Genomic DNA, 57,671 nt, shown 5'->3' on the forward strand with positions numbered 1-57,671 from the left:
CGGCCAGACGCTCACGGCCCGCTTCAAAGTAACCAACAGTGGCAAGCAGGATCTGGTGCTGAGCGCCATTACGTCGGGGTGCTACTGCGTGGGCTATAAGAACGTGCCCTCCCCCATCAAGCCCGGCGAAACGGCCGTGGTGGAGTTGGTGTACAACCAGCGCCGGGTAGGCCAGCAGCAGGAGGCCGTGGTCATCACCAGCAACGACCTGACCGGCGACGCCAAGCTCACGCTCACGGCCGATCTGGTAAAGGATCTGAACGCCGGTAGCATGCTCAAGGAAAGCGGTACTTCGGTGCCGTTTAAATAGAGGAGTAAGAATTGAGAAAAGGAACGTCATTCTGAGCGAAGCCGAAGAATCTCTACCGCAGTAGTAATCCATCGGTCGCAACGAAGCGGTAGAGATTCTTCGGCTTCGCTCAGAATGACGTTCCTTTTTACTTTGACATCAATTCTCACCGTATCTTTGCGGCCTGTTAACCCACCCATTTCCACCCACCCACTTTTACTGCTGCCAGCCATGCTGATTGGTGTTCCAAAAGAGATTAAAAACAACGAAAACCGGGTGGGCCTAACCCCCGCCGGTGCGGCCGAATTTGTGAAGTACGGCCACGAGGTGTACATCCAGGCTACGGCCGGCGAAGGCAGTGGCTTCTCGGATGAGGAGTACGAGCAGGCTGGTGCCAGCATGCTGCCCACCATCGAGGATGTGTACGCCAAGGCCGAGATGATTATCAAGGTGAAGGAGCCGATTGCCTCGGAATACCCGCTCATCAAGGAAAATCAGCTGCTGTTCACCTACTTCCACTTTGCTTCGGGCGAGGAGCTGACCCACGCCATGATCGAGCGCAAGGCTGTGTGCCTGGCCTACGAAACGGTGGAGTCGCCGAACCGCGCTTTACCGCTGCTGATTCCGATGAGCGAGGTGGCCGGCCGGATGGCTCCGCAGGAAGGTGCCAAGTACCTGGAGAAGCCGTTGAAGGGCCGCGGTATTCTGCTCGGTGGCGTACCCGGCGTGAAGCCAGCCGAAGTGCTGGTGCTCGGCGCCGGCATTGTGGGCACTCAGGCGGCCAAAATTGCCGCCGGCCTCGGCGCTCAGGTAACCGTTATGGATATCAGCCTCAACCGCCTGCGGGAGCTGGATGATTTCATGCCTAAAAACGTGACCACCCAGTACTCGAACGAGTACAACATCCGCGCCGCCGTGAAAACGGCCGACCTCATCATCGGTGCCGTGCTGATTCCGGGTGCTAAAGCCCCGCACCTCATCACGCGCGACATGCTGAAAACCATGAAGGCGGGCACTGTGCTCGTGGACGTGGCCGTAGACCAGGGTGGCTGCATCGAAACCTGCAAGCCTACTACCCACGAAGACCCGACCTTCATCATCGACGACATCGTGCATTACTGCGTGGCCAACATGCCGGGCGCGGTGCCTTACACCTCCACGCTGGCCCTCACCAACGCCACGCTGCCCTACGCCCTCAAACTGGCCAGCCTGGGCTGGCGCGCGGCCTGCCTCCTGAACGAGGACCTGCGCATGGGCCTGAACGTGGTGAATGGCAAGGTAGTGTACAAGGGCGTGGCCGACGCCTGGGGACTGGAGTTGACGGACGTTAACAAGGTGCTCAACGAAACCGTGCTCTTCGAGGACAGCTCCTTCATGTCGGTATAAAGTCTTTGTCTGATTGCGTTGAAAAGCCTTTTCCGCTCCGTGCGGGAAAGGCTTTTCTGTAAGACTACGGGTCGATTTCAGAGGCGCATCCATGCATTTCCTCGCTGAACGACGACGCAGCAACGGTACCGTTCAATGCCAACACGCAAGAATGCATCTCTACAGTCCACTTTTAAATTAACGTATGAAGGGTATTATCTATACCGGCGGCGATCTGACTGACCTCGTGACGCTGGCGCGGCTACCGATCTACCTGCAGGCATTTCTGCGGGCGCAGAATGGCGTGGTGGCCTACTTCGGCGGGCTGCACATCCGGGGCTGCGTGGCCGCACCGGGCTGGCACGCGCTGGCCCAGGTCTGGCAGGGCGAGCGGGCACTGTGGCGCACCTACAGCGAGCTGCGCAAGTCCGACATTCCGTTTGCGCAGGACTGCGTGGGCAACCAGTTCCTGTTGCGCGGCGACGCCGTGCTGCTGCTAGACACCGAAACCGGCGAGCTGGCCGACCTCGATGTGGATTTCAAGCACTTTCTGTTTGGGGCCGAGAAGTTTCCGATGGATGCGCTGGGCCTGGAGCCGCTCCGAACCTTTCAGCAGGCCGGCGGCATGTTGCAGCCGGGGCAGCTGCTGAGCTTATACCCGCCGCTGTGCCTGGCTACCAACGGGCGCAGCATACCCGCCACGCAGGCCGTACCAGTGGCCAAGCGTCTCGATTGGTTGGCCGATTTCTACCGCCAGATAAAGGACTTGCCCGATGGGCAGGCCGTGAAGCTGGAGCCGCTGTAGGAGTTGTATATGTCTACCGCTAGACGAAATCGTCGAAACAAGCTGGACGATGTAGGGGCAGGGCTTGCCCCCGCCCGCCGTTAAACGGTCCGGGTTTGAATCGTTCAACGGCGGGCGGGGGCAAGCCCCGCCCCTACCCGTTCAGTGCCTCCAACTATTTTGACCTATTATCAGCCTATGCCCACCGAGTTTCTGCGTCTGCTGGTTCGTCGTTTTGCGCTGCTGCTGGGGGTGTACTTGCTGCTGCGGCTGGGCTTTTTCGGGCTGAACTATGCCGTATTCCGGGAGGCCCCGGTGGGGCAGGTGGCGCTGGCGTTCTGGCACGGTTTCCGGTTCGATTTGTCGGCGCTGCTGCTCCTTAACATCCCGTGGCTGCTGCTGAGCCTGGTGCCCGGCCGTGGCCACAACTGGCAGCGGCTGGTGCGAGGGGTATACCTGCTGCTCAACGGCTTCGGGTTGCTACTGAACCTGGTGGACTGGGAGTACTTCCGGTTTATCGGCCGGCGCACAAGCAACGAGTTGAGCACCATCGGGGACGATGTGCAGCGGCAGGCGGGCCAGCTGCTGCTCAGTTACTGGTGGCTGCTGCTGCCCTTCTGTCTGCTGTTGGCCGCGTTGTGGTACTTCTATCCGATGCCTACCGGAGAGCCGCAAGCTACAAGCCGTAAGCCGCAAGCTGACGACGGTCAATCCAACTCCAAAAAGCTGACAGCTAACAGCTATAAGCGAATAGCTACCCTGGTAGTGCAGCTTGTAGTATTGGCCGGGCTGGTTGTGCTGGGTATTCGGGGCGGGTTGCAGCTGAAGCCCCTGCGCACCGGGGCCGCTTTCGTGCAGCAGCCGGCAGTGCTGGGGCATTTGGCGCTCAACAGCACGTTCACTTTCCTTAAGAGTTTAGGCTACGCCGCGCCCGAGCGCAAGGACTATTTTGCCTCCCCCCAACAGCTGCGGGCAGCGCTGGCGGCCCGGCCTCTGCCGAAGCGCAACGCCGCGCCGCTGCCGGGCCGCAATGTGGTTATCCTCATTCTGGAAAGCTTGGGTTCTGAATATACAGGCGTTGAAAACCCCGGCCGGCGCGGCTATACGCCGTTCTTCGACTCGCTGGCCACCCGCGGCGGCGGGCTGCTGCTGCCCGACCATTACGCCAACGGCCGCCGCTCCATCGAGGCGCTGCCGGCGGTGCTGGCGGGCCTGCCGAGCCTGATGGAAGGCTCTTTCATCACCTCTGCATTTCAGACCAATAAGCTGCACGGCCTGGGCAGCATCCTGGCCGGCCACGGCTACCAGACCAGCCTGTTCCATGGGGCCCAGAATGGCACGATGGGCTTCAATACCTTCGGCGGCATGAGCGGCATGCAACAGTACTTTGGGCTCAATGAGTATCCTGGCGCCGCTAGCAGCCCCGATTTCGACGGGCACTGGGGGATTTTCGATGAGCCGTATCTGCAGTATTTCAGCCGACAGCTGAGCCGGCAGCAGCAGCCGTTTTTCAGTACGCTGTTCACGCTCAGCGCCCACGAGCCGTTCGGGCTGCCGGCAAAGTACCAGGGCAAGCTGCCCACCGGCCGGCTGGCCATTCAGCCCACCATTGCGTACTCCGATTTAGCTCTGCGGCGCTTCTTTGCCACCGCCCGTCGCCAGCCCTGGTACGCCAATACGCTGTTCATTCTGCTGGCCGACCATACCTCGCAGTCGGATGCGCCCGACTACCAGAATGTGCTGGGCGAGTACAAAACGCCCATGCTGCTTTTCGCCCCCGGCCAGCCGCTGCCGCCCCTACCCCGCCCGCGCATCAGCCAGCAAGCCGACGTGCCGGCCACCGTGCTCGACCTGCTGGGTCTGCCCGCCGAGGGTCAGTTGCTGCCTTTCGGCTCCTCCGTATTCGACCCCGGCACCAACGGCCGCGCCCTGTTTCTGAGCGGCGGCAGCTACTGGCTGGTGCATGCCGACTACGTAACCGAGCTGACGGCCAACAACCAAGTGCGCCTCTACCCCTACCGCCGCCACCAACTGCCCGCCACGCCCCTCGTTAACCCCGACCCCACCAAGCTGCGCCAGTACGGCGACGAGTTGAAGGCCTGTGTGCAGTTTTATCTGAACGGGCTGGCCGATAATACGCTGTATAAGTAGAGGCCAAAAAGTCTGTATTTCTGCGGCATCCGTTTCACTAACTCACTTTCTTTTGGAAAAACTATTCATCACTGGCATCAGCACCGACGTGGGCAAAACCCTAGTCGCGGCCATACTCACTGAAGCACTTCAGGCTGATTACTGGAAGCCCGTGCAGGCGGGCCTTACGCCCACCACCGACGCGGGCACCGTACGCGGGCTCGTTACGAATCCAGTCAGCCGCTTCTGGCCCGAGCGGTTTCGGCTGGCACTGCCGGCCTCGCCCCACGCCGCCGCCGCTGCCGAGGGCCTCACGTTGCGGCCCGACGATTTTGAGCTGCCTGCTACGGCCAACCACCTCGTGGTAGAGGGTGCGGGCGGGCTGCTGGTGCCGCTGGCGGCCGGCTTTTCGGTGGCCGATTTGGTGCAGCAGCTGGGGGTAGCCGTGGTGGTAGTGTCGCGGCACTACTTAGGCAGCATCAACCACACGCTGCTCACGCTGGAAGCGCTGCGGATGCGGCAGATTCCGGTGCGCGGCCTCGTATTCAACGGCGCGCCCAACCCGGCGACGGAGGAGGCTATTCTGAGCTACTACGACGGCCCGGTGCTGCCGCGGATACTGGAGGAGCCGGAGGTATCGGAGGCCGTGGTGGCGCGGTACGCGGCGGAGTACCGGGAGTGGTTTAATCACTGATTGACACTGATTTTTCGGCTGATTGCGCGGATTTTTTGGGCTGGAACGACTCGATGGAATCCAGCGAAATTCCTGGCGTTTATCTGTGGGAAATGACTCCGGGCTACCTTTGCCAAATGCCTACCCTTTCTGAACGCGACGCCGCCGTGCTGTGGCACCCCTACACCCAGATGCAGACCGCCCCGCTGCCCATTGCCATTACCCGGGGCGAAGGCAGCTGGCTGGTAGCGGAGGACGGCACCCGCTACCTCGACGCTATTTCGTCGTGGTGGGTGAACTTGCACGGGCACGCCCATCCGCACATTGCGGCCCGCGTGAGCGAACAGCTGCGTACCCTGGAGCATGTGCTGTTTGCTGGTTTCACGCACCCCGCCGCCGTGGAGCTGGCCGAGCAGCTGCTGGAAATGCTGCCCCCGAACCAGGCCCGCGCGTTCTACTCCGATAACGGCTCGACAGCCGTGGAAGTGGCCCTGAAAATGGTGCTCCAATACTTCCACAACCAGGGCCAGCCTGAGCGACGCACGTTTATCTGCTTCAAGGATTCCTACCACGGCGACACGTTCGGGGCTATGGCCGTGAGCAGCCGCGGGGCCTTCACTGAGCCATTCTGGCCGCTGCTGTTTGAGGTGGAGTTTATCGAGGTGCCAGTGCCGGGGCGCGAGGCCGAAGTGCTGGCCCGGCTCGATGAAATCCTACAGAACCCCAACGTGGCGGGCTTTATTTTTGAGCCCTTGGTGCTGGGTACGGCGGGTATGGTGATGTACGAGCCTGAGGTGCTGAGCGAAATGCTGCGCCGCTGCCACGCGGCCGGCGTGCTGGCCATTGCCGATGAGGTGATGACCGGCTTTGGCCGCACCGGGCCGCTGTTTGCCAGCAGCCTGCTAACCGAGCAGCCCGACCTGATGTGCTTTTCCAAGGGCCTCACCGGCGGCACGCTGGCCATGGGCCTCACTACCTGCGCCGCCCCGATTTACGACGCCTTTCTGAGCGACGACAAGATGCGGGCCCTGTTCCACGGCCACTCCTACACGGCCAACCCCGTGGCCTGCGCCGCCGCCCTGGCCAGCCTGGAGCTCACCCGCACCGACGACTGTACCAACCAGCGCCAGCGCATAGCCGCCGCCCACGCTGCTTTTAAAACCGAAGTCGAAGGCCAGCCGGGCATTCGGGCGGTGCGGCACCGGGGCACCATTCTGGCCGTAGAGTACGACCCCGGCGAAGGCACCAGCTACTTCAGCCGCTTGCGCGACGCCTTCTACCAGCTCGCCCTCGACCACCACGTAGTGCTGCGGCCGCTGGGCAACGTGGTGTACCTGCTGCCGCCCTACTGCACCACCAATGCCGAGCTGGAGCTGCTCTACGCCGTGCTGCGCCAGATGCGCGAATTGGTGCTGGATTTCGTGCCCGCCGCCAACCTGCCCCACATCCTGCATGATTAACCCCGATTCGGATACCGTAATCGTCATCCGGGGCCGGGGCCGGGTATCAGCGCTGGGGCTGGAGTCGGATTGGAGCGTGGCGGCCTCACCCTTCAGCGCGCATCCGGCGGGTTTGCCCGTGGCGGCGCTACCGGCCGCGGCCGAAGCCGCTGTAGCCGCGCTCCGCCAGTCGCGCCCCGCCTACCGCCAGCTCGACCGCACCGTGCTGCTGGCTATGCTGGCCGCCCGGCAGGCAGTTGCCAGTTGGCAGTTATCAGCTGCTAGGATTGAGTTGCCAGTTGGCAGTGGTCAGTTGCCAGCCGATAATATCATCAGTAGGAACAACCTGACAACTGACCTGACAACTAACCACTGGCAACTGGCAACTGATAATCTAGCCGTCAGCATCGGGAGCAGCCGGGGCGCGACGGGGCGGCTGGAAGAATTTCATGCTGAGTTTCTGGCCGAAGGGCGGGTGCCAGCTGCTGCTTCGCCGCTTACTACGCTGGGCAATGTGGCCAGTTGGGTGGCCTTTGACGCCGGGCAAGCGGGCGCAGCGGCCCTGAGCCACTCCAGCACCTGCAGCAGCGCATTTCAGGCCCTGGGCAACGCCGTGGCCTGGCTGCGCGCCGGCATGGCCGACCGGTTTCTGGCCGGCGGCACCGAGGCCCCGCTCACGGCCTTCACGCTGGCCCAGATGCGGGCCATCGGCATCTATTCGCCTTTCGGGGCAACCGATTGGCCCTGCCGTCCGGGAACGGGCCGGCCCTCCACGTTTGTACTGGGCGAGGGCGCGGCCGTTTTCGTGGTGGAACGCGGGAGCCGGGCGGCGCTGCAGAAAGCTGGCAAAACGGCGCTGCTGCTCGAAGGCGTGGGGTTTGGCTTCGAGGCACTTGGCAGCAAAACCGGCCTTTCGGCCGACGGCCAGCACTTCCAGCAGGCCATTCGGGCGGCGCTGCAGCAGGCCGCCGTAGCCCCAGCCGAAATTGACGCGGTGGTGCTGCACTCGCCCGGCACCCCGGCTGGCGATGCGGCCGAGCGGGAAGCACTACGGGCGATATTTGGTGAGCAGTTGCCGCTGCTGCTGTCGAACAAGTGGCTGTTGGGCCACACGCTGGGCGCTTCGGCCGCGCTCAGCCTGGATTTTGCCCTGTATGTCCTCGAAACCCAAACGTGGCCCACGCCGCCCTTTGCTACCGATGTAAACGGCCCCTGCGAGCGGCCGGTGCGGCGGGTGCTGGTAAATGCGGCCGGCTTCGGGGGCAACGCGGCGAGTGTGGTTGTGTCTTTGGGGGTGTAGCGCGAAGCTCCAGCTTCGTGTACCGCTGCAAAAAAATCGTTGGAGTTTCAGCGGCACTCCGTACCCTTGGACGATGTCGTTTGGCTGTCAGCAACGACGCGCGAAGCTGGAGCTTCGCGCTACATCCCTCACGCCGCCTTATATTTCCCATCCCAACCACCACCCTACTATGTCCCGCTCCCTCCTTTTGCTGCTCGGCCTGGGCCTGACCGTCCCCGTTTTCGCCCAGACCAAGCCTGCCACCACGCCCGACCCGCTCATCCTGCAGATGGTCCAGCAGGTTTCAGAGAAGAACCTGCGCGACGACGTGGATAAGCTCGTGAGCTTCGGCACGCGCCACACGCTTTCCGATACCAAGAGCAAGAAGCGCGGCATCGGGGCGGCCCGGAACTGGGTGGAAAGCGAATTCCGCAAGTACAGCAAGGCCAGCGGCGGCCGGCTTAAGGTCGAGCAGGATACGTTTACCATCAAGCCCGACGGCCGCCGCATCAACGCGCCTGTAGTCATGGCCAACGTGATGGCCACGCTGCCCGGCACCGACCCCACCGACACGCGCGTGTTCATCGTCAGCGGCCACATCGACTCGCGGGTGAGCGACGTGATGAACGCCACGGCCGACGCGCCCGGCGCTAACGATGACGCCTCGGGCACGGTGGCCGTAATGGAGCTGGCCCGCGTGATGAGCCAGCAGCAGTTTCCGGCCACTATAATTTTCGTGGCCGTGCAGGGCGAAGAGCAGGGCCTCTACGGCTCGACGCACATGGCCAAGCGGGCCAAGAAGGAGGGCTGGAACCTGGTGGCCATGCTCAACAACGACATCGTGGGCAACTCGACCGGCCACGACCCGACCATCAAAAACACCACCCAGCTGCGCGTACTGAGCGAAGGCATTCCGGCCAACGAAACGCCCGAGCAGGCCCGGATGCGCCGCACGCTCAGTTCGGAAAACGATTCGCCCAGCCGCCTGCTGGCCCGCTACGCCCGCGAGGCCACCAAGCAGTACGTACCCGGCCACGAGGTAGTGCTGGTGTACCGCCCCGACCGGTTTCTGCGCGGCGGCGACCATACGCCCTTCAATCAGCAGGGCTTCACGGCGGTACGCTTCACGGAGGTGAACGAGGATTTCCGGCACCAGCACCAGGATTTGCGCACCGAAAACGGCGAGGAATACGGCGACCTGGCCAAGTTTATGGACTTCGCCTACCTGCGCCAGAACACCGGCGTAAACCTGGCCACGCTGGCCAGCCTGGCCCTTGCCCCAGCGGCCCCGCGCAACGTGGGCGTGCTCACGGCCAAGCTCACCAACCGCACCGAACTGCAGTGGGAAGCCCCCGCTGCGGGCGAAAAGCCGGTCGGCTACTACGTACTCATGCGCCCCACCAACGCCTCCGAGTGGGAGCAGAAGTTCTTCGTAACCGACCTCAAAGCCGATTTGCCCTATAACAAGGACAACTTCCTGTTTGGGGTGGTGAGCGTAGACGCGGAGGGCCACGAAAGCCTGCCGGTGCTACCCGTACCGGTGCGCTAAGCGCGGGGCCGCTTCCGGCCGGCCTTGTTTGCCTTTTAGCGTGAGCGGCTACTGCAGAATTGCGGTGGCTGCTCTTGGTTTGGGGCGTATTCGGTTTGCAGTTGCTGCGCGCTGGTTGCGTACGTTGGCATCGGCCCAAGAACCAGCCACAGGAGGTGAGTACAGCTATTACGATGCAGTTGGGGCATGTTTCTGCAAACTAATACAGCCGGTTGCCAAGAGCAGGAGCAACCAACTTATAGCGAAAGGCTTACCAAGGCGAATAAGCTGTTGGTTGCAGCCCCATTCAGGTTATATTTCGGGCACCTTTCCACTTTATCCTTTATTACATGAAAACCAATTTATTCACCTTGTTGCTGCTGAGTACCGGCCTCACGGCTTCAGCCCAGTGGGTCAACCAGCCCATTTCTTTCGCCAACCCAACCTCCGCGGCCCTTTTTCTGGAGGCCGTGGATGCTAATACTGTCTGGACGGCTGCCCTCGATTTGTCGGGGGGCGACGCGTACGTGCCGGCTCAGCTAGCCCGCTCTATCGACGGGGGCCAGAGCTGGGCCGTGCGGGCATTGCCTCTCAACGCCACCGCCGAAGAACAGCTTGTTGGCTTAAGCGCGGTGAGTGGCAGCACGGCTTGGGTATTGGTAGTCAACACCGAAGGCGACGACAGCAGCCGCCTGCTGAAAACAACCGACGGCGGCCAGAACTGGGTAGCTCAGGGGGCCGGCGTGTTGTTTGCCAGCCCCAGAAGCTACGCCAGTCACGTGCATTTCTTTTCTGCTACCGAGGGCATGGTAGTGGGCGAGAGTCTCACCTCGGGCGGCAGTTTGGAGGTGTACCGCACCACCGACGGCGGCCAGAGCTGGACGGCCGTGAGCACCCCGGCCACGCTCCCCAACGAATACCCCATCGTACTGTCGCCCGCCACTGTAGGCAACAGCATCTGGCTGGGCACCGATGAGGGGCGCGTATTCCGCTCTACTGACCGCGGCCAGACCTGGGCTGTGTTTACTATAGGGGAGACAGAACTTACGCACATCCATTTTCGCGACCAGCAGAACGGTCTGGCCCTGAGCTTAAATGAGCGAAGCACCAACCACCGTTTGTTCCGGACCAACAACGGGGGCCAGACCTGGAACCCGGTAAACTACAGCGGCCCGCTGCACGGCGTTTCCATCAGCGCGGTGCCCGGCACCAATCAGTATGTTTCGGTGGGGTACGATGAGGATAACGGCGACCAGGGTTCGTCGTACTCGCGCGACAACGGCCAGACCTGGATTAATCTGGAGAATCAGATCAACCACTTTGTGGTCGATTTTGTGAGCCCTACGGTGGGCTGGAGCACTGGCTTTCGGGGCTCTATCGACAACCCACGGGGCAATGGCCTTAACAAGTTCGGTAGCACGGTGCTTGGCCTGCGCGGAACCGATGCGGCGTTGCAGGCGGGCCTGCGGGTGGTGCCCAACCCGGCAGAAGGGGGCCGCAGCAGCCTGCGGGTAGCCCAGCCCTTCGGAGCCGCCGTCCAGGTGCGGATACTCGACGTGACCGGCCGCCTCGTGAGCCAGCACAACTGGACCGGCAGCGTACCACTGGAGCTGAATTTGAGCCGCGAGAAAGCCGGATTGTACGTGCTCGAAGTAGCTGGTACCAACGGTACGGCCCGCCAGAAGCTGCAGGTGCAGTAAGCCCGGCCGGTCTGGAGGCACGGGGGTTAATTCCGCTTTTTTTCCCTTTCCTACTCGCCCCGAACGCGGCGCATACCGGCGGCTACCAACGCGCCGGACCTCACCAATCGGCCTGCTAATGGCCCTCGTTTCCTGGTTTGCCCCACTCGGCTGGCCCTGCTTTCCGGCTGAAACCGGACTTAGGCGGCAGCAGACGGCCAGTGGAGAGACTATCGGGCAGCAAAGCGAAGAGACGCGCTTCGACCCGACTGTCGCTCTAAGTCTGTGTACATAGTTCCCCGTGTTTCCTTTCGAACATGCCAGCGCCGGTCCTGCCCAGGGCCGGCGCTACTTTTTTTCTAAAAGCGTGTTGGGGGTTTTGATTTTCATGTCGTGCCTCGACAAGCTCAGCATGACACGGAATCGATTATTTTAAAAATTCCCCAACACGCTTTTAGAAAAAAAGTAGCGCCTAACCCTCTGGTTGCCCGGCGAATCACCATAGCTTTACTATTATACATGATAGATAAACAAATATTCTTACCTAAACTTGCGGCATCATTCACCCACCCGCCCGCATGGACGCTGAACTGCTGATTGCCAACCTGACCAACCCCACCCTGCTGTTCTTCGTGCTGGGCATCGTGGCGACCCTCGTTAGGAGCGACCTGGAGATTCCACCTTCCACCGTCAAGTTCATCTCGCTTTATCTGTTGTTTGCCATTGGCTTCAAGGGTGGGCAGGAGCTGGCGCATAGTCCGTTTGAGGCAGAAATCATCTACTCGCTTGGTTTCGGGCTGCTGCTGTCCTCCCTGATTCCACTCTACACGTTCTTCATTCTCAAGCGCCGCCTCACCGTCAGCGACGCCGGGGCCGTGGCGGCGGCCTATGGCTCGGTCAGCGCCGTTACGTTCGTGGCGGCCGTCTCATTTCTGGATGCCCAAAGCCTGGCGTTCAGCGGGCACATGGTGGCCGTAATGGCTCTCATGGAGGCCCCGGCCATCATCGTGGGCATTATTCTGCTGATGCGCTACGATATTCCCGGCCCCGACGAGCCGCCCCGCCTGAGCCTGGGTAGCGTGGTCCACCACTCTGTTACCAACGGCAGCGTGCTGATGGTAGTCGGCTCGCTGGTTATCGGCATCATTGCTGATTCCAAGCAGGCCGAGGGCATCAAGCCTTTTACCACCGATATTTTCAAAGGATTTCTGGCCATTTTCCTGCTCGAAATGGGCATGGTTACGGCCCGGCGCTTCGGCACTTTTAGCCGCTACGGGCGCTTCGTAACGCTATTTGCCGTGCTCATGCCCCTGTTCAACGGCAGCATGGTAGCCGTGGCCAGCCACTTGGTCACCAACTCGGTGGGCAACCGCTTTATCTTCGCCATTCTGGCCGCCAGCGCCTCCTACATTGCCGTGCCGGCGGCCATGCGGCTGGCGGCTCCCAAGGCAGACCCCGGCCTCTACATTCCAATGGCGCTAGGCGTTACATTTCCCGTCAACATTACCTTAGGAATGCCCCTGTACCTACTGCTGGTGCAGCACTCGTAGCGCCGGCCAAACCAGAAAAAAACGGTGGCCCATTGCAATAATCCGCCGCCGCCGGCCGTACTTGCGACGCAAAACCTTTCCTGCGGTCTTCGGATCGCGCAACTTTTCCGGCATGACCTGCATTTCTTTCCCTTCGACCTTTGCGCTTTCGGTGGCCCTGACCGCCCTAGCCGCTATGCCGATGCTGAAGAAATGCTGCAAACGAATCACGACCTGACCGTCGCGCCTCTTCGTGCCATCTTCCTTTGAGCATTGAGCGCCGGTCTTCCCAGACCGGCGCTTTTTTTTCACCCGTGCGGCTGATTCACCTTTTATCATCGCGCTTGCTTCCCGTTTTTTCATCTTATGAAAGTTTTAAAGTTTGGCGGTACCTCCGTCGGTTCGGCGCCCCGCATGCGCGAAGTAGCGGAGCTGATGCACGCGCCGCACCTGCAGCGGCGCATCGTGGTACTCTCGGCCATGAGCGGCACCACCAACGCACTGGTTGAGTTGGCGGGCCTACTGTACGCCCGCAACGCCGCACCGGCCACCGCACACCTCGAACAGCTACGCCAACACTACCGAACGGTGGCCACCGAGCTGCTCGGCGCAACTGAGGCCGATGCCTTCTGGCCAACGCTGGACCAGTCATTCCGGACCCTGCGCGAACTGGCCGCCAATCTGCCGCTGACAGCCGAGGGCGAGCGGGTCATCCTGGCCCAGGGCGAACTGCTGAGCACCCGACTGATGTACGGCTTTGTGACGACGGTATTGGGCCGCCCGGCCGTGCTGCTACCCGCCCTCGACTTCATGCGCCTCAATGCCGACGGCGAGCCTGACACGGCCGCCATCCGGCAGGGGCTGGCCGCCGCGCTGGCCCCCTACCCCGACGACGCGCTGTTCATCACCCAGGGCTTTATCTGCCGCGACGCGCACGGTGCCATCGACAACCTGCGGCGCGGCGGCTCCGACTATTCGGCCTCGCTGATTGGCGCGGCGCTACAGGCCGAGGAAATCCAGATCTGGACTGACATTGACGGGCTGCACAACAACGACCCACGGGTGGTAGCTGGCACCTATCCGGTGCGGGAGCTTTCGTTTGATGAGGCCGCCGAGCTGGCCTACTTCGGGGCCAAGATTCTGCACCCCAGCTCGGTGCTGCCGGCGCGGGCCCACGGCATTCCGGTGCGGCTACTGAACACGATGCAGCCCGAGGCCCCCGGCACGCTCATTTCGGCGCGCACCGGCTCCGGCTCCATCAAGGCTATTGCCGCCAAAGACGGCATCACGGCCATCAACGTAAAATCGAGCCGGATGCTGCTGGCCCACGGATTTCTGCGCAGCCTGTTCGAGGTGTTCGAGCGCCACCGCACCGCCATTGATATGATTACGACCTCGGAAGTGGCCGTGTCGCTGACCATTGACGACGCCAGCCGCCTGCCCCAGATTGTGGCCGAGCTGCAGGATTTTGGCGCAGTGGCAGTTGATGAAAACCAGAGCATCATCTGCCTCGTCGGCAGCCTCACACAGGATACCAACGGCAGCGCCCACCGCGCCTTCGCCGCCCTGCGCGACGTACCGGTGCGCATGATCAGCTACGGCGGCTCGCCCAACAACATCAGCATTCTGGTAAGCACCGAAGATAAAGTGCGCGCTTTGCGGGCATTGAACGCGGGGCTATTTGAGGGGCGGAACTAGCGAGCTAAAGACCGGTGTCATGCGGAGCGAAGCGGAGCGCAGTCGAAGCATCTCTACCGTAGTAGTAAAATAAATTACGCTGGCAACGAAGCGGTAGAGATGCTTCGACTACGCTCCGCATGACACGTTCTTTCCCTTCACTAATGCCCACTTACTCAAACAACCCCAGCCCATCACAACCCAACCTCATGTCTCTCCAGCTTCCTGCTGAATTTTTGAATCAGCCCACCCCTTTTTACTATTACGACCTTGCCCTGCTCGACCAGACGCTGGCGGCGCTGACGGCGGCGGCCCGGCCGGGCAATTTCCGGGTGCATTATGCCCTCAAGGCCAACTTTAACCTGCCCGTGCTGGAACGCATCCGGCGGGCCGGGCTGGGGGCAGATTGCGTGAGCGGCGGCGAGGTGCAACGGGCCCTGGAGGCCGGTTTTGGGGCCGATGATGTGGTGTTTGCCGGCGTGGGCAAGTCAGATGCCGAAATACGCCTGGCCCTGGCAGCCGATATTTTCTGCTTCAACGCTGAGTCGGTGCCCGAGCTGCGGGTGCTCGACGAGCTGGCCGGCACCCAGGGCCGCCGGGCGCGCGTGGCGCTGCGCATCAACCCCAACGTAGATGCCTACACCCACCCCCACATCACCACGGGCCTCGACGCCAACAAGTTCGGCATCAGCCTGCCCGATCTGGCCGGGGTGCTGGAGCAGCTGGAGCAGCTGCCCAACGTGGAGCTCATTGGCCTGCACGCCCACATCGGCTCGCAGATAACCGAGCTGAGCGTATTTGCCGCCCTCAGCCGCAAGCTCAACGACCTGCAGACCTGGCTCGAAGACCGCGGCCACCGCCTGCCGCACCTCAACGTGGGCGGCGGCCTGGGCATCAGCTACGAGCAGCCCAACGAGCACCCGATTCCTGATTTCCAGACGTATTTCGGCATGTTTGAGCAGCACCTGCAGCGGCGGCCGGGCCAGCAGGTGCACGTGGAGCTTGGCCGCTCGGTGGTAGCGCAGTGCGGCACGCTGCTCAGCCGGGTGCTGTATGTAAAGGAAAGCCAGCACACGCGTTTCGCCATTCTCGATGCGGGCATGACCGAGCTGATGCGCCCGGCCCTTTACGGCAGCCACCACCACATCGAAAACCTCAGCAGCCAACTGCCCGAGCTGGCCTACGACGTGGTAGGACCCATCTGCGAATCGACCGACACGTTTGGCCGCGCCCGGCTGCTACCCGAAACCCAGCGCCACGACCTGCTGGCCATCCGCTCGGCCGGGGCCTACGGCGAGGTCATGTCATCAGGCTACAACCTGCGCGAGAAGGCGGCGGCGGTGTACGGTGGGCGGTAACTGAACGACGTAGGGGCGGGGCGCAGCTAAGCCCCGCCCCTACGTCGTTCAGTTACCAGTACACTACCCACTTGCCCAGCTTTTCGTGGTGCGTAAAACTTTGCAGCAGCCACTGGCGCTCGGGCTTCAATTCGCCTTTCACCAGTAGCACCGGCTGGCTGGCGAGTAGCCAGCGGAGTTGGGCATCGGCCTCGGGCTGGTTGAGGTAGAGCAGGTAACGGTGCCAACTGGTGCCGGGCTCGAACTGGGTTTCACGGTTCAGATTGTGGTTACCATCATTGAGAAACACTGGCAGTGTGCCCAACTCGAAGGCCAGCGAGGGCAACAGTTGGTCGTACACCAGTATGGGCCGGGTCTGCAGGCCTTGTTGGGTGATGAACTCGGCCAGCGGGCGACTACCGTTGAAGGCCAGCTCGTTCTGCTGCATAATGGGCTTGGCCGAAATCAGCAAAAACACCGTGAAAATAACCGTGCCTACCAGCAGCCGGGGCGCGATGCGTACTTGGTCCCACATGCTGAGCGTGAGCACCAGTACGACTACGCCGATAGCCGGCCAGAGCGAAGTAAGCGGGCGCAATTCCAGCCCCAGATCGAAGACGGCTGCAAAAATCGGCAACACGCACAACGCCCCCAGCAGCAACCCGAAAAAGGCCAGAATACCCACGTACCAGCGGTGGAGCATGGCCTCGGTGCAGCGGCCCAGGTAGTAGGTAGTCAGCAACGCCACGCCCGGGAAAATAGGCAGCACATACAGCAGCAGCTTGGAGCTGGAGAGCGAGAAGAACAGCAGCGGCACCAGTACCCAGAAGATGAGCACATTGCGCCACAGCCGCGGCACGGTGGCCCAGGGCGTGCGCGCGGCCCGGACCACCAGCGCCACCGCCCAGGGCAGGCTGATGGCAGGGGCCAGCAGCACGTAAAACCACCAGGGCTTGCTCCGGTCGAAGGTGGCCGCGTTGGCGAAGCGCTCCACGGTGTGCTCGTACAGAAAGTAGCGCACGAAAGCCGGATTTTCGGCCACCAAGTAGCCGTACCAGCTCAGGCCCACCACCAAAAACAGCCCCAGCCCCAGCACATGATGCACCGTGAACGGCCGGCGTGCCCGTCCCCCCCGCTCAGCGGCCGGTACCCGGAAGTAGGCACCCGCTACGGCCATCAGCGGCAGCACAAAGCCCACCGGCCCCTTGGTGAGGAACGCCAGCCCCAGCCCCAGCCAGAACAGGTACAGCCAGCGTGCCCCGCCGCCGTGGTAGTAGCGCAGGATGCCGTAGGCCGCGGCCAGCTCCAAGGTGGCCAGATACACGTCGGTCGTGACGTTGAGGGCCGAAATAAGCACCACCGGCAACGTACCGTAGATGACGGCCGCCGACAACGCCCGGGCGCGGTCGTTGCCGAACAGCAGCAACCCCAGCGCGTACACCAGCCCCACCTGTAGCAGCACAGCCAGCACCGGCAGCAGCCGCACGCCCACCGTATTTACCCCAAACAGCCCCAGCCCCGCCGCTGTGAGCCAGTACGTAAGAGGAGGCTTATGGAAATGCTGAATGCCCAGCAGCCGCGGGTGCAGCCAGTCGCCGCCCACGAGCATTTCGCGGCCGATTTCCGCGTAGCGAGCCTCGCTGCTGTCCAGCGGCCCCCAGCTGCCCAGTTGCCAGGCAAAAGCCCCACCCAGCACCAGCAGAAACAGCCACAGCCAGCGGCGCGAAGTCATGGGGAAAGGCATGGGCGGGGCGTGAGGTGATGGGGTAGTGAGGAGGGGATTGGCCAAAGGTATGAGACTGAAGAAAAGAATGGGTCATGCTGAGCGAAGCGGAGCGCAGCCGAAGCATCGCTACTGCTTCGTTGCAGTAGTAAATCAACCAACAGAATTAGCATTGCAGTAGCGATGCTTCGACTGCGCTCCGCTTCGCTCAGCATGACACGTTCTTTTACCCCGCCCACGCCGTACCTTTGCGGCATGAATCTTCTTTCCGCGGAAAATCTTTCCAAAAATTACGCCGACCGTTGGCTGTTTAAAGACCTGAACTTCGGATTGCTCCAGGGCCAGCGGGTGGCCTTCGTGGGCATCAACGGCACCGGCAAAACCACCCTCATGCGTATTCTGGCGGGCCTCGAAATCCCTGATACCGGCCTGGTAAGCGTGCGCAAGGGCATCCGGGTAACCTACCTGGGCCAGCAGCCGGTGTTCGATGAAACGATGACGGTGGAAGAAACCATCTTCGCCAGCCAGAACGACACGCTCAAGGCCATCAAGGAATACGAGCACGTGGTAAACGACCCCGACCACAAAGCCGACGACCTGCAGCGGGTGCTGGAGCGCATGGATTCGCTTCAGGCCTGGGACTACGAGGCGCAGGTGCAGCAGATTCTGAGCCGGCTGGGTATTTTGGGCGAGTTGCTGACGCGCAACGTGAGCAAGCTTTCGGGCGGGCAGCGCAAGCGCGTGGCCCTGGCCCGCGTGCTGATTGAGGAGCCCGACGTATTGCTGCTCGACGAACCGACCAACCACCTGGATCTGGCCACCATTGAGTGGCTCGAAAACCGCCTCTCCTCCCCCAGCCTCACGCTGCTCATGGTGACGCACGACCGGTACTTCCTCGACAGCGTGGCCAACGAAATTGTGGAGCTCGACAAGGGCCAGATGTACCGCTACCAAGGCAACTACGCCTATTTCGTGGAGAAAAAGGCCGACCGCGAAATGCGCCAGGCCACTGAGGTAGAGAAAGCCCGCCAGCTGTTCAAGAAGGAGCTGGAGTGGATGCGCCGCATGCCCCAGGCCCGCGGCACTAAGCAGAAGGCCCGCATCGACGCCTTCTATATCACCAAGGAGAAGGCTAGCACCAACCTGAGCAAGCAGAACGTGGAGCTGAGCGTAAAAACCACCCGCCAGGGCGGTAAAATCATCGAAGCCAGCCACCTCAACAAGACCTTCGGCGACAACGTGGTGCTCGACGATTTCAGCTACGTGTTCAAGAAGAAGGACCGTATTGGCCTAGTGGGCCCCAACGGCGCGGGCAAATCCACGCTGCTCAACATGCTTACGGGCAAGCTCGCGCCCGACTCCGGTACCATTGAGGTAGGCCAGACCACCGTGTTCGGCTACTATACCCAAACGGAGCTGGAGTTCGACCCCACCCAGCGCGTGATTGACATTGTGAAGGAAGTGGCCGAAGTGGTGGAACTGGCCAACGGCGACGTGCTCACGGCCAGCCAGTTCCTGAGCCTGTTCCTGTTCCCGCCGGCCCAGCAGTACACGCTGGTAAACAAGCTAAGCGGGGGCGAAAAGCGACGCCTACAGCTGCTGCGGGTGCTTATCAAGAACCCCAACTTCCTGATTCTTGACGAGCCGACCAACGACCTCGACCTGAGCACGCTCAACATCCTGGAAGACTTCCTGCTACACTTCGGCGGCTGCCTGCTCATCGTGAGTCACGACCGGTACTTCCTCGACCAGCTGGCCGAGCACCTGTTCGTGCTGGAGCCGGGCGGGGCCGTGCTCAACTTCCCCGGCAATTACACCGACTACCGCGAGTACCTGGCCGAGCGCGAAACCGAAGCCGCGTTGGTAGAAGAGGAAAAAGCTGCTAAAACCGCCCGCGCCGAGGCTAAAGCAGAAGCCGCCAAGCCCGCGGCAGTCGTAGCGCCTGCGCCGGCTACTGCCCCCAAGCGCCGCGCCTCCTACGCCGAAAAGCGGGAGTACGAGCAGCTCGAAAAGGACATGGCGGCCCTCGAAACCGAGAAGCAGCAGGTAACCAGCAAGCTGAACGGCGGCAGCGGCAGCGCCGACGAGTTTGCGGCCTGGGGCGCCCGCCTCGGGACCCTCACCGAGGAGCTTGAAACCAAGGAGCTACGCTGGCTGGAGCTAGCCGAACTGGTATAGCCCACACGCGCCATACACCCGACGCGGCCCGCCTGAACCAAGCTGTTCGGGCGGGCCGCTGTGCGTTCAGGGGCTTACTAATTTCCCGTTCAGCTTTCGGGTTTCCTGCGTAAAATCGAACGACACCGGCTGCTCATCGAAGGCCAGCACGAACCGCAGCTGCCGGGCCGCATCGAGACGGGGGAAGTATACGAGGCCCACGGCCCGGTCGCCGGGCTGCAGGATGGCGCGGCGCAGGCTGCTCACGGCCTGTTCCGCAACTACGGTAGTAAGCTGCTGGGCCTGCACCGCCCGCACCACCCGCTGCACCTCAAAAAACGCCTGGCCGCCCTGCTGCCGCACCTGCCGGCTGGTTCTTTCGATAGGCGTCTCGCGCCTATTGATGCTGGCCACATTCTCGGCCGTACTGGCCACCAGCAGCAGCACCTCTAACATACTAACGCGGCTTGCCTTGTCGGCCAGCTCATCGCGGCGGTCGGCCAGCGAGTCCAGCCGCAGCTCGGGGTTGAAAGCCAGCCGGCGGCTCGCTGCAGAAGCCGGGGCAGTGGCCGCAACGGCGGCAGTTTTGGCGGTGCTGTCGGGCAACGGCAGGAAGTAGAAACCGGCTGGGTCGATGGTAACCGGGTGGTCGGCGGCGTTGCTGAATTCCGCCTCAAAAACCAGCTCTTTCGGCTCGGCCCGTACGAAATGAAAGCGCACGTACACGCTGTCGGGGTGGCTAATGAGGCTTGTAACCGGGACTCTTCCCCAACCGGCCGGCACAACACTCAGCGTTTGGCTGGGCGCGCAGGCCGTCAGCAATAGACCCAGCAGCAGCGCCGAACAACCGCCCAGCAGCCGACGCAGCACGGGCGAAACAGTAGTAGTAGTAGTTGAGGGCATATAACGGCGCTTTAGAGTTGGCAGATAAATGCCGGGGTGGCCTTACCGCCCCGGCGCTATATAGCGGTTTTGCGCAATAATAATACCGCTTTTATCCTTTCTACCAAGTCACTACTACGCCACCAGCTCCGGCGGCAATGCAGCACTGCCGTCGGCGGCTACCGGCAGCGGCCACACCCGGCGCACTGCTGCCAGCGGCACCGGCCCGAACACGTGTGGAAACCACGCCTGCCGCCCCGCGGCCCACTCGCGCTCCACCCGCACCCCGGTGGCCAGCAGCGCCGCTTCGTCTATTTCCAGCAGCAGCGCCCCGGGGCTATTGGCGTAGTAAAGCCGGGCCGTTTCCAGCACCTGCGCCAGCTCCGAGGCATGAATAAAGCCCTCGGCGGCCAGGTCGGGGCTGGCAAAAAAGCCGGTCTGTTGTGCCCGTTGCCAATCGTCGGGCTGGCTGATGCGGTAGAGCATATTTTATCGAGTAAAAAGTCAACGAGCAAAAGTAAAACGGGAACCAACGACCTTGGCCGTTTGCTCCCGTTTCGCTTTTGCTCGTTGACTTTTTTGGCGGAGCCTACGCTTGCCAAACTTCCTCTTGCACGGCTTTGCCTACCGTGAGCACGAGGCGGACGGGGTTGGGCACCAGCGTCAGGCGGGCTTCTTTGCCCGAATATTTCTCCGAATCAATCCAGACGCCCTCCTTTGGAGTGGGCTTGGGGCCGGTGCCAGCGGGCAGGTAGGCGGTGGGCAGCAGCACGTCGGTATCTGAGCTGAGGTCGTCGTGCACCTTCTCGAGAGCTGACTCCAGGAACGTGCCGTACGCTTCGTTGAAGTCGTCTTCGAGGTCGTGAAGCTCTTCTTCTACGTCGTCGTAGCGGGCATCGTCGTAGGTGAGCTTCTGCAGCTCGGCTTTCTTATCGATGAGGGCCACGAGGGCACTGTTCAGCTCTTGCGAATTCATAAGGCTAAAGGCAATAGGTTCGTCGGCAAAGGTAAGGAAGCTGTTTAGGAAGTCAACTAGAACGTCATGCTGAGCTTGTCGAAGCATCTCTACTGCTTTGTAGTGGGGCGTTCAACGAAGCAGTAGAGATGCTTCGACAAGCTCAGCATGACGTTCATGGAAAAGAACTGTCATACGGCGGCGGCGAAAGAACGATGCTGTACCGCGTAGTATGCGCATCAGGCGTAAGCGGAGCGAGGTGGTTGAAGTACCCGCACTGTAGCGCCAGCCGGAAGGGCGGGAATGAGTATTGGGCTAATAATAGTTCGACTCCGCACTGCATAACGCTGTTCTGTAACGCAGCCGCCCCTTTAGCAAAAACCCGTATTTTTACCCATCCCAACGAACTCCCCGCTAAACTACCCACCCTATGCAAACCATGACTTCCCCGGCCGTACTGGCCCATCCGGCCGAAGATTTCCTGCCCCTCAACGGCACCGATTATCTTGAATTCTATGTCGGCAACGCCAAGCAGTCGGCCTACTTCTACCAGGCCGCATTCGGCTTCGAGCTGGTGGCCTACGCCGGCCCCGAAACCGGCGTGCGCGACCGTGCCTCTTACGTGCTCCAGCAGAACAAAATCCGCTTGGTGCTCACCACCTCCCTCCTGCCCGACTCCGACATCACCCGCCACGTAGCCCAGCACGGCGACGGCGTGAAGGTGATGGCGCTGTGGGTAGACGACGCCCGCAAATCGTTCGAGGAAACCACCAAGCGTGGGGCCAAAGTGGCTTTCGAGCCTTACACCATCGAGGACGAAAACGGCTCGGTTACGCTGGCCGGCATCTACACCTACGGCGAAACCATCCACACCTTCGTGGAGCGCAGCAACTACACCGGGCCATTTATGCCGGGCTTCGTGGCCCGCACCAGCAACGTGCCGCAGGGCAATCCGGTGGGCCTGCAGGTAGTCGATCATTGCGTGGGCAACGTGGGCTGGGGCGAGATGAACCAGTGGGTGAAGTTTTACGAGGATGTGCTGGGCTTCAAGCTGCTCATCACGTTTGACGACGACGACATTTCGACCGAATATTCGGCCCTGATGAGCAAGGTGGTGAGCAACGGTAACGGCTTCGTGAAATTCCCCATCAACGAGCCCGCCGAAGGCAAGAAAAAGAGCCAGATTGAGGAGTACCTCGATTTCTACCACGGCCCCGGCGTGCAGCACATGGCCCTGCTCACCGACGACATCCGCACCACAGTAACGGAGCTGCGCCGCCGCGGCGTGGAGTTCCTGAATGTGCCCGCCACTTACTACGACGACCTGCTGGAGCGCGTGGGCCACATCGATGAAGACCTGGAGAGCGTGCGCGCCCTGAACCTGCTCATCGACCGCGACGAGGAAGGCTATCTGCTGCAGATTTTCACGAAGCCCGTAGAAGACCGGCCCACTGTGTTCTACGAAATCATCCAGCGCAAAGGCGCCAAGAGCTTCGGCAAAGGCAACTTCAAGGCTTTGTTTGAAGCCATTGAACGCGAACAGGGCCTGCGGGGCAACCTGTAGTTTTAGTGCCTAGTTGTGAGTATTTAGTGCTTAGGCTGATGCTTGAACGTGCTGTTCGGTCATCAGCCTAAGCACTACACATTAGCGACCCGGCACTTTCTATAACTCTGGCGCTGCTTCGCTCGTCATTTAAGTATTCACAAGTTGCGAAGAACGATGTAGGGGCGGGGCTTGTCCCCGCCCGCCGTTGAACGATGGTCGTTGAACGGAACCGTTGAAACGGTGCGAGCGGCGGGCGGGGGCAAGCCCCGCCCCTACATCGTTCTTCGCAACTTGCGTTGAGTACCAATCCAACCGATCAACAGACCGAAGCACTTAACCGGCTCCCGACTAAGCACTACGCACTAACAACTAAGCACCAACCCAATGCCGCTTTCCTCTGACCTGCAAACCAAAATAAACGGCTGGCTGACCGACGATTACGACGCCGATACTCAGGCCGAAATCCGGCAGTTGCTGGCCGATAACCAGGAAGACCAGCTGTCCGACGCCTTTTACCGCAATCTGGAGTTTGGCACCGGCGGACTGCGCGGCGTGATGGGCGCGGGCTCAAACCGCATGAACCGCTACACGCTGGGCATGGCCACCCAGGGCCTGTGCAACTACCTGCTGCAGTCGTTTCCGGGCCAGGAAATAAAGGTGGCCGTGGCCCACGACTCGCGCCACAACAGCCCCGAATTTGCGCGCATCGCGGCCGATATTTTCTCGGCCAACGGCATCACGGTGTATCTGTTTGAAGCCCTACGGCCCACGCCCGAGCTGTCGTTTGCCATCCGGGAGCTGGGCTGCCAGAGCGGCTGCGTAGTTACGGCCTCGCACAACCCCAAGGAGTACAACGGCTTTAAAGTGTACTGGACCGATGGCTCGCAGGTGGTCGCGCCACACGACCAGAACATCATCCGCGAGGTGGACGCCATCAGCTCGGTCCGGGAAGTGAAGTTCCAGCCCGAGCCAAGCCGCATACACCTCATCGGGGCCGAACTCGATGCGGCGTATCTGGCCCAGGTGAAAGGGTTGAGTCTAAACCCCGACGCCATCCGGCGCCAGCACGACCTGAAAATCGTGTACACGCCCATCCACGGCACCGGCATTACCATGGTGCCGCCAGCCTTGGCTCAGCTTGGGTTCGATAATGTGCACATCGTGGCCGCCCAAGCTACGCCTGATGGCAACTTCCCCACCGTGCAGTCGCCCAACCCCGAGGAAAAGGCGGCCATGCAGCTGGCCCTCGACGAAGCCAAGGCCCTCGACGCCGATATCGTGCTGGCCACCGACCCCGACTCCGACCGCGTGGGCATTGCCCTGAAAAACCCGGCCGGCGAGTGGGTACTCGTCAACGGCAACCAAACGGCCGCCCTACTCACGCACTACGTGCTATCGGCCCGCCGCGAGGCCGGCAAGGCTACCGACAAGGACTTCATCGTTTATACCATCGTAACGAGCGAGGTGCTCGGCGACATTGCCCGCTACCAGGGCGTGAAAGCCTACCGCACCCTGACGGGCTTCAAGTACATTGCCAGCATCATCCGCGAGCTGGAAGGTCAGGAAACCTACGTGGGCGGCGGCGAGGAAAGCTACGGCTACATGCTCGGCGACTTCGTGCGCGACAAGGATGCTATTTCGGCCTGCGCGCTGCTGGCCGAAATGGCCGCCGTTGCGAAGGACCAGGGCCACACGCTGTATGAGGAGATGGTAGCTATGTATCTGCGCTACGGTTTCTACAAGGAGCACCTGATTTCCATCACCAAAAAGGGCCAGCGCGGGGCCGAGGAAATTCAGGAGATGATGCGCGACCTGCGGGCCAACCCGCCCGCCAACCTGGCCGGCCAGCCGGTGGTAGAAATGCGCGACTTTAAAACGGGCAAAATCAAGGACCTGCGCACTGGCATCGAAACCGAAACCGGCCTCGAAAGCTCCAACGTGCTCCAGTTCATCCTGGAAGACGGCAGCAAGATTTCGGCCCGCCCCAGCGGCACCGAACCCAAAATCAAGTTCTACTTCAGCGTAAAGCAGCCCCTGGCCTCGGCCGTTGACTTCGACCTGGCCACCCGCCTCGCCGACGAGAAAATCCAGCGCATTATTGAGGACATGCGCCTGAATTAAGCAGATTCAAGCAATTGCACCATTCAACTCTGTGTCGCGGTACAGTTACTACTAAAGCAAAGCCCCCGCACGGTTCCGTGCGGGGGCTTTGCTTTAGCGGGCCGTAGGGCCGTATTACTTCTTGTTCTGGTCGCCGTCCTGAGCATCCTTGCGGATGGCCTTTTCGTCTACCTGGTCGCTGATGGGCGCGCTGGCATCAGTTTCGCCATCAGCGGCGGTGGTCATCACCTTGGTAGCTCCGGTCAATTCGGTAGCGGTGCTGCCGGTTTTGGTCGAATATACTTTGTCGTCGTTCTGGTCAGTGGTCTTTTTGGAATCGGACATGGAAGGAGGAATAAGTGAAAGATAAGTGGTGCCGACCCTAGCGGGGCGGCTTACCCATTACTACGCAGAGTGGGGGCAGCAGGGTTGTTTTTTTTCGCTGTCGGCCCACCCGAAGGGCTGCTTCGGCTTTTCGCCACCGCAAGTACCGGCGTTTCTATATCTTGGATATCCATGCCAACCCCGAGTCGTTTTCTTCCCCGTTTTTTCTTTACCTGCTACAGCCTTCTATGTTGGCTGTTGGTCCTGCCGATGGGGGCAGGCGCATACGCAACTACCGCTTTGCAGCCAGCGCCCGGGCCCACAGAACGCCCGTTGCTGCTCGATGATGGGCGCTCTGAAGTGCTGGTAGCGCCCATCAATTACAGCATTCTGGAAGATCAATCGGGCATGCTTACGCTGCGCGATGTGCAGCAGCCCCGGTATGCAGCACGCTTTGTGTCCGGCGCGCGGGCGGCCACTACGATGGAGCATCCTGGCTCGGCTTACTGGCTGCGCCTGACGACGCAGGCGGTTGGCCCGCAGCCCCAACACTGGTATCTCGAGCTTTTCGACTCGCATCTTAACGACATTACTTTTTTCCCGCAGACCACCACCACGCGGGGACGCATTCGTACCGGGGCCGACCACCCCTTTTCCACCCGGCCTTACGGTTACAAAAACTACCTGTTCCGGCTACCGGTAGCTGGCACAGAGCCTCACACCTACTACCTGCGGCTGCAGTCCAACTCGCGCACAAGCTTCCTGGCCAAAGTGCGAACGGAGCAGGGAATTGCCGAGCACTTCCAGCTGGAATATGGGCTACTGGGTGCCTTTTACGGCATGCTGCTCATTATGATAGTCTATAACTTCTGGCTGTATAGCTTCACTGGCGAGCAGACTTACTTGCGCTACGTGCTGTATGTACTTAGCTGCATTATGGTGTTTCTGTCGGAAGATGGGTTGGGCTTCCAGTACCTATGGCCCGGCCAGCCCTGGCTCAACTGGGTAGTAGAAATTACGGCCCCGCCGCTGCTGCTACTCACGTTTGGCTACTACGCCCGCCAGTTTCTCGACACGCCTCAGCGCCTGCCCCGCTACGACCAATGGCTGCGGGCCATAGTGCTGCTGAGCGTAGCCGCCTTGGCACTCGACGGCCTCTGGTGGAAAACCGGGATGGGTATGGTCTTGTACTTATTGCCCTACGGCATGCTGTTCTTTGCGGCGCTGCGCGTATGGCGGCGGGGATTTCTGCCCGCCCGCTTTGTATTGTTGGCTCATTCGCTGGTTGCCATCAGCGTGCTGTTTCTAATTCTGCGCAAGCTGGGCATTGATACTTTTACCAATCCCTACACCGTGTACAGCATGAACGCGGCCTTCGTAGTGGAAGTAGTAGTACTGTCGTATGCCCTGGGCGATAAAATTCGCTCCATTCAGCGTACCACACTCAAAGTCGAGCAGCGCCTAGTGAAGCAGCTGCGCAAAAAGCATGATGTGCAGCACCGGCTGGTAGAGCAGCTGCGCCAGAACGATGAACTGAAGGACCAGTTGAATTCGGAGCTGGAAGGCCTGGTTGCCCAGCGCACAGCCGAGCTCCAGCGCCAGGGCGAAACCATTGCGCTGCAGAACCGCGACCTGGTACAGGCTAACGGACTGCTGGCGTTGCAGTCGGCAGCCATTGAGAAGCTTAATACCGACCTGCAGCGCGACTTACAGAAAGCGCAGACGGCGCGTGTGCTCTCGCAGGAAGTAGATTTCGGGGAGTTCAGCCAGATATACCCCGACAAGGAGGCTTGCCTTACCTATCTGGCCGACCTGAAATGGGCCCACGGCTACCACTGCCGCAAATGTGGCCATGACAATTATTGCGAAGGACGGGAAGCTCTTTCGCGCCGTTGTACCCGCTGCCGGTATGTGGAATCGGCTACTTCCTACACCCTGCTGCAGAAATGCAAGTTCTCGATTGTAAAAGCATTTTATGCGGTGTTTTTGCTGCACACCCACAACGGCAGTTACTCGGCCCAGGAGCTGTCCAGAGTGCTGGATTTACGGCGGGCTACCTGCTCGAACTTCAGCCAGAAAGTGCTGGAAGCCATGCGCCGCCTGCCCGCCGACCCCGCCGGCGAAGAAGGCTGGACCCGCCTGCTGCTGGACGATACCAGTATGGAACCAGACGAAGCAGTGGATGAATATCTGGCAACCGCAGGAGAACCGGACCACATAATGAAGCGCGAATCCGGAAAACTAAAAAACAAGTAAAAAAAAGTGGGCTTAGTCCCACTTTTTTTTACTTGTTTTTTACCCGTTTGCCTGCGTAAGCTACAAAGTCGCCATTGGCAGAGGCGAAGGCTAAATGCCTCCGAAAAGTGGGTGCACTAAGCGTACAGAAGTACGTGCGACATAAGCGCAAATCGCCCCTAATGCTGCCTTAAACGGGGTTTACCAGTTGATTTACCAGACAAAAAGCAGGTATATTTGATCATCACCTGCCCTTCAGGTTCCGACTCTAGGACTGCTTTTCCCCGCTCGGGGTGAGTGAATCACCACTCATGCATGCACGGGCGCCTGTCTCCGCGCCAACGCCGTTGCCTTAGGCGCGCTCCTGCTCTACATACAACGTCTGGCCAACGGCCTCCCACTGACCGCCCTCAGTTGCCTGCTTTAATCTAGCAGCAGTTCCCTGCTTTTCCTTAGCCCACTTTGTGGCTTGCCGCATGCAGTGAGTACCCGCTTACTGCCGGGAGCCAACCCGCTTTCCTGCGCGACGTTCCGGCTTACCCCTTGAGGCTGCTGGCTGTCGGTTTCAAATTCCTACACCCTTTCCAAATTCTCACACATGAACCACAACCAATACCCATATCTGGGGCTCCGGCGCGTAGTGCCTTTCGTGGCCTGTGGGCTGCTGAGCCTGGCCGCACCGCTGGCCGCGGCAGCCAACGTTACGGCCGCCGCCCGCCTGGCTTTCACGGCCGATGTTCCGGTTTCGGGACGGGTTACGCAGCGCAATGGCGAAGGCCTGCCCGGCGTGACGATTATTGTGCAGGGCACCAGCATTGGCACCAGCACCGATGGCAACGGCAACTTCTCCTTGTCGGCGCCGGAAGGCAGTACATTGGTTTTCAGCTCCATCGGCTTCACCCGACAGGAAGTACGTGTGAGTGGGGCCAGCGCCGCGGTGAACGTGGTGCTGGTAGAGGACACCAAGGCCCTGAGCGAAGTGGTGGTAGTGGGCTACGGCACCCAGGAGCGCGGCAGCGTAACGGGTGCTATTTCGTCGGTGGGGGCGGCGGAAATCGTGCGTCAGCCGGTGGCCGATGTTACGCAGGCCATCCAGGGCAAGGTATCGGGCGTTACCATTGTATCGAATGGCGGGGCCCCGGGTGGGGCATCCGGCACGTCGGTGCGGGTGCGTGGCATCACGTCGGCGGGCAACAACAACCCGCTGTACGTGGTCGATGGGTTTCCACTGCCCGATGGCGGCGACAACCAGCTCAACGCCATCAGCCCCAACGACATCGAGTCGATTGACATCCTGAAAGATGCTTCGGCCACGGCTATTTACGGGGTGCGGGCGGCCAACGGCGTCGTCATCATCACCACCAAGCGCGGCAAAGCCGGCCGTACCAACATCAACCTAGATGTGTACCGCGGCGTGCAATCAGTTACGCGCACGCTGGATCTGCTCAGCGCTTCGGAGTACGCCGTTATCAACAACGAAAGCCGGCTAGCCAAGGGCCTCCCCATTGTGGTCGACAAGCTGCGCGACCCGGCCTCGCTGGGTGAAGGCACCGACTGGCAGGACCTGGTGTTCCGGCGGGCCCAGATTCAGAACTACTCCCTATCGGCCACCGGCGGCAGCGACAAAGCCCGCTACGCCGTGTCGGGCACCTATTTCCAGCAGGACGGTATTATCATCGGCACCAACTTCGAGCGGTTTACCCTGCGGGCCAACGGCGACGTGCAGGTGGGCCGGATGCTGAAGCTGGGCAACAATATCCAGCTCACGCACCTGGAAGACCGGCAGGTGACCACCAACAGCGGCGAGTACGGTACGGTGCAGCAGATGCTGCGCATTCCGGCCACTGTGCAGCCCTACCGGCCCGATGGCTACTGGTACCAGCCCAGCTCGGGCGTCGACAACTTCATTGAGGAAAACCCGCTGGCCAGCGCCCTCATCAACGACCAGAAGTTCACGCGTAACCGGGTCCTCACTACGTTCTTCGCCGAGCTGGAGCCGGTAAAGGGCCTGCGCTTCCGCACCAATGTGGGCGCCGACTTCATCTTCGACAACTTCAACCGGTTTACGCCCAAGGGCCCCGAGCTGCCCGGCTTTACCCAGCGCTACGCCACGGCCAGCGCCGAGGCTACTTCGGGCTACGCGCCCACGTACCTGATTGAAAACACGGTTAATTACGACCACCTGTTTGCCGACAAGCACCAGGTGACGGCCCTGCTGGGCCAGTCGGCGCAGGAGTTCAACTTCAGCAACGTAACGGCCAACCGCCAGGGCTACCTGCGCAACGACCTGCGGGTAATCAATGCCGGCCCCATCAACACGCAGCTCAACAACGGCGGTATCATCAACCCGCCCCAGCGCCTGGCCAGCTACTTCGGGCGTTTGAACTACGAGTTTGCCGGCAAGTACCTGTTCTCGGCCGTGGCCCGTTACGACGGCTCCTCAGTATTTCCGCCCGGCGAGAAGTTCGGCTTCTTCCCCGGCGTGTCGGTGGGCTGGCGCATCTCTGAGGAGGCTTTCCTCGATGGCAACAGCACTATCAGCAACCTGAAGCTGCGGGCCGGCTACGGCAAAGTGGGTAACCCCCTGAATGCCGGCCGCTTCGCCTCGCTGTACACCATCAACTTCGGCTCCATCTATCCGTTCGGGCCCGATGGCACCATTAACACGGGTGGGGCTCCTACCCGCCTATCTAATCCTGACCTGCGCTGGGAAAACAACAACCAAACCAACATCGGCGTGGATGTGGGCTTCCTCGACAACCGCTTCGAGGCCAGCCTCGACCTCTACGACCGTAGCTCGCCCAACCTGATTGCGCCGGTGCCCCCGTCGTTGGTATCGGGCACGTTCGAGTCGGTGAATACCAACGCGGCTTCGGCCTACAACCGGGGCGCCGACTTCTCGTTCACCTCGCGCAACGTGCAGGGCGCGGGGCAGGGCTTGAGCTGGACCACTATGCTGAACGTGTCGGCCTTCAAAACTAACCTGGAGTCGCTGGGCTCGGGCGTACCGTACAATGGCGCCAACTTCTTGAGCAACAGCGCTGTGGTGCGCTATGATGTTAATCAGGCATTCGGCTCGTTCTATGGCTTTGTGGCCGATGGCCTGTTCCAGACGGTAGATGAAGTGGCAGGAGCAGCCACGCAGGAAACGGGCACGGCTCCCGGCGACATTCGCTTCAAAGACCTGAATGGCGACGGCATAATCACAGCTTCCGGCGACCGGACGTTTATCGGAAATCCCAACCCCGATTTCACCTATGGTATCACCAATACGCTGAACTTTAAAGGCTTCGATCTTAGTTTCTTTATTCAGGGCGTGCAGGGCAACGATGTGTATAACATCAACCGCTTCATTACGGAAGGGGCCCTGTATGGCGCCAACAACGGTACCACCCGCGTGCTGAACCGCTGGACCGGCCCGGGCACCAGCAACGACGTACCCCGCGCTATTGATGGCGACCCAAATACCAACCTGCGCGTGTCGTCGCACTTCGTGGAAGACGGCTCTTATGTGCGGCTCAAAAACCTGACGTTTGGCTACACGCTGCCACAGACCTTGATTAGCCGTATTTCGGCTACCCAGATCCGCCTGTACGTTACGGCCCAGAACCTGGCCACACTCACTAAGTACAGCGGCTACGACCCCGAAGTAAGCCCCAGCGGCATCGATTTGGGTATATATCCGCAGGCCCGCGTGTTCATGGGCGGCCTCAACATTGGGTTCTAACCTTTCTTAAACATCTCCACTACAATGACTATCTCCAAATACACGTGCGGCGCTTTCCTACTGTCGCTGGGGCTGCTCACCGGTTGCGGTGAGAAGTTTCTGGAAGAAACTCCTTCCGACCAGATTACGGACGCCAACTTCTACCGCACCCAGGACGACGCCATTCAGGCCGTTACGGCCTCCTATAGCGAGCTGACCAAAGAAGGCCAGTACAACCTGGCGCTGTGGGGCATGGATATCATGGCCGACATTTCGACCACCGGCGGTGGTGGCGGCAGCGACGGTATCGAGTACACCCAACTCGACGACTACAACATTCCGACCACCAACACGGTGGCCAACCGCCTCTGGGGCGGCTGCTTCATCGGGCTGCAGCGCGCCAACCTGGTGCTGCAGAAAGTACCCGACATTACGGCCATCGACCCCGAAATCAAGAAACGCTGTTTGGGCGAAGCCCAGTTTCTGCGGGCCAAATACTACTTCGACCTGGTGCGGGCCTTCGGTGATGTGCCGCTGTTCACCACGCCTCCTTCCGGCCCGGCGGCCGTGAATATTCCGCGCACGCCGGCCGTCGAAGTGTACGCCCAGATGGAGCAGGACCTGGCAGCAGCCTTCGAAAACCTACCGGCCTCCTACACCGGGGCCGACCTGGGCCGGGCCACCAAGTGGGCCGCTGCGGGTTTGCTGGCTAAGGTCTACATCACGCAGGGCAAGAAAGCCGAGGCCGCCCAGTGGGCCCGCCAGGTAATTGCCAACTCGGGCAAAAGCCTGTGGCCCAACTACGGCGACAACTTCAAGATAGAAAAGGAGAACGGTCAGGAGTCGCTGTTTGAGGTGCAGTACGTGAGCGGCCGCAACGGCTACGAGCGCAACAACGTGGGCTTTGCCGGCAACGAGTTTTTTGCCCCCCGCGGCTCCGGTACCACCCCGGCCGGTGGCGGCTACGGCTTCAATATTCCCGAGCCCGATTTCGTGAATGGCTACCAGGACGGCGACACGCGCAAAGCCGTAACCATTTGGGTGCCCGGCGACCCGTATCCGGCCGGCAGCGCTACGCCCGCGCAGCTGCCCCAGGCTCCCGGCTCGCCGTTTGGCTACAACAACAAGAAGTGGTTTATCGGCAAGGTGAACACCAATATCTGGGACTCGGGCCTCAACATTCCGGTGCTGCGCCTGGCCGATGTGTACCTGATTCTGGCCGAGGCCGTTGGCCCCACCGCCGAGGGCCTGGAGGCCATCAACAAGGTGCGCCGCCGTGCCTTTGGCCTGCCCATCAACACGCCCTCCGCCCTGCGCGACCTCACGGCCGCCACGCCCAACTTCAACGACGCCGTGCTGCGGGAGCGGAAGTACGAGCTGGCCTTCGAGTTTGACCGGTGGTTTGACCTGAAGCGCTACGCCGGCACCCCCAACGGCCTGATTGCGCGCATGACGCAGCAGTCGGCCTTCCTGCGCACGCTCGGCATTCAGCGGGGCGTACCTACCGAGAAGAACCTGGTGTTGCCTATTCCGCAGAGCGAGATGGATGCCAACCCAGCGCTGGTGCAGAACCCCGGCTACTAGGCTGCCTGCCTCCTGCCTCTCCCCACTCCCACGATTTTCAGCCTGATTTTCATGAAAAAGCACTTTCATAAAGCCGCCCTGCTCCTGCTTGGCAGTACGCTACTCCTGAGCGCCTGCGAAAAGGACGATACCGGCAGCCTCGACAGCGCGGTGCCTACCTCCGACTTCACCACCACTTCCCGCACCGTTGGCTTTACGACCGAAGTAACCTTTACGGCCACCAACACCGACGGCTTTCTGTACCAGTGGGAATTCGACGACGGCACCGTGGGCTCGGGCCAGCAGGTGGTGCACGTGTACTCGAAAAGCGGTTCGGTAAAGCCGCGCCTGATTACGGCTTACCGGGGCGGTACCAGCGTGTCGGCGCAGAAGGAAATCATTCTGCCTGCTGTTTTCGACCTGGTGAAGGCCGTACTCACGGGGGGCTCGTCGCGCACCTGGATTCTCGATAATACCAAGGATGCCCCCATTGTGGTAGGCCCCAACGACGGCAATCCTACCGGCTTCTTCCCTGGCAGCCCGGCAGGTTCGCTACCGGCCTGCCAAGCCGACGACGAGTTCACGTTCAGTAGCACCAACGTGTACACCTACGATGCCAAGGCGCAGACGTTTGTTGCCGGCGGCGGCGGGTGCGCGGCCCCGCGCTCCGGTACTTCATCCTTCACGTTTGGGCCGGCCACGGGCGCTGGCCTAGCGCAGTTTGAGCTGGCGCGTGCCGGGGCGTTCATCGGTATTACCGATGCCCCCGACCTGGTCTATCGCATCATTTCCATTGACAACCAGACGATGGTGTTACGCGCCGGCCGGCCTACGGCGGGCGTTGTGTTCACGATGAAGCTGCGCGTAAAACCCTAAGCCGACTGCTAACCGCCGGCCCGGCCGTTACAGGCGGGGCCGGCGGTTAGCGCTAGGGCTTGCTGCTGCCCTTCTCTCCTACCACTCGTTTTCTTTTCTGCTATGCCTTTTTCCGCTTACTCGTGGGCACCTGCTGCTCTCGGCCTCAGCCTGGGCCTTACCCTAGCGCTGAGCACGCTGGCGGCCTGCACCTCCGATTCGCCCAAGCCTGTTCTTCCGCCCCCTGCGCCGCCCGCCGTAAATGCCGACGCCCGCGACTACGCCGCCTACACCAAGCTCATCTGGAGCGACGAATTCGACGGCAGCACGCTCGATCTGGCCAAGTGGGGCTTCGACCTGGGCGCCGGCGGCTGGGGCAACAACGAGCTGCAGACCTACACCAACCAGCCGGAAAACGTGTCGACCACGGGTGGCAACCTCGTGATTAAAGCCGTGCGGCCTGCTACCAACAGCCCCGCCTATACCTCGGCCCGTATCCTGACCAAGGGCAAGCAAAGCTTTGTGTTTGGCCGGATAGATGTGCGGGCCAAAATTCCGAAAGGCAAGGGTGTGTGGCCGGCCATCTGGATGCTGGGGTCTGATATTGACCAGAACAACTGGCCCCGGTGCGGCGAAATCGACATTATGGAGCTGCGCGGCAGCAAGCCCAAGGAGCTGATTTCGACCATGCACTACGCCAACAGCGCCGGGGCGCGCGAATTCAAATCAACGACCAACGTGCAAGCGGCCGACCTGTCGGATAGCTTCCACATTTACTCAGTCGTGCGCAGCCAGGACCAGATCCGCATGTACCTGGATGGCCAGCAGTTTTTCACCTTCCGCAAGAGCGACGTCGGCTCCGGCCCTTACCCGTTCAACAATCCGTTTTTCGTGATTCTGAACGTAGCCGTAGGCGGCGACTTCGACGGCAACCCCGACGCCGGCACGACTTTCCCGCAGCAGATGGAGGTTGATTACGTGCGCCACTACCAGTACCAGTAAGGCACAACGGCCTGTGTAGGTGCCGATTCTACCAGTTCTTCCTTTTGCTATGACACAACGAATGCTACTATGCTGGCGGGTTGCGGCAGTAGTACTGGCGGGCCTGCTGCTCGGCGGCCCGGCCCACGCCCAGACCAAACCGGCCAAGCCAGCCAAGAAGCCTCGTTACAGCTTCAGGGAGCTTATCTGGAGTGATGAGTTCAACACGCCCGGCCTGCCCGATTCGACCAAGTGGACCTACGATGTGGGCGGCGAGGGATGGGGCAACAAGGAAGAGCAGTTCTATACCAAGGCCCGCAGCGAAAATGCCCGCGTCGAAAACGGCCACCTCATTATTGAAGCCCGCAAAGAAGCCCTCAACAATAAAAACGCCTACACCTCGGCCCGGCTGGTGTCGCGGGCCAAAGGGGGCGGCAGCCTTGCCTACGGCCGCGTAGAGGTGCGAGCCCGGCTGCCCGCGGCTCGCGGTACCTGGCCCGCCATCTGGATGCTACCCGACGAGTGGAAGTACGGCGACAAAAGCTGGCCCGCCAATGGCGAAATCGATATCATGGAGTATGTGGGCTACCGCCCGGCTGTGGTGCATGCTTCTACCCACAGCCAGAAGTACTACTTCCGCCTCAACAACCAGAAAACCGACTCCATCAGCGTGCCCACGGCCACTACGGCCTTCCATACTTACGCCATGGAATGGACGCCGGAAACCATCATGGTTTTCGTCGATAATAAGCCTTATTTCACCAGCCGCAACGAGCACGCGGGCTGGGAGTCATGGCCCTGGAACCACCCGTTTCATCTGCTGCTGAACGTAGCGGTGGGCGGCGAGTGGGGTGGCTTGAAAGGTATCGACCAAACAGCCTTCCCCCAACGAATGCTCGTGGACTACGTGCGCTTTTACAAGCTGCGCCAGTATTAGCCCCACTTCCCAGGCACTTCGCCATATCTAGTGCAGTATTGCTTACAGCGCCCTTTTCCGAGGATCTGTTGCCACTGCTTTGCCCTTTTCCTACCACGCATTATGGGCCGCCAAAAACAGTTTTTCCGGTTATCGGCTGCCGAAGAACAGGAGCTGCAGCACTACCTGCAGCTGCCCGCCCTGCTACGCCGCCAAACCAACCGCGCCCATACCCTGCTCGACTGGCATGCTGGCCTGTCCGCCGCCGAGTCGGCCGGGCACCTGGCCATGACCGAGGGCCGGATATACGCGCTGCGGCGGGCCTACCAGCGCCAGGGCCTCACAGCCTACCTGAACACCCAGCCCGGCGGCGGCGCCCCTACCAAGCTTACGCCCGCCGTTGAAGCAGCGCTGCTGGCGCTGCTCTCGCGCCGCAGTGCCGATGCGCCCCGCCGCTGGACACTGCCGCAGCTGGCCACGTACCTCGTTGCCCAGGGCCATATCAAATCTATCTGCCCCGTAACGGTGGGCAAGGCCCTACGCCGGCTACAGCTTCTGCTGCCAACCGCCCCTGCCGGTATCACTCGGTAATCTAATCCGCTCCCTCTCATCTTTCCTCCGTTTTTGCCAATGACTTTCTCCCGCTTTATACTGCTTACTCTGCTCGCCAGCCTGACCGCGCCGGCTGCCACCCACGCCCAGAAGACGCGGACCCGCCAGCCAACTCGTGCCACCAAAGCGGCCCGCCAGGCTGTTGCGCCGCTTACTGAGGAGGCCATTGCCCGGCAGGTAGAGGCGCTGCTGGCCCAGATGACGCTGGAAGAAAAAGTGGGCCAGATGACCCAGGTGACGATTGATGTCGTGACCCAGGGCAAGGACCGCTACAGCTCCAACGAGCCGCTGGCCCTGGACCCCACCGACCTGCAAAAAGTGCTCGTCGATTACAAAATAGGTTCGGTGCTGAACTCGGCCAACAACCGCGCGCGCAGCCTGGAAACCTGGAACGCCACCGTGCAGCAAATGCAGGACGTGGCCACCCAGAAAACCCGCCTGAAAATTCCGATTATCTATGGCATTGATGCCGTGCACGGCGAAACCTACACGGCCGGAGCCACCATGTTTCCGCAGCAGATTGCGCAGGCCGCCAGCCGCAACCGGGCCCTGGTGCGGCGCGGCGCCGAAATATCGGCTTACGAAACCCGCGCCAGCAACATCCCTTGGGCCTTTTCGCCAGTACTCGACCTGGGCTCCGACGCCCGCTCGCCGCGGCAGTGGGAAACCTTCGGCGAAGACCCCTACCTGATTTCGGAGCTGGGCGTGCAGATGATACGCGGCTACGAAGGCGACCCGAACAATCTAGGCGACCCCACCAAAGTAGCGTCCAGCATCAAGCACTTTCTGGGCTACCAGGTGCCGCAGTCGGGCAAGGACCGCACCAACGCCTACATTCCCGACGAGGCGCTCTACGAATACCACGTGCCGCCGTTCCGCGCCGCTGTGGCGGCCGGCGCCCACACCATCATGATTAATTCGGGCCTGATAAACGGAGTGCCCGTGCATGCCAACTACGCGCTGCTGACCACGCTGCTCAAGCAGGAATTAGGCTTCAAGGGCCTGGCCGTAACCGACTGGCAGGACATCGAGAACCTCTACAAGCGCGACCATTTCGCCAAAGACCAGAAGGATGCCATCCGGCTGGCCATTAACGCCGGCATCGATATGTCGATGGTGCCCTACCAGTACGAGCAGTTCTGCGACAACCTGGTGGCGCTGGTGAAGGAAGGCCAGGTGAAGCAGGAGCGCATTGACGATGCCGTGCGCCGGGTACTGCGCGTGAAGTACGCCCTCAACCTGTTTCAGCAGCCCAACACCAACCGCCAGGACTACCCGCTGTTCGGCAGCAAAGCCCACGAACAGGCCTCCTACCAAATGGCCGCCGAAGCTATAACGCTGCTCAAGAACACCGATAGCATGCTGCCCCTGAAAAAGACGAGCAAGGTGCTGCTTACCGGCCCCAACGCCAACTCTATGCGCACCCTGAATGGTGCCTGGACCTACTCGTGGCAGGGTGAAAAAACCGAGGAGTTTGCCCAGCAGTACAACACCATTCTGGAGGCTGTGCAGAAGGAAATCGGGGCCCAGAACGTGCAGCATGTGCCCGGCGTGAGCTATAAGATGGATGGCAAGTACTACGAGGAGTATGCCGATAAGCTGGAAGAAGCCGTAGCCGCCGCCCGCAACGCGGATGTGGTGCTGCTCTGCCTGGGCGAGAACTCCTACGTCGAAAAGCCCGGCGACCTGAACGACTTGTACCTCTCCGACCTGCAAACCCAGCTGGCCGAGCGGCTGCTGGCCACCGGCAAACCCGTAGTGCTGGTGCTCAACGAGGGCCGCCCACGCGTTATCAGCCGCATCGAGCCGGGTATGAAGGCCGTGGTGCAGACCTACCTGCCCGGCAACTTCGGCGGCGACGCGCTGGCCGACATTCTGTTCGGCGACGTGAACCCCTCGGGCAAGCTGCCCTACACCTACCCGCGCTACCCCAACGCCCTCATTTCCTACATCCATAAGTACTCCGAAGAGCAGAGCAAGGCCGAAGGCGCCTACAACTACGAAGCCGACTACAACCCGCAGTACAAGTTCGGCGACGGCCTGAGCTACACCACCTTCCGCTACGCCAACCTCACCGTGGACAAAGCCACACTGCCCAAAACCGGCCAGGTAACCGTATCGGTGCAGGTAACCAACAGTGGCGCCCGTGCCGGCCAGGAAGCCGTGCACCTGTACTCCTCCGACCTGCACGCCAGCCAGGTAGCCCCCGACATGCGCCGCCTGCGTCGCTTCGAGAAGGTGGCCCTGAACCCCGGCGAAACCCGCACCGTCACGTTCACGCTGCCCATTGCCGAGCTAAGCTACGCCGGCCCCAACTGCAAGCCGGTGCTGGAAGCCGGCGAGTTCGAGCTGCACATTGCCGATCAGACCAAGACCATTACCGTGACGGAATAACACAGCCGCCTCTCTGTATCTCGTTGCGGGTGGCCCAGTTGCCGGCCCGGTTGCAAGCGCAGCCGGGCCGCATTTTGTAGGGCTACGCCAGGAAGCAGCACCTGGCCTACTCCGGCTTTCGGCGACGGGGCCGGCGGGTGCCCAGCAGCAGCAAAATCAGGAGCAGCAGCGCGGCGGCGGCCAGCGCCCACCACGTAAGGGCGGGCAGGCCGCGGTAGTAGGGCATGGCCGACGAGTAGTTGCCCAACAGGCTCAGGCCCGCAAACAGGATGATGGCCACCGTAACGGCTGCCAGAATCCCGCGGCCCACCAACTCGTCGGCTTTGGCCATGAGCACCTGGTAGCCACTGAGCTCAACCCGCACCCGCAGGTCGCCGCGCGAGATTTTGCGCACGATTTGCCGCACGTCGGTGGGCAGCGTCTGAAGCAGGGCCAGCAGCTGAGTACCGGTATAAAGTGCCTCGTTCTGGATGTTTTCGCGCGAGTACTGCTCGGCAATGATTTTAGCACCGTAGGGCCGCACGAACTCGAAGGTGTTGAAGCGCGGGTGCAGCACCTTCCCAATGCCCTCCAGAATAACCAGGGCCCGCAGAATCAGGAACACCGCGCCCGGTACCTGCAGCTTGTAGCGGTAAATCACATCCTGCAGCGAGTCAGCCAGGTCCGACATGCTCATCTCCTTCACTTCGAGCGAGGCGAAATCCTCAATCATCTGCGCGAGGTCGGCCTCAAAGGTCCGCATATCCGGAATCTCCGAGGTCAGGGCCAGGCGACGGAAGTTGAGGGCCATGCTGCGCGCATCCTGCCGGGCCATACCAATAAATACGCCCGCAAAGGCGTACTTCTGCTGCTTGGTCAGGCGGCCCACCATGCCAAAATCGATGAGCACCAACGTGCCGTCGGGGCGCACCAGCACGTTGCCGGGGTGCGGGTCGGCGTGGAAGGCCCCAAACTCAAAAATCTGGGTCAGATACACGTCCATTCCCACCTCCGCCACTTTCTCGGGGCTCAGTCCCCATTCCAGCAGCTGGACTTTGTCGGTAATCTTGCAGCCGCTCACAAACTCAATTACCAGCATGCGGCTGGTGCTCATTTCGCGGTACGGCTTCGGAATGTAGAACGTGTCGTAGTCTTCGTAGAGCTTGCGGAACTGCTCCATGCTACGGGCTTCGGAGGTGTAGTCCAGCTCCTTGGTCATGCTCCGCTCGAAGGCGTCCACAATATCTTGCGGGTTGCTCAGGCCCTGTTTTTTGAGGAAGCCGGCCGTCAGGCGCACCAGCTCGTGCAGCAGGCTCAGGTCGGTGCGCACCTTTTCCTGCACGTCGGGGCGCTGCACTTTCACCACTACTTTCTCGCCCGTCAGCAGCCGGGCCCCATGCACCTGCCCAATGCTGGCCGAGCCCAGCGGCACCTCCTCAAAATCGGCAAACACTTCCTCCAGCGGCCGGCCCAGCTCGCGCTCAATAATGGCGCGGGCCTGCGCCACCGGAAACGGTGGAACATTGCTTTGCAGCTTCTCAAACTCATCAATCAGCGGCTGGGGCAGCAGGTCGGCACGGTTGCTCAGGGCCTGGGCCAGCTTGATGAAGGTGGGGCCCAGCTCCTCGATAATCATCCGGATTCGCTCCCAGCGGGTTGTCTCGAACACCGCCTGCTCGCCCTCCAGCCACGAGCGCCGCCGACTCTGGGGCACCAGCCGCCGCAGGGCCGTGCTCGTTACCACGTCCTCGAAACCGTAGCGAATCAGCACTTCGGCTACCTGCCGGATGCGCGAAAGATTGGAGATAGTGTTCTTGAACATAAGAAGGGCAAGTTACTGCGAAAGTAGAGCGAAAGCGCGCGGCCTGCTCCCACCCGCCACCAAGCCAGACAACTGGACAAAAAGCAGGTGTTATCAACGGGCAGCTACCGGGAATAAACGCTGCCCCTGCCTCACAAAAAAACCCCGCCCGCGAAACACGGACGGGGTTTTTACGTCGCTTCAGATAAGTGCAAATGCTTACGCCTTGTTGTCGTCGGCCTTGTTCTCAGCTTTCTTGGCGGCTCCGGCTGAGCCGGCGGCCGATTTCTGGGTTTTGCTGGCGGCGGCGCTGGTTTTGTCGGCGGCCTTTTTCACGGTGCTGGCGGCTTTGCTCGTAGCGCTGGCCACTGCGCCTTTGGCGGCACTACCGGCCTTTGTAGCGGTGGCTTTCTTGCTGCCCGAGGCGGCGGTGCTGCCAGCAGCCGACTTACCGCCAGCTTTGGTGCTACGCTTCAGCTCCTCCAATTCAGAGTTAGGGGCTACACCAACAGTTTTCAGCATCTTGGAAGCCAAGCTCTGAGCCTGCTTCTCCAGCTCTTTGCGCTTGGCATCGGTGTTTTTCTTGAGGTCATCCATGATTTTGGCGCCTTCCTTCTCCGAGAGCTTGCTTTCCTTTACCAACGAATCAATGGTCTTCTGCACCCGGTCGTTGGTCAGCGAAACGAAGCCAACACCGGCGTTTACGAACTTCTTGAACAAATCTTCCATGATGAGTTGGGATTGAGTGAGTGGAAAGTGAAGTAAATCAGTGAAAACTATTGTCTGGGAGGCAGATAGCCGAAAAATAGTATGCAAGCCTACTATTTTTTACAAACCTACGAAATACCTGCTATATAGTTTAGTTGCCATCTGTATTATATCGCCCGATACAGCTCATTTTCAGGCTGCTTGCCGGGCCGGAACGGTGCTGGCAGCCGGGGCGGCGGCGGTTTCGGCCCATAGCTGCCGCGTGAAATTGGCCACCCGGTCGAGGGCTATATCGGCTTCGGGCACGAAGCGCCAGAACAGGTGCCACCAGTGGACCAGCCCATCGAAAATCTGCAGGGTTACGGGCGTACCAGCCGCACGGGCCCGCTCGGCAAAGCGGCGCACATCGTCGCTCAGCACTTCGGCGTCGGAAACCTGCAGCAACAGCGGCGGCAGCCCGTGCAGTTCGGCGCGGGCCGGCGAAATGAGGGGGTGGCTTAGTGGGGTTTCGGCGGCGTAGAGCGGGCCCCAGTTCCGGATTTCGAGCGCCTCCAGCAGCAGGCTTTCATCGTGGCACACGCTGCGTAGCGTACCGGCGGGCAGTTGCAAATCGGTCCAGGGCGAGAGGCATACGGCGGCGGCGGGTAGCGGCTCGTCGGCATCGCGCAGGGCCAGCAGCAGTGCCAGCGCCAGCCCGCCCCCGGCCGAGTCGCCGGCCACAATGATGTCGGTGGGCGCGTAGCCTTGGTTCAGCAGCCAGAAGTAGGCCGTCAGGGCGTCTTCGAGGGCGGCCGGAAATGGGTATTCGGGGGCTTTGCGGTAGTTGATGGCCAAGGCCGTAACGCCGCATTTCTGGGCCAGCCGGCCTACCAACGACCGGTGAGTATTGAGCGAGCCCAGCACGTAGCCGCCACCGTGCAGGTACAGCAGCACCCGCCCTTCAGCCGCATCGGCCGGCCGCACCCATTCGGCCGGAATACCTTCTACGTCAACGTCTTCCAGAAACACGTTCCAGGGCATAAACTGCCCGAAGGCCAGCAGCTCGGCAAACAGGCGCATCGCCGGCAGCCGAGGCCGCCGCTCGGCTAGTGGGCCGGTAGCGGCCACCAGAAACTGTTGCAATACCGCGTGTTGAGGCGAGGACATTTAGAGAAGAGTTTGAAATGAATCTTGAATGCCAACACTTGCCGGCCGAGTACTCGTCTTAAAGGGGCAGGGTACGGCCCGCCGTCGAATGATTCGAACCCGGGCCGTCCAACGGCGGGCCGCACCCTACACCGTACTTCCTAGCTTGGGTTTCCTACTTGATCCGGTGGTTTTTATACCCGCGGATGGCAATAGGAACCCAGCCCAGCAGCGGAACAAAAAAGGCCAGCGTGAAGGGGTTGCGCCAGAGCATACGCCAGTAGGCCCCGGGTGTGCGCAGGTCGAGGTCGAAGTGGCGGCGGCCGGCCCGAATATACTGGCGCTCAAACTCCTGGTACAGCGCGGGCCAAGCCCAGGGCAGAAAAAACGGAAAGTAGCGCCAGTTGGTTTTGATGCGCTGCCACAGCTCGGACCAGCGGTAGGGCTGCTGCCCGTACTTCGCCACGGCGGCATCCAGCTCGGTTTGCATGCGTGCGCGCAGCTGCTCCGAAATGGCCCGGTAGTCGTCGCGGGTGAGGTCGGCGGGGTCCTTATCGGTCATTTCGTAGGGCTTCACGCGGGTGCCGAGTACAAAGGTGAGCTTGGCCGGAAACGCCATGTAGAAAAACCAGGGCTGCAGCAGCACCAGCAGCAGCACCGGCCCCACCGGAATAAACGGAATCCCGATTTTCTTGCTCAGCCGGTTCACCCACTCCCAGCTGTAGGTGTGGGGGTTGAGGTACTCGCCGTTGATGGTGTAGAACGGGATGATATCGGTGCGGTGCTCGATACCCAGACGCACAATGCTAGTGGCCAGCCGCTGGAGCCGGTACTTGTTGTTGAACCCCTTGCCGATGCCCGGCACGCCCTCGGGGTACAGCATCAGGTTGTGGTCATTGTAGTACATCATCGTCTCGAAATTGAGCGTCGTGGCATCCACGCAGCCGGCCCGCTTCCAGAAGTCTTTCACCAGAAACGGATTCATCAAAATCGATTGCGAGAGCATGGGCGCCGACAGGGGCCGGGGCAGGTCGCGCAGGTCGGGCAGGTAGCGCCACAGGTGCGCCAGGGCCACCATGGCATCCCAGGGGAAGGCCATACCCGAGTGGTTGGAGGCGAACAGCAGGGGCCGGTCGGGGCGGTTGCGCTGGGGGTAATCGTCGAAGCCCACCAGCTCGGAGCGAAACCACACCCGGTCGAGCAACTGCATAATGTTGCGGTCGAGTGTTTCTACAAACTGCTCGTCGAAGTAATCGGAGTAGATGTGCTGGTTGGCCACAATGGCCGGCGATAATCCGGCGGGTGTCGCGGCAGCGGGGTTCGTCATAAAGGGCAGGAAGACGGTCAGGCTTTCAATGTACTGATTTTAGCCGCTTCCGAGTTGCGCGCCGGCCTGGTATTTCGCAAAAAGGGCCCGGCTTTCTCCAGCCAGCGAGCGGCAGGGCCTAAATCCGGCGGGTCAGGCGCACGCGGGCAGTTTGCAGCTCGGTGGTACCGGCGCGGCGCACCACAAACAGCAGCAGGCGGCCATCGGCCGAGTGCAGCATCCGGCTGATATCGGTGAGCGAAAAGAACTCTGCCGGAATCAGGTTGATGGATATAATTTCATCGTTCACTTTTAGTCCGGCTTGTTCGGCGGGGCCGCCCGGCTCTATCCGCAACAGGCGGTAGCGCTGGAAGCCGGGTCCAAAGGCCAGCAAATCGAACCCGCACATATCGTGTTCAAATGGGTCGCGAAACAGGCTGTTTGGCTTCAGTAACAGTTGGTTGTGTGGGTAGTCGATGATGGTGGTGAAGCGCTTGAGCAGCTCGAAGCCCAGGTTGCCGTTGCGAAACGTTTCGGCCCGCCCGGCCACATCGGCCGAATCGGGGTAAGATGTGAGCAGGTTGCGGATGCGGTAGCGGCCCAGCTGCAGGCCCGGCACCCGGCCCAGAAACCCGTTGATGTTGCCATTGAGGCCGCGCCCAAGCTGGGTACGCAGACGGGCCGGGGGCACGCGCAGGCGTGGGTCGGAAGTGGTTTCGATCGACAGCGCGTGGCCGGCACCGGTATCGAGCACCAGCCGCAGGGGTAGCTGCAGCGAGTCGGACAGCTGCACGGGAAGGTTCAGAAAGGCCTTGGCCCCGTCGAACTCAAGCGGCAGACGGGCCCAGCGGCGGCCACGGGGCGCCCGGTAGCGGGCCGGGTCATGGAACTCCAGCATTTGCTTTTCGGTATCAACCTGCACTACTAGGTTCCGGAATACATCGGCGCCTAACAGGCCATGCACGGGCACCCCCACATAGCCCGAAATATTCAGCACGTCTTCGGAAAGCATCAAAAACGAAGCGCGGGTGGCGCCCACCTGCCCCGAGAGCTGCACGGCCACGGACGGCACCCGGAAAGCTTCCAGCGCACTTTCTTCGCCGGCACCCGACACCAGAAACCGGTCGGTGGTGGCCAGGTTCAGTTCACGGCCCACGGCGGGGTCGGTGATAAGGGAGCTGGCGAGGCCCGTGTCGAGCAGAAAATTATATGGTCCCTGCCCATTAAGCCGTGCTTCTATCACAATCAGGTTGCGCTGGAGGGCGAAGGGCACCTTGGCCTGGCGGGCCCGCGGCCGCAACAGCCGAAATACCGGCTCGCTTATCTGCCCACGGCCCGACACAACGGGCCCCATCAGCCCCAGCAACAACAGCAGCCAACTCAGCTGCCACGACCGGCGCTGGTGGTACGCACGCAGTAAAGCCCCGATTCGTAGCGGCATACAAGGAATAATCTTCCCGGGTAAGGTACTTAAAATTACACACGGAGCATAATTGCCCGGAACCCGCAAAATGCTACCCAGGAGCCTCCCACACGCCGGCCGGGTGGTAGTGCAGCTGGCCTCCTTCTATACTGAGCGGGGCCGCCAAGTTGTTGTGGTAGAGCTGCCCCGTACCCAGCCCCTGCGCAAACCCGGGCAAAGCCACCGTGCCGGCCAGCTGGCTGATGGCGTTCAGGCCCACATTCGACTCCAGGGCCGACGTGAGCCACCAGCCGATACCGTGGCTGTCGGCCAGCGTGGCCCACTGCTGGCTGGCAGCCAGCCCACCCAGCAGCGTGGGCTTGAGCACGAGGTAGGCCGGCCGCACCTGTTCCAGCAGTTCGGGCTGCCGGGCCGGGTCGGTCAGGCCAATCAGCTCCTCGTCGAGGGCAACCGGCACGGGCGAGTGGCGGCATACTTCGGCCATTGCGGCCCACTGCCCGGCGGCAATAGGCTGCTCGATGGAGTGGAGGTCGAAGCGAGCCAGTTGGTCGAGCTTACCCAGGGCCTCGGCCGGCGCGAAGGCCCCATTGGCGTCTACGCGCAGCGTGAGGCGGTCGGGGCCGGCCTGCGCCCGGATGTCGGCTAAAATGCGCAACTCAGTGGCGAAATCGAGGCCGCCGATTTTGAGTTTCAGGCAGTCGAAGCCCGCCGCCAGCTTGGCCTCAATCTGCTCGCGCATAAAGTCGGCGTCGCCCATCCACACCAGCCCGTTGATGGGAAGGCCGGCCTCGCCCCGGCTGAAGGCGTTGTTGTAGAGCTGGCGGCGGGCACCATGTTGGTAGTCGAGGGCAGCCGTTTCGAGAGCAAAGCGCAGGGCCGGCCACTCGGGGCCGACCAGCTCAGCCGCTTCGTGGGGCAGCAGCTCGCGCAGCTGGCGGCGGTTGAACTCGCGCACAAACCCTTCGAGCGTAGCCGCGAAGGCAGGGCCATAATCGGGACTGAGGCCGGCCAGCGGGGCAGCTTCGCCCCAACCGGCTTGCTCGGGCGTGGCCGTATCGGAGAGCAGCAGGTAATGAACCAAGTGTTCGGTGAGGGCCCCGCGGGAGGTGCGGGCCGGAAAGTTGAAGCGCAGAGCGCGGCTGGCGGAGCGAAGCTGAAGCATGGCGGGATAAGCAAAAAGCGGCCCGCAGCGGCGGGTTTTGGGCAATATACAACCCGGCCACCAACGCCAACGCCGCCTTCGGCCCGGATGAACCGGACGGAAGGCGGCGTTGGCGTTGATGGCCGGGTGTGCGGGCCGGCTATTGGTCGGTTTTGCTTTTGGCAGCGGCACCACGGGTAGCCTGGCCACCTTTGCGGCCGGCGGCGCGGGCTTCTTCGGAAGTGAAGCGGTGGCCCCGACCACTCTGATGTGAGGCGCGGCCACCCTCGCTGGCAATACGACGCTGGGTGGCGGAGTCCATGGCGGCAAAGCCGCGGGGGCGCTTGGTTACGGCTTTATCGGCGGGGGCTTTGCCCGAGGTGGCTTTGGTACCGGCAGCTTTGGCAGTTGCAGCGGGACGAGCAGTGAGTTCAGTATTCATAATGCAGGAAAGAAGGGACGGGGAAGTAGCAAGGGAAACGGAATTTCCAGAAGGCGGCTGGTTGGAAAGCAAACCGCGGAATTGTTTAGCTTCTACGCTCAACAAGAATTTTTTAACCTTGAATTTATAGCCTTTATCAAGGCCCAAGCAGTAAAATACCACTTTCTACGGACGAGTTGATCCGTATAACTACGCACCAGTTCCGGTAAATCCGGATGGTCGCTACTGACTTTTACCCGTTCTAAACTAGTCGGCCGGTTTGGCGTTTAGCTGTAACCTCTGCCCCCAACCTGTTCCTGCGTATGCCCGTTTCTCTCGCTCCTACCCTTCCGCCCACCTTGCAGCCACCCGCCCGCCTCACTCCCGCCAACCGGTTCGCGGCCGTGCGGGCGCAGTCGGTGGCTCTGTGCCGGCCCCTGCTGCCCGAAGACACGGTGGTGCAGCCCATGCTCGATGTGAGCCCGCCCAAGTGGCACCTGGCGCACACCACCTGGTTCTGGGAAACGTTTCTGCTGCGCGAGTACCTGCCCGGCTACCAGGTTTTCCACCCCGACTACGCCTTCCTGTTCAACTCCTACTACAACTCGCTGGGCTCACGCGTGAACCGCGCCGACCGCGGCACCCTCTCGCGCCCGCCCCTGGCCGATGTGTATGCCTACCGCCAGGCCGTAGACGCGGCCATGCAGCAACTGCTGATTCAGCAGGCCGATACGCTGCCACCGGCGTTCTGGGAGGTGCTCGAACTGGGTCTCCAGCACGAGCAGCAGCACCAGGAGCTGCTGGCCACCGACATCAAATACATTCTCAGTACCAGCCCGTTGGCTCCGGCTTATTCGGATGCTAAACTGGCACCTATAGCTGCTTCGTCTGCTGCGAAAGCCACCTGGCTGCCGGTAGCGGGGGGCGTGCACCGCATCGGCTTCGAGGGCGAGGGGTTCTGCTTTGATAATGAGCAGGCCCCGCACGATACTTATGTGGCCGATTTCGAGTTGCAGAACCGGCTGGTGACCAACGCCGAGTACCTGGAGTTTATGGCGGCCGGCGGCTACCAGGATTTCCGGTACTGGCTGGGCGAAGGCTGGGATTTGGTGCAGCAGCAGGGTTGGCAGGCCCCATTGTACTGGCTGGAGCGCGACGGGCAGTGGCTACGCTTCACCCACCACGGCCTGCAGCCCGTGAACCCGGCCGCGCCGGTTACGCACGTGAGCTTCTACGAGGCCGATGCCTACGCCCAGTGGCGGGGCTGCCGCCTGCCTACCGAGCAGGAGTGGGAAATTGCAGCCCGCCAGTTCGGCCCCGACCCGGCCGCCGGCACTTTCCTGGAAAGCAACTTATTCGACCCGCAGCCCCTGCCGCCCGATGCCGCCCCCGACAAGTGCCACCAGCTGCTTGGCGACGCCTGGGAATGGACCTACTCGGCCTACCACCCCTACCCCGGCTACCAGAAGGCGGCCGGTGCGCTGGGCGAGTACAACGGCAAATTCATGGTGAACCAGCTGGTGCTGCGCGGCGGCTCCTGCGCCACCCCCGAAAGTCACATCCGCCTAACCTACCGCAACTTTTTTCACGCCGACAAACGCTGGCAGTTCACCGGCATCCGCCTGGCTCGTTAGCTGTTAGCTGTTAGCTGTTAGCTGTTAGCTGAATGAACGAAAGCTGTCAGCTGATAGCTATCGTTCATTCAGCTAACAGCTTAAAAAAATACCCCTTTATGCCCCACGATAATACTGTTTTGGCCACCGAAGTGGCTCCGTCATCCATCACTATTGCCGACCCTAACCTGCTGTTGCGCGAGCATGTGCGGGAAGGGCTCAGCCGGCCATTTAAGGCACTTTCGTCGATGTATTTCTACGACGACGAAGGCAGCCGGCTTTTCCAGCAGATTATGGCCCTGCCGGAGTACTACCCCACCCGCACCGAATTTGCGCTGTTCAGCCGCCACCGGGCAGCTATTGCGCGGGCCCTGCGCCCCCAAAATCCGGCCGAGCCGTTTTTTCTGCTGGAGCTGGGGGCCGGCGACGGGCTGAAAACCAAGATTCTGCTGCGCGAGCTGCTGGAAGCGGGGGCCGATTTCACGTATGTGCCGGTCGATATTTCGGCGGCGGCCCTCGATGGGCTGGCCCGCAGCCTGCAGGCCGAGCTGCCCGCTTTGCGCGTGGAGCCCGTAGTGGCCGATTACGCCGATGCGCTGGGCCTGATGGCGGCCCGGCCGGGCCGCAAGGCGGTGCTGTTTCTGGGCTCCAACATCGGCAACTTCAGCCCCGAAGACCGCCAGCAGTTTCTGCAGCGCCTCGCCGGCCCGCTCACCCCCGACGACCGGCTGCTTATCGGCTTCGACCTGCAGAAAGACCCGCGCGTGATTCGGGCGGCCTACGACGACAGCCAAGGCGTAACGGCTGCCTTCAACTATAATCTGCTGCACCGAATCAACCGGGAGTTGGGGGCCGATTTCGACCTCGCTCACTGGCAGCACTACACCGACTACAACCCGCTCACCGGGGCCGTGCGCTCGTTTCTGGCCAGCACCCGCGCCCAGACCGTGCATTTTGCCGAGCCCGGCTGGTCGGTTGATTTTCGGGCCTGGGAGATGATTCATACCGAAAATTCTTTCAAATTCACCCGGCCCGCCATCGAGGGTATTGCGCAGGAAGCCGGCCTGCAGGTAGCCGAGTTCTTCACCGACGAGCAGGACTACTTCGCCGACGTGCTGCTGCGGAAAGATGTTTAGAGTGTGTTGGGGAATTACGTAAAACCCCGTTAGCATCATGCTGAGCATGACAATTCCCAAACACGCGCCTAGCTTGCAGCGCGAAAACCTTCCGGGCTTTCGCGCTGTCACTCCCCTTTCCGGCCCCCGCCGGCCTGCTTTCTTATGACCACTTCTGTCTCCCTGGCTTCGGGCTACGGCAACTTCGCCATACCTCCCGAGGCTGCCGCTGCCGCTGCCCGCGCCTTTCAAACCTCCCCGCTGCCGGTGCTACCCGCTGCCGGTTCCGAGGCGCTGCGGGCGGCGCTGGCCAGCCGCCCCCGCCCGGCCGATGCAGCGCTGCTCGGGCCAGCCAACGTGGTGATTACGCCGGGAGCCAAGGTGGCCCTGTTTGCCCTGCTGAAAACCGTACTCCGCCCCGGCGACGAAGTACTGCTGCTCACGCCCAGTTGGTTTGGGTTCGATGAGCTGGTAGCCCGCGCCGGCGGTACGCTCCGCACCCTGGCGCTCAGTCCCGACGATAACTACGCCCTACCAGCCGAGCAGCTGCGAGCGGCGCTGTCGGCTGGCCGTACGCGGGCGCTGCTGTTTACCAACCCCGGCAACCCTACCGGCCGCCGCTACAGCCGGGCCGAGCTGGCCGGCTGGCTGCAGGTAGCCGCCGATTTCCCCGACCTCTACCTGCTCAGCGACGAGATTTACGACCTCATTTATTTCGAGCCCGAGCCGCCGGTTTCACTGCTCGATTTCCCGGACCCGCGCGGCCGGCACTTAGTGGTAAACGGGTTCAGCAAGTCGCTGGGCCTTATTGGCTGGGGATTGGGCTACCTGGTGGCCCCGGCTCCGGTGGCCGCTGCCTGCGCGGCCTGGCAGCACGCTACCGGGGCGGCCGTGCCCGCGCCCCTGCAGGCCGCCGCGCTGGCTGTAACCGATGCCGCCGCAGAAGTAGCCGGCCGCCTGATAGAGCAGCTGCGCCCCACCCGGGCCTTCCTGCGCGATTTTCTGGTAGCCCTATCAGCGGCCCCGCAACCACCGCTGCCGGCCGCCACCTACTACGCCTTTCCCGATCTGCGGGCCTACCTACACCCCGGCCGGTCGCCGGTTTCAGCCTCGGCTGAGCTGATGACGCGCCTGCGCACGGCCGGCGTGGATGTGGTGGACGGTGCCGGCTGCCACGCACCCGGCTTTGCGCGCCTCTCCTACGCCGTGTCTGAAGCCGATTTGGCAACGGCCTGCGACCGGATGGCTGCGGTGCTGCGGTAAAAGCGAGCCGGTGAGAGGCAGAAAGAACGTCCTTCTTCCCTCTCACTACCCTTCCCAAAGCCCTACCTTTGCGAATCCTTTTGCTGTCCGGCTATGATTCCCTCTACCTTCCGCTCCCATCTCAACCCCACACTTAGCTTGGCCTATCCGGTGGTGCTCAGCCAGTTGGGCCACGTTATGGTGAACGTAGTGGACAGCATGGTAGTGGGCCAGACGGGCAAGATTCCGCTGGCGGCCGTGTCGCTGGCCGTGAGCGTGAGCACCGTGGTGATGGTGCTGGGCCTGGGCCTGACGATGGGCATTACACCGCTGGTAGCCGCCGCCGATGGCCGCCAGGATGTGGCCGCCAATGGCCGCCTGCTCGTGAACGGCGTGTGGCTGAGCGTGGTAGCCGGTTTGGTACTAGCGGCGCTGGGTTTTCTGGTTCCGGCCCTGCTGCCCCATCTGGGTCAGCCCGAGGCAGTGGTGCTACTGGCGTCACCCTGGGTACAGGTGCTGTTCCTGTCGTTTTTCCCACTGATGATTTTTCAGGGCTTCAAGCAGTTTGCCGAGGGTCTGGGCCTCACCCGGCAAGCCATGTCGCTCTCGATACAGGCCAACGTGGTGAATGCCGTGCTTTGCTACGGGCTGGTGTTTGGGAAGCTGGGTATGCCCCAGATGGGCATGATGGGCGCCGCCTGGGCCACGCTGATAGCCCGCGTGCTGATGGCCGGGCTGATGGTCTGGTATGTGCTGCGGGCCAAGCGCCTGCAGCCCTACCGGCTGACAGCGCAGGCCAACCTGCGGCCCGATACGGCCGGCCTGCGCCGCCTGCTCGGACTGGGCGCACCCATTGGCGTGCAGATGACCTTTGAAATGGGCGCGTTCAGCTTTTCGGCCATCATGATTGGCTGGCTCGGCGCTACCCAGCTGGCTGCCCACCAGATTGCCATCAACGTGGCCTCGGTTACCTACATGGCTGCCAGCGGCATCGGGGCAGCGGCCACCATTCGGGTAGGCAAGTTTTTTGGGGCCCATGATGGCGTGCGGGCCCGGCAGGCGGGCATGATGGCTTACCTGATTACCCTCACGTTTATGGGTGTGATGGGGCTGGTGCTAGTGCTGCTGCGTAACTATTTGCCGTTCTACTACAACCACGACCCCGCCGTGGTGGCCCAGGCCGCTACGCTGCTGCTGATTGCCGCTGCCTTCCAGATTTCTGACGGCCTGCAGGTGGTTGGTTTGGGGGCGCTGCGGGGCCTCGAAGACGTGAAGGTGCCCTCGGTGGTAGCCCTGCTGGCCTATTGGGTGGTAGCGCTGCCACTGGGCTACGTGCTGGGCTTTAAGCTGCAGTGGGGCGCAGTGGGCGTCTGGATGGGCCTGCTCATCGGCCTGACGCTGGTGGCCGGGTTGTTGCTGTTGCGTTTCTACCGCCGCCCGCTGCTGGCCGCTGCCGATGCAGCCTCCACGAACGAGCCAGCACTGGCCGTACGTTAAGAACTCGGCAAAACGAACGAAAGCTGCCAGTTACTTGCTAGCAGCTAAACGCTAAAAAAGAAATGCTCTTCACTGCTCCTTTCTGGCTGCTAAGCCTGCTGATGCCGGCCCCGCCGGCCCAGGTTACGCCTCCGGCACCCAAAATTACCTGGAGCGCCAACCGGCCGCTTGCCTGGACCGATTTCCGGGCCCGACCCAACATCGACCGGCTGGCAGCCCTCACCTCCTCCTCCATCGACGCCACCATCGGCTGCCTCGATTTCAAGTTTTCGGGCAAGGTGCAGGCCACGTTTGCGCCCTCCGAGTCGTGGGTGCGCAACGCGGCCCAGGCCTCGCCCGCGCTGCTGCGCCACGAGCAGCTACACTTCGACTTGACGGAGGTACATGCCCGGCTGCTGCGCCAGAAGCTCAGCCTCATCAAGTTCGATTGCCTGCACCTGCAGCCGGCCTTTAACAACATCACAAAAGTGGCCTTTCTGGCCTGGCAGCGCGACGAGGCCCGCTACGATCAGGAAAGCAACCACGGTCTCAACGTCCCCAAACAAGCCGAGTGGGAGCAGAAAACCCGCCTGCGCCTCGAACAGCTCGCCGCCTTCGCCGAGTAAGATCAGGAGGCTGAAGATGGAATAGTGGGTTTAATGTTCAAAAGAGCAAATTGCGCCGTCAGACACCTCAAACGGCTAACTCACCATCTTACTGTATGCTAACCTGGGAGGAATTTGAGCGCGTGGATATGCGCGTAGGTACCATTGTGGAGGCGCACGAGTTTCCGGAGGCGCGCCAGCCCGCTTACCGGCTGCTAATTGACTTGGGGCCCGAAATCGGCCTGCGCAAGTCCAGCGCCCAGATTACGCACCACTACCAGTCGGCCGATTTGCCAGGCCTGCAGGTGCTGTGCGTGGTCAACTTCCCACCCAAACAAATAGGGCCGTTGCGTTCCGAGGTGCTGGTTACCGGCGCCCCCGATGCGGCCGGCCACATTGTGCTGGCCACCCTGGCGGCCCCGCTTCCCAACGGCAGCCGCCTCCGGTAACAACAGGTTTACCGCCTCACTTCACCACCTTCTCGCGGGCGTCGAGGCTGTCGATAACGGACTGGTAAATAGTGTTCAGCTCCTTGCCCCGGACGGCGTAATAGCGGAAGCTTTGGGCGAAAATGGAATCCGACACCTCGTGGCGCCAGTATAGTTTCTTCTTCTCCTGCTGGAAAAGGGCCCGGCTGGAATCGGGCGGCAGTGCGGCAGCTTCGGTGCGGGCTTCCAGCGTGTGCAGCTCAATCAGCAGGCCCACCATTTTATCGGGCGGCAGCAATTGGGCGGGCGCGGGCACCTCTTCTGCTTTCTGGCAGGCGCTGGCAGTCAGCAGCAAAGCTGTAAGTAAAGCCGGCAGCCCGGCCAGCGGCAGGGCCCGGCGAACAGCGGAGAGGCAGCGGGAAATTCGTTTCACGAAGGCAAAGTTAGGTCAATACCGTAGTTTAGGCCGAATGAAACCCGCCGATTCGCCTTTCCAGCAGCTTGTGCGCCGCCTGCGGCAGATGGAAATCCGCATCCTGAAGGCCGTGGATGCCCAGTTGCAGGGCAATTTTCACTCCGTATTTAAAGGTACGGGCCTGGAAGTAGATGAGGTGCGCCTGTATCAGTACGGCGACGAAGTGCGGGCCATCGACTGGGCCGTAAGCAGCAAAGGCCACGGCACATTTGTGAAAACCTACAAGGAAGAGCGCGAGCAGCAGGTGCTGCTGCTGCTCGATGTGAGTGCTTCGCAGCAAGTGGGTGCGGCCGGCCGCCGCAAGCTCGATATGGGCCGCGACATTTGCGGGGTGCTGGCGCTGGCTGCCGCCCGCCAGGATGCCCAGCTGGGCCTGCTGGCCTTCTCCGACCAGAAAGAGCTGTACCTGCCATCGGGCAAAGGCACCCACCACGCCTACTCGCTCATCAAGCGGCTGTATGAGCTGGAACCCCAGCACCGGCAGACGGCAGTGGCGGCCGGCATCAAGCAGGCGCTGGGGCTACTGAAGCGGCGCAGTATTGTGCTGCTGATTTCTGATTTCATCGACGCCGACTACGAGCGGGAGTTGACGATGCTGGCCCGCAAGCACGACCTCGTGGTGCTGCAGCTGCTCGACCAGCGCGAGCAGGAGTTCCCGCCCCTGGGAATAATTCCGCTCCACGACCAGGAATCGGGCCGCACGGTGTGGACGAATACCTCGTCGGCGGCCTTTCGGGCGCGCTACCGGGCCACCTACGAGCAGAACCGGGCCCAGATTGGCCAGATCTGCCGCCGCCACCGCACCGAATTCCTGTCCATCAGCACCGCCGACGACTTCGTTCCCCAGCTGGTGAACCTGTTCCGGCGGCGCAACCAGCGCGGAGGTCGTGGGTAAGGGCGCGGGTTTGCACTGGTATTGGCCGCAACGCATCGGCCGGCGGTTGTCGGCGACGACGGCCATGCTCCTGCTGCTGGCTGGCGCGGGCGTCGCGCAGGTGCCGGCATCTGCCACGGCAACAGCAGTGGCAGATACCCCGGCAACAGCTGCTCCGGCTGCTGCACCAGCCGCTACCCTGGCGCAACCGGAAGCAGTGGCGCAGGGGCGGTTTCGGAAAGCGGCGGTGCGGGTGGGCGAAATCATCGAATATGAGCTAACCTCGGACCACGCGCCGGCGCTGGAAATCATCTTTCCCGACTCGGCGGCCAGCTTCGCGCCTTTCGAGTATGTGGGCCGCCGCTACCGGCCCACTCGCACCCGCCAGGGCCGCAGCCTCGACCAGGCCGTGTACCGCCTGCGCACCTTCAGCCTCGACTCGGTGCAGACGCTGAGCGTACCCATAACCGTGCTGCGCGGCCGCGATACGCTGGTGGTGCCCACGCAGCCGGTGCAGGTGCGGCTGATGCGTACAGCGCCGGTTGTTGCCGCCGCCGCCGAGCCGCCTGCGCTACGCCAGAACCTGCAGCTACTGCCCGTAGCCCAGCGTTTCAACTACCCCTATTGGCTGGCGGGGCTGGCGGGGCTGCTACTACTGGCCGGCGGACTGGTGCTGGGCTTCCGGCAGCGCCTGCACCTGCGCTACCGCCGCTACCGGTTGCGGAAGAACCACGCGTACTTTCTGGCCCAGTATGCCCGCCACGTCGAGCGGTTCACGCTTTCCCGCTCGCTCAACAACATGGAGCGGGCCATTACGCTCTGGAAAAACTACCTCTCCACACTCACCAACTTCAATATAACCAGCCTAACCACCCGCGAAATAGTGGCCCGCTACCACCACGACCCCGCTGTGCGCCAAGCGCTGATGCTGGCCGACCGGGTTATCTACGGCAATCAATTCTCCGAAGAAGACGCCGAAACTGACCCCATATTCGACCTGCTCCGCCAGTTCGCCGAACGCCAGTATGCGTTGGTGATGACGCGGGAAGGCGAATGAGTTATTGTGCAAACCTATCATCCTGAGCGGAGCGAAGGACCTTTATAGCGGCTAACATCAAAATATAGCTTCTGCACAGGTCCTTCGCTCCGCTCAGGATGACAGTATCTTTGCCGTCCAGCCCTATTCAGTTCCACTCATTTAGCGGCCTCTTTTTACAGTAAATGCAAGAACTGCTCGACAGCCTGCGCTATGCCACGCTGGCCGGCTACAGCTGGGAGCAACCGCGCCTGTTGCTGCTGCTGCCGCTGGTACCGCTGCTATTTGTGCTGCGCTGGGCGCTAGCGCGGCGGCGGCGGGCGCACTTGGATGTAGCCTTCGTGGCCGGCGAGCTGCGGCGCGATTGGAGCGCGGCCCTGCGCTTCGTGCCCGATGTGGTGCTGGCCCTGAGCCTGGGCTTCGGGATTGTGGCGCTGGCCCGGCCCCAGCGCACCGACGAGCGGGTGGTGCAAACCGGCCAGGGCATCGACATTGTGCTGGTACTCGACGTATCGGCCTCGATGGAGCTGCAGGATTTGCGCCCCAACCGCCTCGAAGCCGCCAAACGTGTGGCCCTCGATTTCCTGAACCGCCGCCGCGGCGACCGGGTGGGGCTGGTGGCCTTCGCCGGCAACGCCTACTCGCTGGCCCCCCTCACCACCGACTACGAGCTGCTGCGCGAAAACCTGCAGAACCTGCGCCTGGGCCTGATTACCAACGACGGCACGGCCATTGGCACGGCGCTGGGCGTGGCCACCAACCGCCTCCGCGACTCGCCCTCGCGCACCAAAGTGTGCATTCTGCTCTCGGATGGCGAGAACACAGCCGGCTCGCTCGACCCGCTCACGGCCGCCCAGCTGGCCCACGCCTACGGCCTCAAGCTCTACACCATCGGGCTGGGACAGGATGGAGTGGTGCCCTACGGCACCGACGAAAACGGCCGGCCCCGCTTCGTGGAAACCCGCCTCGACGAAACCACCATGCGCCAGATTGCCCAGGCCGGCGACGGCCGCTTCTTCCGCGCCACCGACAACGCCGGCCTGCGCCAGGTATTCGACCAAATCAATAGCTACGAGAAGTCCGAAATCAAGCAGACCCGCTACCGCAACACCCAAGACTACTACCGCACCTACCTCTATTGGTGCCTGGGCTTCTGGTTGCTCTGGCTGGGCCTCAAAAACACGTTTCTGACTAACGCGCTGGAGGACTAAATCACAGATTTTCGTTGATTTTTTCGGCTGATTACGCTGATTCGGTGGTTTCCGCCGCCGCTGCTGTAACTTAAACGCCCCGCCCGAACGATTCGGGCGGGGCGCTTTTCTATCCTAGAAGCTGTTTAGAAAGTACCCGGAATCAATCAGAACGTCATGCTGAGCGCAGCCGAAGCATCTCTACCGCTTCGTTGCAGTAGGTCAACGAAGCGGTAGAGATGCTTCGGCTGCGCTCAGCATGACGTTCTGATTGATTCCGGGTACTTTCTAAACAGCTTCCTAAAATGATGAGTTACTTACTCCTTGAAAAACATATTCTTCAGCCCATTTCTAGCGTCTTACAGCGAGAGTTATCCGCGTGCTTTTATCATGACGTTTTCGATACTGAGAGCTTATCAACCAATGGCCAGGGAGTTGATATAATTGCACAGCAAGTAGAGCTGATATTTGCAGGCGGACAAACTCTTTTCATTGGATGGGAAGGTGTCAGAGGGTGGTTCCCCTATACTCTAGGTGTTTCGCATGAGTCATATTGCTCATCCAGTGAACGGTTTGTTCCCAATTCGACCCTCTGGCAGCAGCTTATAGGAAGGCGGCTCACTGGGTTTGATGTGTTTGGTTATTCCGGTACCCGACCTCATCTGCTGCTCTTCTCTTTTGAAGGTATAGAAGTAGCAATAGCTAACTGTTATTTCGAGTCCGACTTTGTCCCTAGAGAACCCGCAGGAGATGATGTCTGGATACTTCTCAACTCAGAAAGCATTCAGTTTTTCATAAAAAAGCTAGACCTCAAAAAACTTGAAGTCTAGCTTTCAAAACGAGTGGAGGCAACGGTCACCCTACCGCCCCACCACTTTAAACAGGGTACCGGCGCTGAGCTTGTCGGTGGTTTTCATACCGTTCAGAATGGCCAGTTCCTGGTGGCGCTTGCTGGACACGCCGTTGGCCGTGAGGGCCTGGGCCAGCGTTTGGCCAGCTTTGGCGGTGCGGATGCGGATTTTCTCGCTCTGGCGGTTGAGCTTGTTGGCGTCGGT

Annotated in this window: 48 protein-coding genes (2 of these 48 cut by a window edge); 33 read left to right on the plus strand and 15 right to left on the minus strand. The window is 61.5% G+C overall.

The features are described 5' to 3' along the window. The 10 genes from HW554_RS02605 to HW554_RS02650 all read left to right on the plus strand — a co-directional run. On the plus strand, nucleotides 1-310 hold the 3' end of the coding sequence (locus HW554_RS02605; protein WP_176906786.1) for a DUF1573 domain-containing protein. Its footprint begins 464 nt before the window's first position; only the last 310 of its 774 coding nucleotides appear in the window; the start codon falls outside the window, past its left edge; its stop codon occupies nucleotides 308-310. A 210-nt stretch (nucleotides 311-520) separates the two neighbouring features. Then, nucleotides 521-1,675 carry an alanine dehydrogenase gene (gene ald / locus HW554_RS02610; RefSeq protein ID WP_176906787.1) on the plus strand — a complete coding sequence of 385 codons (1,155 nt, stop codon included), beginning with the start codon at nucleotides 521-523 and terminating at the stop codon, nucleotides 1,673-1,675. Between the two features lie 184 nt (nucleotides 1,676-1,859). Then, nucleotides 1,860-2,459 (plus strand): hypothetical protein, encoded by a 600-nt coding sequence (locus HW554_RS02615; protein WP_176906788.1) that lies wholly within the window; start codon nucleotides 1,860-1,862, stop codon nucleotides 2,457-2,459. 177 nt (nucleotides 2,460-2,636) lie between these two features. Further along, a complete protein-coding gene (locus HW554_RS02620; RefSeq protein WP_176906789.1) occupies nucleotides 2,637-4,589 on the plus strand; it encodes an LTA synthase family protein in 1,953 nt (650 codons plus the stop codon). Between the two features lie 52 nt (nucleotides 4,590-4,641). Continuing rightward, nucleotides 4,642-5,262 carry a dethiobiotin synthase gene (gene bioD, locus HW554_RS02625; RefSeq protein WP_176906790.1) on the plus strand — a complete coding sequence of 207 codons (621 nt, stop codon included), beginning with the start codon at nucleotides 4,642-4,644 and terminating at the stop codon, nucleotides 5,260-5,262. 116 nt (nucleotides 5,263-5,378) lie between these two features. Further along, entirely contained in the window at nucleotides 5,379-6,701 is a 1,323-nt protein-coding gene (gene bioA / locus HW554_RS02630) for an adenosylmethionine--8-amino-7-oxononanoate transaminase (RefSeq protein WP_176906791.1), read from the plus strand. Further along, nucleotides 6,694-7,980 (plus strand): beta-ketoacyl synthase N-terminal-like domain-containing protein, encoded by a 1,287-nt coding sequence (locus HW554_RS02635; RefSeq protein WP_176906792.1) that lies wholly within the window; start codon nucleotides 6,694-6,696, stop codon nucleotides 7,978-7,980. Before bioA ends, HW554_RS02635 begins: the two co-directional genes overlap by 8 nt. A gap of 169 nt (nucleotides 7,981-8,149) precedes the next feature. Beyond that, on the plus strand, nucleotides 8,150-9,508 hold the full coding sequence (locus tag HW554_RS02640; RefSeq protein WP_176906793.1) for a M28 family metallopeptidase: 1,359 nt from the start codon (nucleotides 8,150-8,152) through the stop codon (nucleotides 9,506-9,508). A gap of 329 nt (nucleotides 9,509-9,837) precedes the next feature. Further along, a complete protein-coding gene (locus tag HW554_RS02645) occupies nucleotides 9,838-11,187 on the plus strand; it encodes a VPS10 domain-containing protein (RefSeq protein ID WP_176906794.1) in 1,350 nt (449 codons plus the stop codon). Between the two features lie 557 nt (nucleotides 11,188-11,744). Continuing rightward, the gene (locus HW554_RS02650) at nucleotides 11,745-12,716 is read left to right on the plus strand and encodes a sodium-dependent bicarbonate transport family permease (protein WP_176906795.1); all 972 of its coding nucleotides are present in this window, start codon (nucleotides 11,745-11,747) and stop codon (nucleotides 12,714-12,716) included. Here HW554_RS02650 and HW554_RS02655 read toward each other — a convergent pair. After that, a complete protein-coding gene (locus HW554_RS02655) occupies nucleotides 12,693-13,058 on the minus strand; it encodes a hypothetical protein (RefSeq protein ID WP_176906796.1) in 366 nt (121 codons plus the stop codon). The two genes, HW554_RS02650 and HW554_RS02655, sit on opposite strands and share 24 nt — an antisense overlap. Before the next feature lie 3 nt (nucleotides 13,059-13,061). Here HW554_RS02655 and HW554_RS02660 point away from each other — a divergent pair, with 3 nt between their 5' ends. Together HW554_RS02660 and lysA are read left to right on the plus strand one after the other, a co-directional pair. Continuing rightward, on the plus strand, nucleotides 13,062-14,393 hold the full coding sequence (locus HW554_RS02660; RefSeq protein WP_176906797.1) for an aspartate kinase: 1,332 nt from the start codon (nucleotides 13,062-13,064) through the stop codon (nucleotides 14,391-14,393). A 188-nt stretch (nucleotides 14,394-14,581) separates the two neighbouring features. Next, nucleotides 14,582-15,730, plus strand: coding sequence for a diaminopimelate decarboxylase (gene lysA / locus HW554_RS02665; protein WP_176906798.1), 1,149 nt, complete (start codon nucleotides 14,582-14,584; stop codon nucleotides 15,728-15,730). 52 nt (nucleotides 15,731-15,782) lie between these two features. On the opposite strand, the gene HW554_RS02670 is transcribed toward lysA, so the two are convergent. Continuing rightward, entirely contained in the window at nucleotides 15,783-17,453 is a 1,671-nt protein-coding gene (locus HW554_RS02670) for an ArnT family glycosyltransferase (protein ID WP_176906799.1), read from the minus strand. A 234-nt stretch (nucleotides 17,454-17,687) separates the two neighbouring features. On the opposite strand from HW554_RS02670, the gene HW554_RS02675 reads away from it, so the two are divergent. Then, on the plus strand, nucleotides 17,688-19,610 hold the full coding sequence (locus HW554_RS02675; RefSeq protein WP_176906800.1) for an ABC-F family ATP-binding cassette domain-containing protein: 1,923 nt from the start codon (nucleotides 17,688-17,690) through the stop codon (nucleotides 19,608-19,610). Between the two features lie 66 nt (nucleotides 19,611-19,676). On the opposite strand, the gene HW554_RS02680 is transcribed toward HW554_RS02675, so the two are convergent. From HW554_RS02680 to HW554_RS02690, 3 genes are all read right to left on the minus strand, one after another. Then, nucleotides 19,677-20,492 carry a hypothetical protein gene (locus HW554_RS02680; RefSeq protein WP_176906801.1) on the minus strand — a complete coding sequence of 272 codons (816 nt, stop codon included), beginning with the start codon at nucleotides 20,490-20,492 and terminating at the stop codon, nucleotides 19,677-19,679. Between the two features lie 114 nt (nucleotides 20,493-20,606). Then, nucleotides 20,607-20,957, minus strand: a complete 351-nt coding sequence (locus tag HW554_RS02685; protein WP_176906802.1) for a DUF952 domain-containing protein — start codon at nucleotides 20,955-20,957, stop codon at nucleotides 20,607-20,609. Nucleotides 20,958-21,060: 103 nt separating this feature from the next. Continuing rightward, nucleotides 21,061-21,447, minus strand: coding sequence for a hypothetical protein (locus HW554_RS02690; protein WP_176906803.1), 387 nt, complete (start codon nucleotides 21,445-21,447; stop codon nucleotides 21,061-21,063). A 409-nt stretch (nucleotides 21,448-21,856) separates the two neighbouring features. On the opposite strand from HW554_RS02690, the gene hppD reads away from it, so the two are divergent. Further along, entirely contained in the window at nucleotides 21,857-22,990 is a 1,134-nt protein-coding gene (gene hppD / locus HW554_RS02695) for a 4-hydroxyphenylpyruvate dioxygenase (protein WP_176906804.1), read from the plus strand. Nucleotides 22,991-23,356: 366 nt separating this feature from the next. Continuing rightward, nucleotides 23,357-25,093, plus strand: coding sequence for a phospho-sugar mutase (locus tag HW554_RS02700; RefSeq protein WP_176906805.1), 1,737 nt, complete (start codon nucleotides 23,357-23,359; stop codon nucleotides 25,091-25,093). Nucleotides 25,094-25,207: 114 nt separating this feature from the next. Here HW554_RS02700 and HW554_RS02705 read toward each other — a convergent pair whose 3' ends face one another. Beyond that, a complete protein-coding gene (locus tag HW554_RS02705; RefSeq protein WP_176906806.1) occupies nucleotides 25,208-25,417 on the minus strand; it encodes a hypothetical protein in 210 nt (69 codons plus the stop codon). A gap of 279 nt (nucleotides 25,418-25,696) precedes the next feature. On the opposite strand from HW554_RS02705, the gene HW554_RS02710 reads away from it, so the two are divergent. The 8 genes from HW554_RS02710 (at nucleotide 25,697) to HW554_RS02745 (ending at nucleotide 38,658) form a co-directional block, all read left to right on the plus strand. Further along, nucleotides 25,697-27,652 carry a 7TM diverse intracellular signaling domain-containing protein gene (locus HW554_RS02710; protein ID WP_176906807.1) on the plus strand — a complete coding sequence of 652 codons (1,956 nt, stop codon included), beginning with the start codon at nucleotides 25,697-25,699 and terminating at the stop codon, nucleotides 27,650-27,652. A gap of 577 nt (nucleotides 27,653-28,229) precedes the next feature. Continuing rightward, a complete protein-coding gene (locus tag HW554_RS02715; protein ID WP_176906808.1) occupies nucleotides 28,230-31,358 on the plus strand; it encodes a SusC/RagA family TonB-linked outer membrane protein in 3,129 nt (1,042 codons plus the stop codon). 24 nt (nucleotides 31,359-31,382) lie between these two features. After that, the gene (locus tag HW554_RS02720; RefSeq protein WP_176906809.1) at nucleotides 31,383-32,921 is read left to right on the plus strand and encodes a RagB/SusD family nutrient uptake outer membrane protein; all 1,539 of its coding nucleotides are present in this window, start codon (nucleotides 31,383-31,385) and stop codon (nucleotides 32,919-32,921) included. Nucleotides 32,922-32,972: 51 nt separating this feature from the next. After that, nucleotides 32,973-33,776 carry a PKD domain-containing protein gene (locus HW554_RS02725; protein ID WP_176906810.1) on the plus strand — a complete coding sequence of 268 codons (804 nt, stop codon included), beginning with the start codon at nucleotides 32,973-32,975 and terminating at the stop codon, nucleotides 33,774-33,776. 102 nt (nucleotides 33,777-33,878) lie between these two features. After that, nucleotides 33,879-34,757 (plus strand): glycoside hydrolase family 16 protein, encoded by an 879-nt coding sequence (locus HW554_RS02730; protein ID WP_176906811.1) that lies wholly within the window; start codon nucleotides 33,879-33,881, stop codon nucleotides 34,755-34,757. Between the two features lie 49 nt (nucleotides 34,758-34,806). After that, entirely contained in the window at nucleotides 34,807-35,673 is an 867-nt protein-coding gene (locus HW554_RS02735) for a glycoside hydrolase family 16 protein (protein ID WP_176906812.1), read from the plus strand. Between the two features lie 102 nt (nucleotides 35,674-35,775). Beyond that, nucleotides 35,776-36,243 carry a helix-turn-helix domain-containing protein gene (locus tag HW554_RS02740; protein WP_176906813.1) on the plus strand — a complete coding sequence of 156 codons (468 nt, stop codon included), beginning with the start codon at nucleotides 35,776-35,778 and terminating at the stop codon, nucleotides 36,241-36,243. 39 nt (nucleotides 36,244-36,282) lie between these two features. Next, entirely contained in the window at nucleotides 36,283-38,658 is a 2,376-nt protein-coding gene (locus tag HW554_RS02745) for a glycoside hydrolase family 3 N-terminal domain-containing protein (protein WP_176906814.1), read from the plus strand. 106 nt (nucleotides 38,659-38,764) lie between these two features. Here the strand turns inward: HW554_RS02745 and HW554_RS02750 are convergent, their stop codons facing one another. The 7 genes from HW554_RS02750 to HW554_RS02780 all read right to left on the minus strand — a co-directional run bounded on the left by HW554_RS02750 (nucleotide 38,765) and on the right by HW554_RS02780 (nucleotide 46,583). Then, the gene (locus HW554_RS02750) at nucleotides 38,765-40,459 is read right to left on the minus strand and encodes an ABC1 kinase family protein (RefSeq protein WP_176906815.1); all 1,695 of its coding nucleotides are present in this window, start codon (nucleotides 40,457-40,459) and stop codon (nucleotides 38,765-38,767) included. Between the two features lie 198 nt (nucleotides 40,460-40,657). Continuing rightward, on the minus strand, nucleotides 40,658-41,167 hold the full coding sequence (locus HW554_RS02755; protein WP_176906816.1) for a phasin family protein: 510 nt from the start codon (nucleotides 41,165-41,167) through the stop codon (nucleotides 40,658-40,660). 171 nt (nucleotides 41,168-41,338) lie between these two features. Beyond that, nucleotides 41,339-42,292: an alpha/beta hydrolase gene (locus tag HW554_RS02760; protein ID WP_176906817.1), complete on the minus strand. Its 954-nt coding sequence runs from the start codon at nucleotides 42,290-42,292 to the stop codon at nucleotides 41,339-41,341. 154 nt (nucleotides 42,293-42,446) lie between these two features. Beyond that, complete coding sequence (locus HW554_RS02765) at nucleotides 42,447-43,598, minus strand: lysophospholipid acyltransferase family protein (RefSeq protein ID WP_218134572.1); 1,152 nt, start codon at nucleotides 43,596-43,598, stop codon at nucleotides 42,447-42,449. 118 nt (nucleotides 43,599-43,716) lie between these two features. After that, complete coding sequence (locus tag HW554_RS02770) at nucleotides 43,717-45,018, minus strand: aspartyl protease family protein (RefSeq protein ID WP_176906818.1); 1,302 nt, start codon at nucleotides 45,016-45,018, stop codon at nucleotides 43,717-43,719. A 73-nt stretch (nucleotides 45,019-45,091) separates the two neighbouring features. Next, entirely contained in the window at nucleotides 45,092-46,162 is a 1,071-nt protein-coding gene (locus HW554_RS02775; RefSeq protein ID WP_176906819.1) for an o-succinylbenzoate synthase, read from the minus strand. A gap of 139 nt (nucleotides 46,163-46,301) precedes the next feature. Then, nucleotides 46,302-46,583 carry a KGG domain-containing protein gene (locus HW554_RS02780; protein ID WP_176906820.1) on the minus strand — a complete coding sequence of 94 codons (282 nt, stop codon included), beginning with the start codon at nucleotides 46,581-46,583 and terminating at the stop codon, nucleotides 46,302-46,304. 302 nt (nucleotides 46,584-46,885) lie between these two features. Between HW554_RS02780 and egtB the strand changes: the two genes are divergently transcribed. From egtB to HW554_RS02810, 6 genes are all read left to right on the plus strand, one after another. Further along, entirely contained in the window at nucleotides 46,886-48,196 is a 1,311-nt protein-coding gene (egtB, locus tag HW554_RS02785; RefSeq protein WP_246285075.1) for an ergothioneine biosynthesis protein EgtB, read from the plus strand. Nucleotides 48,197-48,294: 98 nt separating this feature from the next. Continuing rightward, entirely contained in the window at nucleotides 48,295-49,311 is a 1,017-nt protein-coding gene (gene egtD, locus HW554_RS02790; protein WP_176906821.1) for an L-histidine N(alpha)-methyltransferase, read from the plus strand. A 144-nt stretch (nucleotides 49,312-49,455) separates the two neighbouring features. Further along, nucleotides 49,456-50,553, plus strand: coding sequence for a pyridoxal phosphate-dependent aminotransferase (locus HW554_RS02795; protein ID WP_176906822.1), 1,098 nt, complete (start codon nucleotides 49,456-49,458; stop codon nucleotides 50,551-50,553). Nucleotides 50,554-50,646: 93 nt separating this feature from the next. Continuing rightward, nucleotides 50,647-52,029, plus strand: coding sequence for an MATE family efflux transporter (locus HW554_RS02800; protein WP_176906823.1), 1,383 nt, complete (start codon nucleotides 50,647-50,649; stop codon nucleotides 52,027-52,029). A 62-nt stretch (nucleotides 52,030-52,091) separates the two neighbouring features. Next, entirely contained in the window at nucleotides 52,092-52,634 is a 543-nt protein-coding gene (locus HW554_RS02805; protein ID WP_176906824.1) for a DUF922 domain-containing protein, read from the plus strand. Nucleotides 52,635-52,729: 95 nt separating this feature from the next. After that, nucleotides 52,730-53,062, plus strand: a complete 333-nt coding sequence (locus HW554_RS02810) for a tRNA-binding protein (protein WP_176906825.1) — start codon at nucleotides 52,730-52,732, stop codon at nucleotides 53,060-53,062. Nucleotides 53,063-53,078: 16 nt separating this feature from the next. On the opposite strand, the gene HW554_RS20525 is transcribed toward HW554_RS02810, so the two are convergent. Next, nucleotides 53,079-53,474 carry a DUF4296 domain-containing protein gene (locus HW554_RS20525; RefSeq protein ID WP_176906826.1) on the minus strand — a complete coding sequence of 132 codons (396 nt, stop codon included), beginning with the start codon at nucleotides 53,472-53,474 and terminating at the stop codon, nucleotides 53,079-53,081. A 37-nt stretch (nucleotides 53,475-53,511) separates the two neighbouring features. Here HW554_RS20525 and HW554_RS02820 point away from each other — a divergent pair, with 37 nt between their 5' ends. The 4 genes from HW554_RS02820 (at nucleotide 53,512) to HW554_RS02835 (ending at nucleotide 57,446) form a co-directional block, all read left to right on the plus strand. Continuing rightward, nucleotides 53,512-54,411 (plus strand): DUF58 domain-containing protein, encoded by a 900-nt coding sequence (locus tag HW554_RS02820; RefSeq protein ID WP_176906827.1) that lies wholly within the window; start codon nucleotides 53,512-53,514, stop codon nucleotides 54,409-54,411. 64 nt (nucleotides 54,412-54,475) lie between these two features. Continuing rightward, entirely contained in the window at nucleotides 54,476-55,447 is a 972-nt protein-coding gene (locus HW554_RS02825; protein WP_176906828.1) for a hypothetical protein, read from the plus strand. Between the two features lie 164 nt (nucleotides 55,448-55,611). Further along, nucleotides 55,612-56,637: a VWA domain-containing protein gene (locus HW554_RS02830; RefSeq protein WP_176906829.1), complete on the plus strand. Its 1,026-nt coding sequence runs from the start codon at nucleotides 55,612-55,614 to the stop codon at nucleotides 56,635-56,637. A gap of 284 nt (nucleotides 56,638-56,921) precedes the next feature. Beyond that, a complete protein-coding gene (locus HW554_RS02835; RefSeq protein ID WP_176906830.1) occupies nucleotides 56,922-57,446 on the plus strand; it encodes a hypothetical protein in 525 nt (174 codons plus the stop codon). 30 nt (nucleotides 57,447-57,476) lie between these two features. Here the strand turns inward: HW554_RS02835 and HW554_RS02840 are convergent, their stop codons facing one another. Then, on the minus strand, nucleotides 57,477-57,671 hold the final stretch of the coding sequence (locus tag HW554_RS02840) for a M48 family metalloprotease (protein ID WP_176906831.1). Its footprint extends 1,236 nt past the window's final position; the window shows 195 of its 1,431 coding nt (coding positions 1,237-1,431); its start codon lies beyond the right edge, outside the window; the stop codon is at nucleotides 57,477-57,479.

This window comes from Hymenobacter lapidiphilus, from assembly GCF_013377885.1.
GTDB lineage: Bacteria > Bacteroidota > Bacteroidia > Cytophagales > Hymenobacteraceae > Hymenobacter > Hymenobacter lapidiphilus.

Excerpts from the sequence above, each read along its gene's own strand:
- ald (WP_176906787.1), top strand. The coding sequence starts at position 521 with ATGCTGATTGGTGTTCCAAAAGAGATTAAAAACAACGAAAACCGGGTG.
- HW554_RS02615 (WP_176906788.1), top strand. The coding sequence starts at position 1,860 with ATGAAGGGTATTATCTATACCGGCGGCGATCTGACTGACCTCGTGACG.
- HW554_RS02620 (WP_176906789.1), top strand. The coding sequence starts at position 2,637 with ATGCCCACCGAGTTTCTGCGTCTGCTGGTTCGTCGTTTTGCGCTGCTG.
- bioA (WP_176906791.1), top strand. The coding sequence starts at position 5,379 with ATGCCTACCCTTTCTGAACGCGACGCCGCCGTGCTGTGGCACCCCTAC.
- HW554_RS02635 (WP_176906792.1), top strand. The coding sequence starts at position 6,694 with ATGATTAACCCCGATTCGGATACCGTAATCGTCATCCGGGGCCGGGGC.
- HW554_RS02640 (WP_176906793.1), top strand. The coding sequence starts at position 8,150 with ATGTCCCGCTCCCTCCTTTTGCTGCTCGGCCTGGGCCTGACCGTCCCC.
- HW554_RS02645 (WP_176906794.1), top strand. The coding sequence starts at position 9,838 with ATGAAAACCAATTTATTCACCTTGTTGCTGCTGAGTACCGGCCTCACG.
- HW554_RS02650 (WP_176906795.1), top strand. The coding sequence starts at position 11,745 with ATGGACGCTGAACTGCTGATTGCCAACCTGACCAACCCCACCCTGCTG.
- HW554_RS02655 (WP_176906796.1), bottom strand. The coding sequence starts at position 13,058 with ATGAAAAAACGGGAAGCAAGCGCGATGATAAAAGGTGAATCAGCCGCA.
- HW554_RS02660 (WP_176906797.1), top strand. The coding sequence starts at position 13,062 with ATGAAAGTTTTAAAGTTTGGCGGTACCTCCGTCGGTTCGGCGCCCCGC.
- lysA (WP_176906798.1), top strand. The coding sequence starts at position 14,582 with ATGTCTCTCCAGCTTCCTGCTGAATTTTTGAATCAGCCCACCCCTTTT.
- HW554_RS02670 (WP_176906799.1), bottom strand. The coding sequence starts at position 17,453 with ATGCCTTTCCCCATGACTTCGCGCCGCTGGCTGTGGCTGTTTCTGCTG.
- HW554_RS02675 (WP_176906800.1), top strand. The coding sequence starts at position 17,688 with ATGAATCTTCTTTCCGCGGAAAATCTTTCCAAAAATTACGCCGACCGT.
- HW554_RS02680 (WP_176906801.1), bottom strand. The coding sequence starts at position 20,492 with ATGCCCTCAACTACTACTACTACTGTTTCGCCCGTGCTGCGTCGGCTG.
- HW554_RS02685 (WP_176906802.1), bottom strand. The coding sequence starts at position 20,957 with ATGCTCTACCGCATCAGCCAGCCCGACGATTGGCAACGGGCACAACAG.
- HW554_RS02690 (WP_176906803.1), bottom strand. The coding sequence starts at position 21,447 with ATGAATTCGCAAGAGCTGAACAGTGCCCTCGTGGCCCTCATCGATAAG.
- hppD (WP_176906804.1), top strand. The coding sequence starts at position 21,857 with ATGCAAACCATGACTTCCCCGGCCGTACTGGCCCATCCGGCCGAAGAT.
- HW554_RS02700 (WP_176906805.1), top strand. The coding sequence starts at position 23,357 with ATGCCGCTTTCCTCTGACCTGCAAACCAAAATAAACGGCTGGCTGACC.
- HW554_RS02705 (WP_176906806.1), bottom strand. The coding sequence starts at position 25,417 with ATGTCCGATTCCAAAAAGACCACTGACCAGAACGACGACAAAGTATAT.
- HW554_RS02715 (WP_176906808.1), top strand. The coding sequence starts at position 28,230 with ATGAACCACAACCAATACCCATATCTGGGGCTCCGGCGCGTAGTGCCT.
- HW554_RS02720 (WP_176906809.1), top strand. The coding sequence starts at position 31,383 with ATGACTATCTCCAAATACACGTGCGGCGCTTTCCTACTGTCGCTGGGG.
- HW554_RS02725 (WP_176906810.1), top strand. The coding sequence starts at position 32,973 with ATGAAAAAGCACTTTCATAAAGCCGCCCTGCTCCTGCTTGGCAGTACG.
- HW554_RS02730 (WP_176906811.1), top strand. The coding sequence starts at position 33,879 with ATGCCTTTTTCCGCTTACTCGTGGGCACCTGCTGCTCTCGGCCTCAGC.
- HW554_RS02735 (WP_176906812.1), top strand. The coding sequence starts at position 34,807 with ATGACACAACGAATGCTACTATGCTGGCGGGTTGCGGCAGTAGTACTG.
- HW554_RS02740 (WP_176906813.1), top strand. The coding sequence starts at position 35,776 with ATGGGCCGCCAAAAACAGTTTTTCCGGTTATCGGCTGCCGAAGAACAG.
- HW554_RS02745 (WP_176906814.1), top strand. The coding sequence starts at position 36,283 with ATGACTTTCTCCCGCTTTATACTGCTTACTCTGCTCGCCAGCCTGACC.
- HW554_RS02750 (WP_176906815.1), bottom strand. The coding sequence starts at position 40,459 with ATGTTCAAGAACACTATCTCCAATCTTTCGCGCATCCGGCAGGTAGCC.
- HW554_RS02755 (WP_176906816.1), bottom strand. The coding sequence starts at position 41,167 with ATGGAAGATTTGTTCAAGAAGTTCGTAAACGCCGGTGTTGGCTTCGTT.
- HW554_RS02760 (WP_176906817.1), bottom strand. The coding sequence starts at position 42,292 with ATGTCCTCGCCTCAACACGCGGTATTGCAACAGTTTCTGGTGGCCGCT.
- HW554_RS02765 (WP_218134572.1), bottom strand. The coding sequence starts at position 43,598 with ATGACGAACCCCGCTGCCGCGACACCCGCCGGATTATCGCCGGCCATT.
- HW554_RS02770 (WP_176906818.1), bottom strand. The coding sequence starts at position 45,018 with ATGCCGCTACGAATCGGGGCTTTACTGCGTGCGTACCACCAGCGCCGG.
- HW554_RS02775 (WP_176906819.1), bottom strand. The coding sequence starts at position 46,162 with ATGCTTCAGCTTCGCTCCGCCAGCCGCGCTCTGCGCTTCAACTTTCCG.
- HW554_RS02780 (WP_176906820.1), bottom strand. The coding sequence starts at position 46,583 with ATGAATACTGAACTCACTGCTCGTCCCGCTGCAACTGCCAAAGCTGCC.
- egtB (WP_246285075.1), top strand. The coding sequence starts at position 46,886 with ATGCCCGTTTCTCTCGCTCCTACCCTTCCGCCCACCTTGCAGCCACCC.
- egtD (WP_176906821.1), top strand. The coding sequence starts at position 48,295 with ATGCCCCACGATAATACTGTTTTGGCCACCGAAGTGGCTCCGTCATCC.
- HW554_RS02795 (WP_176906822.1), top strand. The coding sequence starts at position 49,456 with ATGACCACTTCTGTCTCCCTGGCTTCGGGCTACGGCAACTTCGCCATA.
- HW554_RS02800 (WP_176906823.1), top strand. The coding sequence starts at position 50,647 with ATGATTCCCTCTACCTTCCGCTCCCATCTCAACCCCACACTTAGCTTG.
- HW554_RS02805 (WP_176906824.1), top strand. The coding sequence starts at position 52,092 with ATGCTCTTCACTGCTCCTTTCTGGCTGCTAAGCCTGCTGATGCCGGCC.
- HW554_RS02810 (WP_176906825.1), top strand. The coding sequence starts at position 52,730 with ATGCTAACCTGGGAGGAATTTGAGCGCGTGGATATGCGCGTAGGTACC.
- HW554_RS02820 (WP_176906827.1), top strand. The coding sequence starts at position 53,512 with ATGAAACCCGCCGATTCGCCTTTCCAGCAGCTTGTGCGCCGCCTGCGG.
- HW554_RS02825 (WP_176906828.1), top strand. The coding sequence starts at position 54,476 with ATGCTCCTGCTGCTGGCTGGCGCGGGCGTCGCGCAGGTGCCGGCATCT.
- HW554_RS02830 (WP_176906829.1), top strand. The coding sequence starts at position 55,612 with ATGCAAGAACTGCTCGACAGCCTGCGCTATGCCACGCTGGCCGGCTAC.
- HW554_RS02835 (WP_176906830.1), top strand. The coding sequence starts at position 56,922 with ATGATGAGTTACTTACTCCTTGAAAAACATATTCTTCAGCCCATTTCT.